General features: G+C 68.9%; 45 protein-coding genes (1 of these 45 running past the window's edge). 24 read left to right on the forward strand and 21 right to left on the reverse strand.

Annotated features, from left to right (window positions below; translation table 11 throughout):
• The coding region (locus CEK29_RS23420) for an IS481 family transposase (RefSeq protein ID WP_176456828.1) at window positions 1–930 on the reverse strand (930 nt) is incomplete at its 3' end.
• Between the two features lie 166 nt (window positions 931–1,096).
• On the reverse strand, window positions 1,097–3,295 hold the full coding sequence (gene fhuE, locus CEK29_RS03585; protein ID WP_094857348.1) for a ferric-rhodotorulic acid/ferric-coprogen receptor FhuE: 2,199 nt from the start codon (window positions 3,293–3,295) through the stop codon (window positions 1,097–1,099).
• A gap of 317 nt (window positions 3,296–3,612) precedes the next feature.
• On the opposite strand from fhuE, the gene CEK29_RS03590 reads away from it, so the two are divergent.
• A complete protein-coding gene (locus CEK29_RS03590; RefSeq protein ID WP_094803829.1) occupies window positions 3,613–5,481 on the forward strand; it encodes a methyl-accepting chemotaxis protein in 1,869 nt (622 codons plus the stop codon).
• Window positions 5,482–5,541: 60 nt separating this feature from the next.
• Here CEK29_RS03590 and CEK29_RS03595 read toward each other — a convergent pair whose 3' ends face one another.
• Genes CEK29_RS03595 through CEK29_RS03615 form a run of 5 tightly spaced genes read right to left on the reverse strand, consistent with a single transcriptional unit; the run spans window position 5,542 to window position 11,518 of the window.
• Window positions 5,542–6,060, reverse strand: a complete 519-nt coding sequence (locus CEK29_RS03595; RefSeq protein ID WP_094803827.1) for a DedA family protein — start codon at window positions 6,058–6,060, stop codon at window positions 5,542–5,544.
• An 8-nt stretch (window positions 6,061–6,068) separates the two neighbouring features.
• The gene (locus tag CEK29_RS03600) at window positions 6,069–7,010 is read right to left on the reverse strand and encodes a DUF2894 domain-containing protein (RefSeq protein WP_255176064.1); all 942 of its coding nucleotides are present in this window, start codon (window positions 7,008–7,010) and stop codon (window positions 6,069–6,071) included.
• Window positions 7,003–7,674 (reverse strand): OmpA family protein, encoded by a 672-nt coding sequence (locus CEK29_RS03605; RefSeq protein ID WP_094803825.1) that lies wholly within the window; start codon window positions 7,672–7,674, stop codon window positions 7,003–7,005. Before CEK29_RS03605 ends, CEK29_RS03600 begins: the two co-directional genes overlap by 8 nt.
• A complete protein-coding gene (locus tag CEK29_RS03610; RefSeq protein ID WP_094857349.1) occupies window positions 7,671–10,757 on the reverse strand; it encodes a DUF802 domain-containing protein in 3,087 nt (1,028 codons plus the stop codon). The genes CEK29_RS03605 and CEK29_RS03610 overlap by 4 nt, the downstream gene beginning before the upstream one ends.
• The gene (locus CEK29_RS03615) at window positions 10,754–11,518 is read right to left on the reverse strand and encodes a DUF3348 domain-containing protein (protein WP_094803821.1); all 765 of its coding nucleotides are present in this window, start codon (window positions 11,516–11,518) and stop codon (window positions 10,754–10,756) included. The genes CEK29_RS03610 and CEK29_RS03615 overlap by 4 nt, the downstream gene beginning before the upstream one ends.
• Window positions 11,519–11,847: 329 nt before the next feature.
• Here CEK29_RS03615 and CEK29_RS03620 point away from each other — a divergent pair, with 329 nt between their 5' ends.
• The 3 genes from CEK29_RS03620 to CEK29_RS03630 all read left to right on the forward strand — a co-directional run bounded on the left by CEK29_RS03620 (window position 11,848) and on the right by CEK29_RS03630 (window position 14,448).
• The gene (locus tag CEK29_RS03620; protein ID WP_141218308.1) at window positions 11,848–13,305 is read left to right on the forward strand and encodes an amino acid permease; all 1,458 of its coding nucleotides are present in this window, start codon (window positions 11,848–11,850) and stop codon (window positions 13,303–13,305) included.
• Between the two features lie 281 nt (window positions 13,306–13,586).
• Entirely contained in the window at window positions 13,587–13,922 is a 336-nt protein-coding gene (locus CEK29_RS03625) for a type II toxin-antitoxin system TacA family antitoxin (RefSeq protein WP_255176065.1), read from the forward strand.
• A gap of 25 nt (window positions 13,923–13,947) precedes the next feature.
• Window positions 13,948–14,448 (forward strand): GNAT family N-acetyltransferase, encoded by a 501-nt coding sequence (locus tag CEK29_RS03630; protein ID WP_176456829.1) that lies wholly within the window; start codon window positions 13,948–13,950, stop codon window positions 14,446–14,448.
• Between the two features lie 62 nt (window positions 14,449–14,510).
• Here the strand turns inward: CEK29_RS03630 and CEK29_RS03635 are convergent, their stop codons facing one another.
• Entirely contained in the window at window positions 14,511–15,122 is a 612-nt protein-coding gene (locus CEK29_RS03635) for a TetR/AcrR family transcriptional regulator (RefSeq protein WP_217903858.1), read from the reverse strand.
• Window positions 15,123–15,248: 126 nt separating this feature from the next.
• On the opposite strand from CEK29_RS03635, the gene CEK29_RS03640 reads away from it, so the two are divergent.
• The 15 genes from CEK29_RS03640 (at window position 15,249) to CEK29_RS03710 (ending at window position 27,739) form a co-directional block, all read left to right on the forward strand.
• Window positions 15,249–15,842 (forward strand): NAD(P)H-dependent oxidoreductase, encoded by a 594-nt coding sequence (locus CEK29_RS03640; RefSeq protein WP_094803813.1) that lies wholly within the window; start codon window positions 15,249–15,251, stop codon window positions 15,840–15,842.
• A 123-nt stretch (window positions 15,843–15,965) separates the two neighbouring features.
• Entirely contained in the window at window positions 15,966–16,529 is a 564-nt protein-coding gene (locus CEK29_RS03645; RefSeq protein WP_094803811.1) for a DUF3455 domain-containing protein, read from the forward strand.
• 113 nt (window positions 16,530–16,642) lie between these two features.
• Complete coding sequence (locus CEK29_RS03650; RefSeq protein WP_094803809.1) at window positions 16,643–17,209, forward strand: sigma-70 family RNA polymerase sigma factor; 567 nt, start codon at window positions 16,643–16,645, stop codon at window positions 17,207–17,209.
• Window positions 17,206–17,928, forward strand: coding sequence for an anti-sigma factor (locus CEK29_RS03655; protein ID WP_094857353.1), 723 nt, complete (start codon window positions 17,206–17,208; stop codon window positions 17,926–17,928). The genes CEK29_RS03650 and CEK29_RS03655 overlap by 4 nt, the downstream gene beginning before the upstream one ends.
• Window positions 17,929–18,020: 92 nt before the next feature.
• The gene (locus tag CEK29_RS03660; protein WP_094803805.1) at window positions 18,021–18,566 is read left to right on the forward strand and encodes an RNA polymerase sigma factor; all 546 of its coding nucleotides are present in this window, start codon (window positions 18,021–18,023) and stop codon (window positions 18,564–18,566) included.
• On the forward strand, window positions 18,563–19,240 hold the full coding sequence (locus CEK29_RS03665; RefSeq protein ID WP_094803803.1) for an anti-sigma factor: 678 nt from the start codon (window positions 18,563–18,565) through the stop codon (window positions 19,238–19,240). Before CEK29_RS03660 ends, CEK29_RS03665 begins: the two co-directional genes overlap by 4 nt.
• A 132-nt stretch (window positions 19,241–19,372) precedes the next feature.
• Window positions 19,373–20,338, forward strand: a complete 966-nt coding sequence (locus CEK29_RS03670; protein WP_094857354.1) for an alpha/beta hydrolase — start codon at window positions 19,373–19,375, stop codon at window positions 20,336–20,338.
• Between the two features lie 60 nt (window positions 20,339–20,398).
• The gene (locus CEK29_RS03675; RefSeq protein WP_094857355.1) at window positions 20,399–21,391 is read left to right on the forward strand and encodes an acyl-CoA desaturase; all 993 of its coding nucleotides are present in this window, start codon (window positions 20,399–20,401) and stop codon (window positions 21,389–21,391) included.
• A 2-nt stretch (window positions 21,392–21,393) separates the two neighbouring features.
• A complete protein-coding gene (locus tag CEK29_RS03680) occupies window positions 21,394–22,695 on the forward strand; it encodes an NAD(P)/FAD-dependent oxidoreductase (protein WP_094857356.1) in 1,302 nt (433 codons plus the stop codon).
• Complete coding sequence (locus CEK29_RS03685) at window positions 22,692–23,477, forward strand: DUF1365 domain-containing protein (protein WP_094857357.1); 786 nt, start codon at window positions 22,692–22,694, stop codon at window positions 23,475–23,477. The genes CEK29_RS03680 and CEK29_RS03685 overlap by 4 nt, the downstream gene beginning before the upstream one ends.
• The gene (locus tag CEK29_RS03690; RefSeq protein ID WP_094803793.1) at window positions 23,474–24,775 is read left to right on the forward strand and encodes an SAM-dependent methyltransferase; all 1,302 of its coding nucleotides are present in this window, start codon (window positions 23,474–23,476) and stop codon (window positions 24,773–24,775) included. Before CEK29_RS03685 ends, CEK29_RS03690 begins: the two co-directional genes overlap by 4 nt.
• Window positions 24,775–25,314, forward strand: a complete 540-nt coding sequence (locus CEK29_RS03695; protein ID WP_094857358.1) for a DUF2878 domain-containing protein — start codon at window positions 24,775–24,777, stop codon at window positions 25,312–25,314. Before CEK29_RS03690 ends, CEK29_RS03695 begins: the two co-directional genes overlap by 1 nt.
• A complete protein-coding gene (locus tag CEK29_RS03700) occupies window positions 25,311–26,114 on the forward strand; it encodes a DUF1295 domain-containing protein (RefSeq protein ID WP_094857359.1) in 804 nt (267 codons plus the stop codon). The genes CEK29_RS03695 and CEK29_RS03700 overlap by 4 nt, the downstream gene beginning before the upstream one ends.
• The gene (locus CEK29_RS03705) at window positions 26,111–27,196 is read left to right on the forward strand and encodes an SAM-dependent methyltransferase (protein WP_094857360.1); all 1,086 of its coding nucleotides are present in this window, start codon (window positions 26,111–26,113) and stop codon (window positions 27,194–27,196) included. Before CEK29_RS03700 ends, CEK29_RS03705 begins: the two co-directional genes overlap by 4 nt.
• 12 nt (window positions 27,197–27,208) lie before the next feature.
• Window positions 27,209–27,739 carry a lipocalin family protein gene (locus CEK29_RS03710; RefSeq protein WP_094803785.1) on the forward strand — a complete coding sequence of 177 codons (531 nt, stop codon included), beginning with the start codon at window positions 27,209–27,211 and terminating at the stop codon, window positions 27,737–27,739.
• 111 nt (window positions 27,740–27,850) lie between these two features.
• On the opposite strand, the gene CEK29_RS03715 is transcribed toward CEK29_RS03710, so the two are convergent.
• The 3 genes from CEK29_RS03715 to CEK29_RS03725 form a co-directional block, all read right to left on the reverse strand.
• On the reverse strand, window positions 27,851–30,331 hold the full coding sequence (locus tag CEK29_RS03715; protein ID WP_094857361.1) for a catalase: 2,481 nt from the start codon (window positions 30,329–30,331) through the stop codon (window positions 27,851–27,853).
• 17 nt (window positions 30,332–30,348) lie between these two features.
• The gene (locus CEK29_RS03720; protein ID WP_094803781.1) at window positions 30,349–30,966 is read right to left on the reverse strand and encodes a hypothetical protein; all 618 of its coding nucleotides are present in this window, start codon (window positions 30,964–30,966) and stop codon (window positions 30,349–30,351) included.
• Between the two features lie 78 nt (window positions 30,967–31,044).
• On the reverse strand, window positions 31,045–31,971 hold the full coding sequence (locus tag CEK29_RS03725) for a LysR family transcriptional regulator (RefSeq protein WP_094857362.1): 927 nt from the start codon (window positions 31,969–31,971) through the stop codon (window positions 31,045–31,047).
• Window positions 31,972–32,125: 154 nt separating this feature from the next.
• Here CEK29_RS03725 and CEK29_RS03730 point away from each other — a divergent pair, with 154 nt between their 5' ends.
• Together CEK29_RS03730 and CEK29_RS03735 are read left to right on the forward strand one after the other, a co-directional pair.
• A complete protein-coding gene (locus tag CEK29_RS03730) occupies window positions 32,126–33,550 on the forward strand; it encodes a M20 family metallopeptidase (RefSeq protein WP_094857363.1) in 1,425 nt (474 codons plus the stop codon).
• A gap of 19 nt (window positions 33,551–33,569) precedes the next feature.
• Window positions 33,570–34,571: a Bug family tripartite tricarboxylate transporter substrate binding protein gene (locus tag CEK29_RS03735; protein WP_094857364.1), complete on the forward strand. Its 1,002-nt coding sequence runs from the start codon at window positions 33,570–33,572 to the stop codon at window positions 34,569–34,571.
• A gap of 57 nt (window positions 34,572–34,628) precedes the next feature.
• On the opposite strand, the gene CEK29_RS03740 is transcribed toward CEK29_RS03735, so the two are convergent.
• Window positions 34,629–36,263, reverse strand: coding sequence for a methyl-accepting chemotaxis protein (locus CEK29_RS03740; protein WP_094803775.1), 1,635 nt, complete (start codon window positions 36,261–36,263; stop codon window positions 34,629–34,631).
• Between the two features lie 291 nt (window positions 36,264–36,554).
• Here CEK29_RS03740 and CEK29_RS03750 point away from each other — a divergent pair, with 291 nt between their 5' ends.
• Window positions 36,555–38,135 (forward strand): hypothetical protein, encoded by a 1,581-nt coding sequence (locus tag CEK29_RS03750; RefSeq protein ID WP_141218299.1) that lies wholly within the window; start codon window positions 36,555–36,557, stop codon window positions 38,133–38,135.
• A 9-nt stretch (window positions 38,136–38,144) separates the two neighbouring features.
• On the opposite strand, the gene CEK29_RS03755 is transcribed toward CEK29_RS03750, so the two are convergent.
• The 9 genes from CEK29_RS03755 to CEK29_RS03795 form a co-directional block, all read right to left on the reverse strand.
• Window positions 38,145–38,987, reverse strand: coding sequence for a hypothetical protein (locus tag CEK29_RS03755; RefSeq protein WP_094803769.1), 843 nt, complete (start codon window positions 38,985–38,987; stop codon window positions 38,145–38,147).
• Window positions 38,988–39,272: 285 nt separating this feature from the next.
• A complete protein-coding gene (locus CEK29_RS03760) occupies window positions 39,273–40,310 on the reverse strand; it encodes a sensor domain-containing diguanylate cyclase (protein WP_094857366.1) in 1,038 nt (345 codons plus the stop codon).
• A gap of 105 nt (window positions 40,311–40,415) precedes the next feature.
• Window positions 40,416–43,301 (reverse strand): WG repeat-containing protein, encoded by a 2,886-nt coding sequence (locus tag CEK29_RS03765; RefSeq protein WP_094857367.1) that lies wholly within the window; start codon window positions 43,299–43,301, stop codon window positions 40,416–40,418.
• Window positions 43,301–46,606 carry a WG repeat-containing protein gene (locus tag CEK29_RS03770; protein ID WP_176456830.1) on the reverse strand — a complete coding sequence of 1,102 codons (3,306 nt, stop codon included), beginning with the start codon at window positions 46,604–46,606 and terminating at the stop codon, window positions 43,301–43,303. The genes CEK29_RS03765 and CEK29_RS03770 overlap by 1 nt, the downstream gene beginning before the upstream one ends.
• A 250-nt stretch (window positions 46,607–46,856) precedes the next feature.
• Complete coding sequence (locus tag CEK29_RS03775; protein ID WP_094857369.1) at window positions 46,857–49,271, reverse strand: response regulator; 2,415 nt, start codon at window positions 49,269–49,271, stop codon at window positions 46,857–46,859.
• Window positions 49,272–49,275: 4 nt separating this feature from the next.
• On the reverse strand, window positions 49,276–49,755 hold the full coding sequence (locus tag CEK29_RS03780; RefSeq protein WP_094803759.1) for a response regulator: 480 nt from the start codon (window positions 49,753–49,755) through the stop codon (window positions 49,276–49,278).
• On the reverse strand, window positions 49,752–52,007 hold the full coding sequence (locus tag CEK29_RS03785; protein ID WP_094857370.1) for an ATP-binding protein: 2,256 nt from the start codon (window positions 52,005–52,007) through the stop codon (window positions 49,752–49,754). Before CEK29_RS03785 ends, CEK29_RS03780 begins: the two co-directional genes overlap by 4 nt.
• A 182-nt stretch (window positions 52,008–52,189) precedes the next feature.
• Complete coding sequence (locus CEK29_RS03790) at window positions 52,190–53,806, reverse strand: ATP-binding protein (protein ID WP_094857371.1); 1,617 nt, start codon at window positions 53,804–53,806, stop codon at window positions 52,190–52,192.
• Between the two features lie 174 nt (window positions 53,807–53,980).
• Window positions 53,981–55,210: an MFS transporter gene (locus CEK29_RS03795; RefSeq protein ID WP_094857372.1), complete on the reverse strand. Its 1,230-nt coding sequence runs from the start codon at window positions 55,208–55,210 to the stop codon at window positions 53,981–53,983.
• Window positions 55,211–55,311: 101 nt separating this feature from the next.
• Between CEK29_RS03795 and CEK29_RS03800 the strand changes: the two genes are divergently transcribed.
• Window positions 55,312–56,277, forward strand: coding sequence for a LysR family transcriptional regulator (locus tag CEK29_RS03800; protein WP_094857373.1), 966 nt, complete (start codon window positions 55,312–55,314; stop codon window positions 56,275–56,277).
• A 326-nt stretch (window positions 56,278–56,603) separates the two neighbouring features.
• Window positions 56,604–57,671 carry the 5' portion of a TonB-dependent siderophore receptor gene (locus CEK29_RS03805; RefSeq protein ID WP_094857569.1) on the forward strand. Its footprint extends 1,044 nt past the window's final position, so 1,068 of the gene's 2,112 nt are visible here — the first part of the coding sequence; the start codon lies at window positions 56,604–56,606; the stop codon falls past the right edge of the window.

A 57,671-nucleotide genomic window follows, 5' to 3' on the forward strand; every position in this document is an offset into this window, starting at 1 on the left:
GGTGTCCGGGGCATAAACGACGGGCGGCAGAACGCGCGGCATCGTGCGCGGGCTGGGTCGGTATCGTTGCGCAGGCGTTTGCATATCCAGTGCCTGGTGCGGGCGTTCGTGGTTGTAGATCCAGCGCCAGGGATCGAACTGACGCTGGGCATCGTCAAGGTCACGGAAGCGCCGGGTGCCTAGCACTTCCGCCTTGAAGGTGCGATGGAACCGTTCGTCCTTGCCATTGCTCTGCGGATGCGCCGGTCTGTTGTGTGAGAGATCAATGCCGAGCCTGATGAACCAGACGGCCAGCCGCGTCAGCGTGTCCATGCCTGAGGCCGCCCAGGGCGTGCCGTTGTCGGTGTTGATGCGCCTGGGCAGACCGTAGCGGGAGAACGCTTGCACCAGCGCAGCCTGAACGGGCTCGAAGCGCTCGGCAGCCATGGCCTGCAAAACGATGTTGTAGCGGGAGTGATCGTCGATGACCGTGAGCGGATGGCATCGCTGCCGATCAGTGGCAAAGTGACCCTTGAAGTCCATCTGCCATAGGTCGTTGGGCGCCTCATGCTCGAACCGCTGCCAGGGTCGTCCTGCACCAGAAGACGTATCTGCCAAGCGGCCATGACGGCGAAGTACCTCCGTGACAGTGCTGGGTGCCAGCATCACCCCTTGATCGCGCAGCAATACGTGAGCGATCTTGCGGCCGCCCCAGGCGGGATGACGCTGCCGGACCTCGAGCACCAGCGCCTCAAGCGCCTCAGATGTGCGCCCAGGCGTACGCCTAGGGCGCCTCGATAAGGGCTCCAGTCCGGCTGACCCCCGCTCTTCGTAGCGGCCCAGCCACTTATATCCGGTCTTGAGACTGATGCCGAAACGTCGGCATAACTCGCTCACGTTGGCGCCGAGCTGTGTGGCTAACGCCACAAACTCCGTCTTCTGATCGCTCACGGTAACAGCACTCCAAGGCATGGAACTCTCCCGGGCATCTAGTCCGGAAAAGTGTCACCCATGTCCTCGTACACCTGTTACCTATCTGTCCGGTCCATACACGCGCCCGCCTTGAGGCGGCTCGGCGGCGGGCGGGCCCCCCACGCCGCGCCTCCGGCTTGCTGCCTCAGTACTGATACCGCATGGTGAGCATGGCGCTGCGGCCGGCGCCCCAGGCGCCCTGGTTGTAGAAGCCGATCTGGCTGTAGAACTTGCGGTCGAACACGTTGTTGACGTTGAGCTGCGCCGAAAGGTTGCGGTTGAAGGTGTAGCGGGCCATCAGGTTGGTGATGGCATAGCTGCCCTGGCTGACGCGCTCTTCGCCGTTGGGGCCGAAGGCATCGGTGTAGACGTGGCTCTGCCAGTTCACGCCGCCGCCCACGGTCAGGCGGTTGAGCTCGCCCGGCAGGCGATAGCTAGTGAACAGGCGCACCAGGCTGCGCGGCTGGTTGGTCTGGATGGCGTTGCCTTCGCCGTCGCGGCCGGTCCAGTGCGACCAGCCCGCGGCGACGTTCCAGCCCGGCGTCACCTCGCCCGACACTTCGAGGTCGAAGCCGCGCGTGCGCGTGCCCTGCGCGGCCCGGTAGGCCTCGTTGGGCGTGCCCGGCACGAAGAAGCCGGTATCCACCTGCGCCACGTTGTCCTGCTCCACCTGGAACACGGCGGCGCTGGCGTTGAGCTTGCCGTCCAGCCATTCGCCCTTGATGCCGGCCTCGTATGACTTGCCTTCGAGCGGGTCGAGCCAGCTGCCGTTGCGGTCCTGATAGGACTGCGGATTGAAGATCCCGGTGTAGCTGACATACGCCGTGTAGTTCTGCGCGAAGTCGTACAGCAGGCCGGCGTAGGGCGTGAATTCGTTCTTGTCGAACGCGTACTTATTGCCGCCGCCCCAGCCCACCGAATCCGTTTTCCAGGTGCTGTAGCGTCCGCCCACGATCAGCGTCAGCGGATCGGCGATGCTCAGGCGCAAGGCCCCGTAGATGCCGGCCTGCTTGGTCGTGTAGCGCGAGCCGGTCACGCGTTCGTCGCTCCAATCGGGCTCGGGGTAGGAGCCGTTCCAGTCGAAGAAGTTGCCCACCGGGCTCGTGCCCAGCGGCGCGCGGTAATCGAAGTTGGCGTATTGGCGGCTGGCGCTGCCGCCGATCACCACCTCGTGGCGGCGGCCGAACAGGTTGAACGGGCCGGAGGCCTTCACATCGAAGCTGTTCTGCTTGCGGTCGCCCAGATACCAGGCGGGCGAGGAACCCATGCCTTCGCCGGTGACGCGATCGGGCCACCCGGTCAGGTAGAGCAGCTTGCCGTCCATCTCGTTCTTGCTGTGGCTGGCCACGGCCTTGATGCGCCAGTCGTTGTCGAAGCGCTGCTCCAGTTGCAGGAAGGCGCCCTGCGTCGTGCTTCCCCACGAGGTCCAGTCGGCGCCGGTGTTGAGCGAGCGGCGCCAGTCGGTGCGGGTGCCGTCGGCATACCAGAGCGGGAAGCCGCCCCAGCTGCTGCCTTTGGGATCGTTCTTCTGATAGTTGAAGCCCACGCTCACGGTGGTGCTGTCCGTCACGTCGGCGTCGACCACGCCGTAGAACACCGTCTTCTCGTTCTCGTAGTGGTCGAGGTACGAGTGGTTCTTCTGATAGGCCGAGACGATGCGGCCGCGCACCGTGCCGCTCTGGTTCAAGGGGGTCTGCAGATCGGCGGTGGCGCGGTAGGTGTCCTGGGTGCCCGCGCCCACGCTCAGGTCGGCCTTGAACTCGCGCGCGTCGGCATGCTTGCGCACCAAATTGATCGAGGCGGACGGATCGCCGGCGCCGGTGAGCAGGCCCGTGGCGCCACGCACGACCTCGACGCGGTCGTAGATGATGGGATCGACGGCGGATTCGCCGCCGGCATAACCGATGTCGAAGCCGGTGGGGATGCCGTCGTACTGATAGTTGGTGATCGGAAAGCCGCGTGCGTTGAACGAATAGCGTTCGGCGTCGAAGTTCTGCACCGAGATGCCGGGCGTGCTGCTCATGACGTCGACCAGCGAAAGCATGTTCTCGTCTTCGATGCGCTGGCGCGTCACCACGGTCACCGATTGCGGATTCTCACGCAACGACAACGACAGGCCGGTGCCGGCAGAGGTGGCGCGCGGCGTGTAGCTGCCCGTGCCCTCGGTGGTGGAGGCGGGCAGCAGATCGCTCTTCACCTCGACCGACGACAGCGTCGGCACGGCGTTGTTCTGCTGAGCCTGGGCCGCGCCGGCCGCCAGGGCCATCAACACGAGACTGCTCAATTTGCGCAGGGTGGGGTGCGGGGCGGCGTGTGCAACGCGACCGGTCTTGCCGTCGGACATGGAATTCCTCTCCCTAGGTAATTTCGTCCGAAATTGTAATGACAACGATTCTCATAAGCGTTTAATTGGACCGGAATTAATCGGGGACGTTGCAATTCGGGCACAGCACCACCGGGTGGGCGTAACGACGCGCCGGTCGTGAGGCGGCGCCGATTCAGTGCGCTTTCAGCGCAGGAATTGTTCGGCAATTCATTGCGATAAATATCGTTTGCCGGCTGCTTAAGTTGGTTCGCGGCGCTGTCGTAAGCCGGGTGCGCGGGTGCAGTTTCACGGCCTTGCGTGCGTTCCGTACGAACGCCAACCAAGCTGGACAGAGCATGAAAAAAACTTCGCTGCGTAACCGGATTCTCTTGATCAGTGGTCTTACCGTCGTGGGAGCGCTGCTGCTCTCCGGCGTGGTGACCTATCAGATCGTGCGTGACAACATGATGGCCAGCATCACCAATACGCTGGACGCGGTGGCCAACGGCAACGCGCGCGCGATTGCGCAGTGGTCGGGCGACAAGGCCACGGCCGTGGTCGCCACGGCGCAGGCCGTCGAGAAGGGCGACCCGACGGGGCTCGTCAAATTGATGGGCGCCACCAACGACTTCCCGATTACGAGCGTGGGCTGGTCGGACAAGACCTTCTTCTCCACGGCGCCGACGCCGCCCGATTACGATCCCACCGCGCGCCCCTGGTACAAGGCGGCCGTCGCGGCCGGCAAGCTCAGCATCACCAAGCCGTATGGCGACTCGTCCAGCGGCAAGCCCTACGTGGCATTCACCACGCCCATCCTGCGCAACGGCCAGGCGGTCGGCGCCGTGAGCGGTGCCGTGGCGCTGGACGGGGTGAAGTCCGTGATCCAGTCGATCCGTCCCACGCCGTCCAGTCTCGCGTTCGTCGTCGCGCTCGACGGCCAGGTGATCTCGCATCCCAACGACGCCTTCGCGCTCAAGCCCTCGACCGATCTGGCACCCGGCCTCACCGCCAACAGCCTCGCGCCGCTCGCGCAGGATGAAGCGGAGCCGGCCGAATTCGTGCTGTCGGGCGCACCCAAGCTGCTGAAGTCCGAGCGCATCGCCGGCACCGACTGGTATCTGGTGGTGGCGCTCGACAAGGCCGAAGCCACGGTCGCGCTGGGCCAGGTTTTCAACGCCATGGTGATCTCGATGGTGGTGCTGACCGTGCTGGCGCTGCTTGTGGCCGCGCTCTTCACGGCTCAGGCCTTCAAGCGTCTGTCGGCCGTGCGCGACGCGATGGACACGATCGGTTCGGGCGACGGTGACATGACGCATCGTCTGGCCGTGGTCGGCCGCGACGAGGTCGCGCAGATCTCCGCGTCGTTCAACGCCTTCGTCGAGAAGATCAGCGGCGTGATGCTGGACGTGCGCACCGGCGTGCAATCGATGGCCACGGCCACGCACGAGATCGAGATGGGCAACCGTGACCTGTCGCGCCGCACCGAGACCTCGGCGGCCTCGCTGGAAGAAACCTCGTCGGCACTGACGCAGATGACCTCGAGCGTGCGCCAGACCGAAGAGACGGCGCAGCATGCCACCCAACTCGCCACCGAGGCGAGCGTGGCGGCCGAGCGCGGCGGTCAGGTCGTGACCGATGCGGTCACCACCATGGACACCATCGCCCAGTCGTCCGAGCGCATCACCGAGATCATCAGCGTGATCGACGGCATCGCGTTCCAGACCAACATTCTGGCGCTCAACGCCGCCGTGGAAGCGGCGCGCGCGGGCGAGCAGGGCCGGGGTTTCGCCGTGGTGGCGGGCGAAGTGCGCACGCTGGCGCAGCGCAGCGCGGCCTCCGCGCAGGAGATCCGCACGCTGATCCAGGCCTCGGTGGATAACGTGCGCAGCGGCACGCAGCGGGTGCAGGCGGCCGGCGCCACCATGCACGAGATCGTGGACAGCATCACGCGCGTGCAGCGTCTGGTGAGTGAGATTCACGGCGCCATGACCGAGCAGAGCGCGGGCATCGGCCAGATCGATCACAGCGTGTCCGACATGGACCAGGCGACCCAGCAGAACGCGGCACTGGTGGAGCAATCGGCCGCCGCCGCGGCCATGCTGAACGAGCAGGCGGCGACGCTGGCACGCACAGTGGCGCTGTTCAAGCTGCGCGGCGACGCGCAGACGGTGCAGGCCGAGCCCGTCGTGGGCTGGGCGCAGGCGCCGCGTCTGAGCGCCGCCTGAAGCGGAGTTGAGCGGGACGCCGCGCGCCCGTGCGGGGGGCGCGGCGTCCCCGGCCGGGGGCTACCAGAGCGCCCGCAGATGTTCCCAGAGGGGCCGGTACCAATGCGCGGCAAGCATGGGGCCGGCGCCCCACACCAGCGTCCAGGCCAGCGCGCCCACGATGTTGGCGCACAGAAAGCGGTGGAAGGGCATGGCCACCGAGCCCGCCAGCAGGCCGTTGAGCTGACGCAGCAGCACCACGAAACGCGCCCCGATCACGATGGGCACGCCGTGCGTGCGAAAACGCGTTTCCCATGAGGCGAGACGTTCGGGCGTGAGCCGTACGCGATGACCGTGGCGCTGCAGCAGCTGCCGGCCGCCGCAGCGGCCGATGGCATAGCCCGTGCAGTCGCCCAGCACCGCGCCCACGAACACCGCCGCCAGCACGCCTTCGATGGGAAGCTGGCCCTGCGAGGCCAGCACAGACGCCGCGATGACGGCGGACTCGCCCGGTACCGGCACGCCGAACGACTCGAGATACACACACACGAACAGCGCGACCGCGCCATACGCAACGAGGTAGTGGTGCAGCAGCTCCATGGTGTGCCTCAGCCGGCGCGCGGCTTGCGCCCGCCCCGCGCCGTGGCGCGCGCCGCGCCCTTTCTGGCCGCCGGTTCACGCGCCGCGGTCAGCGCGCTGTCGAGCTGCTCCATCCAGGAAAGCGCGTCGGCGTACAGCAGGAAGCGGCGCAGATACTCGGGGGAGAGTTCGCGCATGAGCGCGAGCGAGCGGTGCACCAGATGGCTGGAGTTGAGCGGGCCGGCGTTGTCCGGCACCAGCGCCTCGGAGTGGCGGACCTGCTGATCGGCGCTGAGATGCGACCAGAGATCGCGCAGCTTATCCAGCAGCGGCAGCTCGGGATAGCGATGGCCCGGATGGTCGGCGTGCGCGGCGGGCCGGGCGCCGTCCGCCGCGGCGAAGGCGGCCAGCAGTTGCGCCAGCGGGCCGGGGTCGGGCGCGGAGGGGGCCGGGGTGGCAGGGGCCGGCGGTGTGGAGTTTGCCGCTACGGCGGCCGCCATGGCGGCGCTCGTCTGCACGTTCGCCGCGGGTGCCGTGCCGTCGGCAGCCGCGTCGTCGTCCTGCGCGGTCTCGCCGTCCACGGGCTGCGGATCGTTCGATGGCATCTCAGGCGTCTGCGTGGCACCGGCCCGCAGTTCGGCCGCCCGGGCCTCGAGCTGCGCGCGGGCCTCGCCCTCGAGGGCTTGCGCCCGCCGTTCGAGCGTCTCCGCGAGCTGCCGCCGCAGGGCCGGGCCCAGCGGGCGGCGCGGCGCGGGCGGGGCGGCGTCGGGCGCCGTGCCTTCGGGCGCCGTGCCTTCGGGCGGCGCGCCTTCGGGCATCGCACCGTCGGGCGGCGTACCGTCGGTCATCGCGCCTCCGGGCATCGTGCCTTCGGGCACCGCGTCCTCGGCCTTGGTGCCGTCGGCGGCCTGCCGCGGCGTCTGCACCGTGTCAGGCGTCGCGTCGCTCGAGGTGTCGTGCGCGTCAGTCACGGGACCGGCCGGATGCGCCGTTGCCGGCGTCCGCGGGTTTGGCGCCGCGGCGCGGCACCGGCGCGATTTCCACGCGGCGGTTCTGTGCGCGGCCGGCCTCGTCGGCGTTCGACGCCACGGGCTGCTCGGCGCCGAACGCGGCGGCGAAGATGGATGCGGCCGGGATGCCTTCTTCGATCAGCGCGCGCGTGACCGTGAGCGCGCGTTGCGCCGAGAGATCCCAGTTGTCGGCAAAGCGGCGGTTGTTCTCGCGCACCTGCTGGTCGTCCGTGAAGCCGCTCACCATCAGCGCCTCTTCGCGCTGGCCGAGGTAGTCGGCCAGCGGCTGGGCCAGGCTCTTGAGGATCTCGCGGCCCTCGGGCTGGAGCTGATCCGAGTTGAGCGCGAACAGCACGCTGCCGCTGATGCCGATGCGCCCGTCGATGAGCGTGACGCGGCCGGCGGCCAGCGGCACGGCGAGCGCCTGCTCCAGCGTCTGGCGCTGCTGCACGGCCTCTTCGCGCTGCTTCACTTCGTCTTCGAGCTTGGCCGAGAGTTCGAGCTGCATGCCGATCACGCCCACGAGGATCAGAACGAAGGCGCCGAGCAGCACCGACATCAGATCGCCGAAAACGGTCCAGACCGGCGCGGTCGGCTCGACGCCGGCGTCGAGGTCGTCTCTCATTCGGCCGCCGCTTCCGCTTCAGTGGCGGCGATCTCGCGCCGTTCGTTTTCGCGGCGATCATTCAGGTGCTGCAGCTCTTCGAGAATCTGCTTCTGCGACAGCATGCTGAGGTCGACCACTTCGCGTGCCTGCGCCACGTAGTAGGCGAGCTGCTCGTCGCTGCGGGCGAGCGACTTGTCGAGCGCGCCTTCGATGCGCTGCAGGTGCGCGATGAGGGTTTCGTTGGCCTCGCCGTACGACTGCACGGCCGAGCCCAGGGCTTCGCCCAGGCTGGCCACTTCGACCGAGCTGGACGTGATCTGCGCGGCCACGCCCGTGAGTTTGCCGGTTTCGCCTTCGACCTGTTCGGTGAAGCGGCTGCCCACGCGGTCGAAGAGTTCGGCCGAGCTGGAAATCAGGGCATCCACCGCCACGCGCTGTTCCGCGGAGGCGTGGTTCACGGCCTCGAGCAGCGTGCCCAGGGTCTCGAGCAGACGGGCGCGCTCTTCGAGCATCTCGTTGTCGCGCACCATGCTGTCGGACAGCTTCTGGCGCAGCTCGGCGACCACCTCGGCGGCCGCTTGCGGCGCCTGCGCCGCCACCTGCACCAGCTGGCCGATCTCGGCGATGGTGGCGCTGGCGTGGGCTTCGGCCTGCGCGGTGATGTCTTCGGCGGTGCGGGACAGCGTGGTCACGATCTCGCCCTGGCGGCTGGCCTGCTGCTCGGCGGCTTCCTGCCATTGCTGGCGCAGCGTGTCGGCCATCGTCTGCATCGAATCGGCCCAGGCGGCCAGACGCGCTTCGTCGCGTTCGGCCAGCGCGGTCTGCAGCGACACGTGCGACTCGCCGAGCGTCGAGAGCAGGGCGTCGGAATGGTTTTCGAAGGTGCTGGCCGCGGCGGCCAGGCTGGTCGAGATGCGGGCCAGTTCTTCGTGCGCCTGGCTGGCATGGGCACGGGCCTGCGTGCCGATCTCGTCGGCGGCGCGCGACAGCGAGCTCACGATCTCGTCCTGACGGCTGGCCTGTTGCTCGCCGGCCTGTTGCCACTCCTGGCGCAGCGTGTCGGCCAGGCCCTGCATCGAGGCGGCCCAGGCCGCCAGACGCGCCTCGTCGCGCGCGGCGAGCGTGTCCTGCAGCGAGGTATGCGATTCGCCCAGCGTGGACAGCAGCGTGTCGGAATGGCTTTCGAAGGTGGCGGCCGCGGTAGCCAGGTGATGCGAGATGCGGGCGAGTTCTTCGTGCGTCTGGCTCGCCTGTTCGCGGGCCTGGACGCCGAGCTGTTCGGCGGTGCGCGCAAGCGCGTCGCAGATGGCTTGCTGGCGGCTCGCGGTGGACTCGCCGGTTTCCTGCCATTGCTGACGCAGCGCGTCGGCCAGGCCTTGCAGCGTGCCGGTCCAGGATTGCAGGCGCTGCTCGTCGCCGGCGCTCAGACGCGTCTGCAGTTCGGTATGCGAAGCGTTGACGCTGGCAATGAGTGAGCCCGCGTGCTGCTCGAAGGCCGTGGTGGTGGCGGCCAGGCGCTCGGCCAGGCTGGTGACCTCGGCCAGCGTGGTGTTGGCGTGCTCCTGCATGCGGGCCGCCGCGGCGCTGGCGGTCTGCACCAGCGTGTCGCAGATCTCGGCCTGCTGCGTGGCGGTCTGGGCGCCGGTCTCCTGCCACTGCTGACGCAGCGCGCCCGACATCGCGTGCAGCGACTCGGCCCAGGCGGACAGGCGCTCTTCGTCGCGCGAGGCCAGCGTGTTCTGCAGCTCGGCGTTGGACTGGTTGACCGCGCCCAGCAGGGCGCCGGCGTGTTCCTGGAACGTGGCGGCGGCGCGTGCGAGCGCCTGCTGGTTGTCGCCGGCCAGTTGCGCGCCGACGCGCTCCTGGCGCTCGAGCGCTTCGGTCCAGGTGCGCGCGACGGACTCGGTGGCCTGCTGCAGCGTGTCGGTGACGCCCTGCGTGGTGACCTCGAGGCGCGTGGACACGCCGTCGAGCAGCGTGGCCGCGCGCGTGTCGAAGGTCTGCGCATAGCCTTCGAGGGCGGCGCGCAGATCGTCGTTGAGCACCTGGTTGGCGCGTTGCTGCGCCTCCAGGGCCTGCTTCCAGACATCGGCCATGTCGGTGGCGCTGCGGTCGAAGCGCGCGGTCATGCCATCGAGATGGGCCTGCGTGGCCTGCGTGACGGTGTCATGCCAGGCGGTCGTGTCGCGCGACAGGCTCGCCAGCGTGGATTCCATCGCCGGACGGATCGCTTCGCCGGCCGCGCGGGCGCTGGCGGCGGCGCTCTCGCGCGCGCTGTCCTTCATGGTCTGGTCGACGTGCGAAGCCAGGCGCGTGTAGACGCTCTCGGCCTTTTCGTGGAAGGCGTTCTGGCTGGCGAGCAGTTGCTGGCCCAGCGTCTGTTGATGGCGTTCGAGCGTGTCCATCATGGACTGCAGGCGATCGACCAGGGCAGGCAGCACTTCGGCCTGGCGCTGCATGAGCTGCTGCGTGTTGTCGCGCTGGTGCGCCGCCGAGTACGGGCGCAGCGTGGTGATGATGCGTGCATCGAGGCGCTGCGACGCGGCGATGCGCTCGCGGCGGCACAGCGCGCCCAGCAGGCCCAGCATGGCCGAGGTGGCCACGCCGGCGATCGAGGTGCCGAAGGCGAAGCCCAGGCCCTTGACCGGGGCGGCCAGCGAGGCGCGGATCGCCTGCAGGTCGGTGGCGCTCTCGAGCGCGATGCCGGTGCCGCGCAGCGTCGCGACCATGCCGAGGAAGGTGCCCAGCATGCCCAGCAGCACCAGCAGGCCCACGATGTAGGGCGTGAGCGACGGCGCGGGCAGCGCGACGCGCTCGCCCTCGATGCGCTGGCGCACGGCCACGCGCAGTGCGGCGGGCAGGCTTTCGATCCAGGCGGGCAGGTCGGCGGGCGCTTGCTCCAGGCCGTCGACGGCGCGATTCAGGTGCCTCGTGCCCTGGTGGTAGCGCAGCAGTTCGGCGGCGCCCGCGATATAGAACGCGCCGATCACGAGGGTGATGACGAGCGCGAGCGGATTGGTGGCGACATAGCCCGCCCCGATCCAGACCACGGCCGCGAGGCCCGCCAGAAAAACCACCACGCTGATGAGAGATCGAATCATGTTTTCTTGTTCAGTGTTTGCTCGCCCGCGCTTGCGCGCAGGGTGGCGATCAGTCCTTCGACCGGCTGCAGGCGCACGTCGAGCTCGGCCAGCAGCACGCTGCGCATGTCGGCCAGGAAGACGGGCAGCCACGCGTCGATGGCCGGCACGGGCGCCTGCGCCGCCTCGGCCTCGGCGCGCTCGGCGCGCGCCGCGTTGCGCAGGCGTTCGAAATGTCCTTGCAGCAGAAAGGGCACCGTGCCCATCAGACTGCGTTCCCGCGTGATCAGCGCGCGGTCCATGATGGCATCGAGCACCGCGAGGCCGGTGCCTTCCGGCGTCTTGCCGGCCAGCAGACCGCGCAGCCGGCTGCGCAGATTGCCGATGTTGGTTTCCATCGTGTGCTGCAGCGAGATGTAGCGTTGACGGTACGTGCCGAACTCCGGCTCGGTCGGCTCGGCCGGCGTCTTGTTGCGCGCATGGCGCAGCGGGGTGGCCGACGGGACCGCGCTGTCGCGCACGATGGCGTCCTGCAGCGCGGCGCGCACGCGTGCGCATTCGCGCGACTGTTCGTCGTCGAAGGTGCGTGTGTGGGCCGGCACCACCGGGGCGTTGCCATCCAGGGCCGCGGCCAGTGCGATCGCGTCGGTCCAGCCCAGCCATTGGCTCAGGCGGTCGGACAGCGGCAGCCGCGAAGCGGGTATGTCGGCGCTGCTCAGACGGGCCAGCAGACGAACGAGCGTCGGGCCGCTGATACCGGCGCGCCGGGTCGGTTGCTCCATGCCTGCAGGATCAAAAAGGCAGCAGTTTACACGCGGGGAGCGGGGCGGCCCCGGGGGCGCGGGCGCCGGCACCCCTCGAATTGCGCAAAAACTGATCAATCCGGCGTAGCGATCGAAAAATTTCGGAAAATCAGGGGCTTATCCTCCAGGCGGCCGTCCGAGGCGGCGGCGCGGGCGACTGCGTTGTCGGGGGCTCCTGCGTTATGCTCGCGCCTCATCGCATTCCGGGCCCCGGGCCATCCGCCCGCCGGTCCACTGAAACAAGGATCCAGATCTTGGAGACCCCCTCCCGCGACGCGCCCCGCGCCGCCACGCCCCCCGCGCAGACGGTGTCCACGCCGAATGGCCTGCGCCGCACGCTGTCCGCCCGCCATCTGTCCATGATCGCCGTGGGCGGCTCGATCGGCACCGGTCTGTTCGTGGCGTCCGGCGCCACGATCGCCCAGGCCGGCCCCGGGGGCGCGCTCCTGGCCTACGGCCTGATCGGCCTGATGGTGTATTTCCTGATGACGAGCCTGGGCGAGCTCGCCGCGGCCATGCCGGTGTCGGGCTCGTTCTCGACCTACGGCGCACGCTATGTGGAAGAGGGCTTCGGCTTCGCGCTGGGCTGGAACTATTGGTACAACTGGGCCGTGACGGTCGCGGTGGACCTCGTGGCCGCGCAGCTCGTGATGGCGTATTGGTTTCCCGACGTGCCGGGCGTGTACTGGAGCGCGTTGTTCCTGGCGCTCACCTTCGGCCTGAACGCGCTGTCGGCGCGCGGCTTCGGCGAGGCCGAGTTCTGGTTCGCGCTGATCAAAGTGGTCGCCGTGCTGGCCTTCATCGCCATGGGCGTGCTGATGCTGCTGGGCATCATCCGGGGCGGCGAGACGGGCGGGCTGCACAACTGGACCATCGGCGACGCGCCTTTCGCGGGCGGCTTTGCCGCGCTGATCGGCGTGGCGATGGTGGTGGGCTTTTCGTTCCAGGGCACGGAGCTGATCGGCATCGCCGCCGGCGAGTCCAAGGATCCGGCGCGCAACCTGCCGCGCGCCGTGCGCCAGGTGTTCTGGCGCATTCTGCTGTTTTACGTGTTCGCCATCCTGGTGATCGGCCTGCTGATTCCTTATACCGATCCGCAACTGCTGCGCAACGACGTGACCGACATCAGCGTGAGCCCGTTCGCGCTGATCTTCGAGCGCGCCGGCCTGTTGGCGGCCGCCTCGATCATGAACGCCGTGGTGCTGACCTCCGTGCTGTCGGCGGGCAACTCCGGCATGTATGCCGCCACCCGCATGCTCTATGCGCTGGCGCGCGACGGCAAGGCGCCTGCCGTGTTCGGCCGGGTCTCGCGCGCGGGCGTGCCGCTGTGGGCGCTGCTGGCCACCACCGCCGTGGCGGCGCTGTGCTTCTTCACGTTCGTTTTCAGCCCCAACGCGGTGTACATCTGGCTGCTCAATACCTCGGGCATGACCGGGTTCATCGCCTGGCTGGGCATCGCGATCAGCCATTACCGCTTCCGCCGTGGCTATCTCGCCCAGGGCGGCAATCTGGCGGACCTGCCGTATGTGTCGCCGTTCTTTCCGTTCGGCCCGATCTTCGCGTTTGTCCTGTGTCTGGTGATCACGCTGGGACAGAACTACGAGGCCTTCCTGCACGATCGCATCGATTGGGGCGGCGTGGTCGCCACCTACATCGGCATCCCGCTCTTCCTGCTGATCTGGGCCGGCTACCGCCTCACCCGCGGCTCGCGCTTCGTCCGGCTCAAGGACATGCGCCTGCCGGATCTGCGGGCGCGGGCGGAATAAGACGGCGCTGGCTTGTGGTGTACGGCGTATCGCCGTACATTGGGCTTTCGCGCCCTCGCGGGCCCCGGAGCCCCCTTATGCTTAAGTCTTCCACGCGATCCACGCTCGCGCCGGCCACCGACTCCAGCCCCTCGGTAAACCGAAGTGCCGATATCGAGCACATGCGCGTACGACGCCGGCGCCTTCAGGCCACACTGCGCAAGCCGCGGTATATGGAAGGGCCGGGAGTGCGTACGCCGAGTCCGCAAGCCCCACCGCGGCGCAGGCCAGCCGCATCCGCGTTGATCGCCGATGTCGTCTCCAGCTTGATCGATCAAGGCCGAGAGGCGGCATCGGCTGCTCGATCCGCTCGCCTGGAAGCCCGTCTCACGGAGCAGCAGAGGCAGACGCTGAAATTGGCGGCCGATCTCGAGGGCCGATCTTTGTCTGACTACGTCGTACATGCGGCGTATCAGTCAGCCTTGATCAGCATCCAGAACGCCGCCTTGTTGCGCCTGTCGGCGCGCGATACCGACGTTCTGTTGGCAGCACTCGGCTCACCCCCGCCGCCCAATGCCGCGCTCAAGCGAGCGCACGCCCGCCACCGCAAGCTCATCCGGCGAGCGTCGGGCGACTGAGGGCGGCGATGCGACACAGGCTTTCATGTCATTCCAGGTGGTGTCTTTCGATCGCCGTTTTCGGCGCGACGGCTTCCGTTGTGGCGTCGACGCGCTCGATCAGTACCTCCGATCCGGGCTAGGACAAGACGCCGCCCGGCATATCGCTCATGGCTTCCTGCTCATCGATACCGGCGAGCGAATCGCAGGCTTCTACACGTTGGCGGCGGCCAGCGTAATGCTGCAGGATCTTCCTGTGGCTTGGCTCAGAAGGGTGCCGAAGTATCGTTCGATTCCCGCGGCGATCATCGGCCGATTTGCACTCGATAGTGCCTTTCAAGGCCTCGGATTGGGCGAAGTCATGCTCGTCGACGCGCTCGAGCGCGTGGTGAGATCGGATCTAGCCGCTTGGCTCGTTCTGGTGGAAGCGAAAGATGTCCGCGTTGTGCGGTTCTACCAGAAGTACGGCTTTTTAGCTCTGCACGATCAGGAGCCACTGCGGTTGTTTCTGCCCACGGCGAGTGTGCGCGCGCTCACGGCGCGTTAAGTACCCGGCGCTGGGACGTAGTACACGCTGCATGGGCACGGGCCGAGTCGGGCATGCGCCCGTCACCCCGCCGCGAAAGCGCGGCCGCGTTCCACCACCATCGTGATGGTGGTGGCGAGGGCGGCGCGGGCGTGGGCGGGGGTGAGCTGGCCGCTGGCGGCGGCTTCGGAGAGCGATTCGGCCGCGCCGTAGATCACCCACAGGCCCGCGGCGTCGAGCGTCTGCGCCGGCGCGAAGGGCTCGAGCGCGACTCGGCACTTCTCCAGAAAGCCTTCCACATAGGTGCACTTGAGCGCCTCGAGTTCGGGCGAGCCGGCCAGCGCGGCGGCGACGCCGGGAATCTCCTTGCCCTGTTGCATGACGCAGCCGACATAGGCGCTCGCGATCACGTCGGCGCGCGCGGCCAGCGTGGCCGGGCTGCCGGCGAGGGCCTGGTCCATCTGCGCGGTCTGGCGCGCGTCGTATTCCTGATAGAGCGCGGCCAGCAGGCCCGGCCGGGTCTTGAAGTGGTCGTAGACCACCGGCTTGGCGACTTCCGCGGCCTCGGCCAGCCGGCCGAGCGACAACGCGTCGGTGCCTTCTTCGCGCACCAGGCGCCACGCCGTTTCGATCAATTGCGCGCGGCGTTGTTCGCGGCTCAGACGGCGGCGGGGGGAGGGGGCAGGCGTGGGCATCGGGGCGCTTGACATCGTTATGTACTAAAAGTAGGCTACGTTTTGTATATACGAAAAGTAGGTATGGTCAGTGTAGCGCTCGCGGGCGCCGCTGCCCACCCCCTAGCCCCCTTTTGGAGTGACCCCATGCGTACCTTGATTGTGATTGCCCATGCCGACCCCGACTCTCTCACGCACGCCGTCGCCCGCGCGATCGGCGAGCGCCTGCGCGGCGAAGGCGTGGAAACCGAGTTCGCCGATCTGGCCGCCGAGGGTTTCGACCCGCGCTTCGGCCCCGCCGACCTGGCGGTGCATCGGCGCCAGGTGGCGCCTCCGCCGGATGTGCTGGCCGAGCAGGCACGGGTCGACCGCGCGGATCAGCTGGTGCTGGTGTTCCCGATCTATTGGTGGTCCATGCCGGCGCTGTTGAAGGGCTGGATCGATCGCGTGTTCAGCCAGGGCTGGGCCTTCGAGGACAAGGACGGCAAGCTGATCAAGAAGCTCGGCCGTCTGCGGGTGCAGCTGGTGGCGCTGGGCGGGGCCGACACCGGCCTGCTGGAGCGCCATGGCTACGACACCGCGATACAGACGCAGCTCGCGCACGGCATCTTCGATTACTGCGGCGCGAAGAACGCCCGTACCGCGCTGCTGATGGAATCGGACACGGGCCGCGCCGAAGAGGCGCTCGCCCGCGCGGACGCGCTGGCACAGGAACTGGCCGCGCCGCCGCAAGCCGCGTAAGGCGCGCGAAGGCGAAAAAAATATTTGCGGCGGACTGCATCCATTCTCCTGGCCGGTGAGTAGTACCTGATGACGGCGCGTTGCGCGGCCGTCATCCATCCGACTCTCAGCAGGAGACCTGCCATGAAGAACCGCATGATCCGCCACGCATCCCTCCTCGGCAGCCTTTGCGCCGTCACCGTTCTTGCCGGTTGCGGCGCGATGTCGCACAGCTCGTCGAAGTACTCGCAATCCAACCTGCCCGCCGAGATTCAGGTTCCGGCCGGCAATCGCGTGGCCTGGGAAACCGTGGGCACGGGCAAGATCACGTATGAATGCAAGCCCAAGGCCAACATGCCGGGCCAGGTCGAATGGACCTTCGCGGGCCCCGACGCGGTGCTGAAGGATCGCAGCGGCAAGACCGTGGGCAAGTACTACGGCCCGCCCGCGACCTGGGAAGCGAACGACGGCTCGCGCCTGACCGCCACGCAGCTCGCCGTGGCGCCGTCCGGCGCCGGCAATCTGCCGTATCAGCTGGTCAAGGCCAATCCCGCGATGGGCGCGGGCGCGCTGAACGGCGTGACCTACATCCAGCGCGTCGCGCTCAAGGGTGGCGTCGCGCCTACCGCGCCGTGCACGGCCCAATCGACGGGCCAGCGCATGACCGTGCCGTACCAGGCCGACTACATTTTCTGGAAGGCCAACTGAGCCGGCGAACGGACGAAGGCTGCGAGACCGGCGGATCCTCGGTAATATCCCGGGAATCCTCCGGCGCCGGGCACCAGGGCGTCGGGCAATTTTGCCCCGATCCCGCTCGCCCCATGCCGACGTCCATCGCCGAGTTCGACTACGAAGCTACCCTGCAGGCGTGCGCCCAGCAGCGCCGCGACGCGCTTGCGGCGCTCTACGAACAGGAGGGGGCGCGCCTGTATGGCGTGGCCCGCCGCATCGTGGGCGATGGCGCGCGCGCCGAAGATGTCGTGCACGATGCCTTTGTGCGCATCTGGCAGGGCGCGGCGAGTTTCGATCCCGCGCGCGGTTCGGCGCGGGGCTGGATCTACAGCGTGACCCGCCATCTCGCGCTCGACCTGGTGCGTGCCCACGGGCGCGAGGCCGTGCTCGACGAGGCGGGCGCCGCGCGCTTCGATGCCGAGCAGGCCTTGGCCGATTGGCAGTCGCAGCGGGTCGACGGCGGCTGGCGTGACGAGGCGGGCCGCATCGGCCCCTGTCTGGAAGCGCTGCCTGCCGAACGCCGCCGCTGCGTGGTGCATGCTTATGTCGAGGGCCTGTCGCATCCCGAGATCGCGCGCCGTGTCGGTGCGCCGCTCGGCACGGTCAAGGCCTGGATCACGCGCAGCCTGAAAGCGCTGCGGGAGTGCCTGTCATGATGCCCTCCGACACCGACGACGATCATCTCTATACCCTGGCGGGCGAGTACGTGCTGGGCACGCTCGACGCGCCCGAGCGACGCTACGTCGAAGAGCGCTTGCCTCACGACGCGGCCTTGCGCGCCGCCGTGGCCTACTGGGACGCGCGCCTCGCGCCCCTGACCGCGCTGATCGCGCCTGAGACGCCGCCGCCTTCCTTGTGGCGGCGCATCAGCGCCACCCTCGACGGCGCCACGCGTCCGGCGGCACGATCCGGACGCACCAGCGCCGGCAGCGGCTGGTGGCACAGCCTCGCCTTCTGGCGCGGACTGACCGCGGCGGGCCTGTCGGCCGCGATGATTCTGGCCGGCGTGCTCGTGACGCGACCGCCCGCCGGCGCGCCGCAATACGTGGTGGTGCTGGTCGGGCCGCAATCGCAGGCGCCGGGCTGGGTGGTGCAGGCAAGCGCCAGCGACGCGGTGCATCTGGTGCCGCTGGCCGCGATGCAGGTGCCGGCCGACCGCGCGCTGCAGTTCTGGACCAAGGCCGACGACTGGTCGGGTCCGGTGTCGCTCGGGCTGGTCAAGCCGGGCGAGACGGTGCGCGTGCCGCTGGCCGACCTGCCGCCGCTGGTGCCCAACCAGCTCTTCGAGCTCACGCTCGAACCGCCCACGGGCTCGCCCACCGGGCGTCCCACGGGGCCGATTCAGTTCATCGGCCGCGCGGTTCGGGTGATGTAGGGGCGCGCCGTGCTTCTGGCGCGGCGCGGGCTGGGCTAGTATGAGGGGCCAGACCCCGCATGATGCGTCAGCTGCCCCTACGGAAGCCATCCATGCCTGATCCCAAACACCTGGAATCTCTGCTCCAGGACTGCGCGCGCGGCCAGGAGGCCGCGCTCGCCGAGCTGTATCGCACCTGCGCCCCGCATCTGTTTGCCCTCGCCACTCGTATGTTGAGACGTAGCGACTGGGCAGAGGAGGTGCTCCAGGAAAGCTTCGTCAGTGTCTGGCGCAACGCGGGGCAGTATTCCGCCCAGCAAAGCCAGCCCATGACCTGGATGACGCGTATCGTGCGCAACCGTTGCATCGACCTGCTGCGCCGCCCGGATATCGAGCGGCCGGACCCCGACGGGGCGGTCGAAGCGGCGTGGGCCGACGATGCGCCCGGCCCCTTCGAACGCCTGCAGACGGGCGAGGATGGCCGCAGGCTGGCGGACTGCATGAAGCAACTGGAGTCGCAGCAGCGCATGGCGATCGCGCTGTCGTTCTTCGATGACCTCAGTCATGGCGATATCGCGCGCCGGCTGGAAACCCCGCTCGGCACGATCAAGAGCTGGGTGCGCCGCGGCATGGAGCGCCTCAAGAGGTGTTTGTCATGAATTACGGAAATCCTCAATTACGCGAGCGCCTGGCGGCCGAGTACGTCTCGGGCGCGATGCGCGGCGGCGCGCGGCGCCGCTTCGAAGGGCTGATGGCCGCCGACGCCAATCTGCGCCGTCAGGTGCGCGATTGGGAAGGCGACATCTATCCGCTGGTCTGGTCGCTGCCGCCAAGCACACCGCCGCAGCGCGTCTGGCGCGCCATTCAGGCGCGGCTGCGCATTGCCGCGCCTTCGCGCTGGGGCTGGAGCGGCCTGTATTTCTGGCGGCTGCTGAGCGGCGGGCTGGCGGCGTTGCTGATCGCCGGCGTGGTCATCTTCCCGGGGCAGGTGGATCGCGCCGCCCAGGAGCAGATGATGGCGGTGCTGCAGACGCCCAAGTCCGAAGCCATGCTGGTGGTGCGCGCCGACGGTACGGGCGCGGTGCATGTGCACACGCTGCAGAACCTGTTGCCCTATAGCGATGGCAAGGCGCTCGAGCTGTGGGTGATCTCGCCGGGCCAGGCGCCGGTGTCGCTGGGCCTGGTGCAGCCGCAAGGCCTGACGGCCTTCTCGCGGCCGCGCGGTCTGGCGGGCGTCGGCCAGCTGGCCGTCAGTCTGGAGCCGCCCGGCGGCTCGCCCACGGGTTCGCCGACCGGCCCGGTCATCATGAGCGGGGACGTGCTGGAGATCTGAGTCCGCGCGGGGGCGGCGGGTGACGCACGCGCACCCGCTGCATCCATTGCGGGGCGTGGTCCGTAGATCAGGGTATGTGCCCTGAACGAGGATGCGCCATGGCGCCCGGATGGACGATCGGCGGGGTCTCGCATGCGTGAGACCCTGATGGCGGCGCTGTGCGCCGCGGTATTGCCGCCGCTACTGGCGGCATGTTCTCCCTTCACCGTGCTCAACGCCACCGGCGATGGCGGCCGGCTGCGCGCCGAAGGCGTGCCGTACGGCCCGGAGCCGGGGCAGCTGCTGGATGTGTATGGACCGGAGGCGGCCGCCGGAGCGCCGGCCGCCGGATCGCCGGCCGCCGGATCGCCATCCGCATCTCCCACCGGCGGGGCGCCGGTCGTGGTGTTCTTCTACGGCGGCAGCTGGCGCAGCGGCAGCCGCGCCGACTATGCCTTCGTGGGCGCGGCGCTGGCCGCGCGCGGCATCGTCACGATGGTGGCCGATTACCGCCGCTATCCGCAGGTCGTCTACCCCGCCTTTCTGCAGGACAGCGCCCGGGCCGTGGCCTGGACGCTCGCGCATGCCGCCCGTTATGGCGGCGACGCCCGCCGGGTGTTCGTGGCCGGCCACAGCGCCGGGGCCTACAACGCGGCGATGGTCGCGCTGGACCCGCGCTGGCTGGGCGCCTGCGACGTCACGCCCGCCGCGCTGGCCGGCTGGATCGGCATGGCCGGTCCGTACGACTTCCTGCCGCTCACCTCGCGCTCGCTCCAGGCGGTGTTTCCGTACCCCGATACGCCGGCCGATACGCAGCCGATCCGGCATGTGAGCGCGAGCGCGCCGCCCGCGCTGCTGCTGGCGGGGCGCGCCGACACCACCGTGGATCCCGTGCGCAACACCGACGGCCTGGCGCGTGCCCTGCGCGAGGCGGGCGCCGAGGTGCAGACGACCGGCTATGAACGCCTCGGGCACGGGCTGCTGGTGGGGGCCCTGGCACCCGGCCTGCGCTGGCGCGCGCCGGTGCTGGAGGATCTCGCGCGGTTCGTGGCCGCGACGCCGGCGTCGCGGACCGCCCCGGCCTCGGGACCCTGCGCGGCTACGGGTTTACCCCAGTGAATCCAGATGGCGCGCTGCCACGTAGATGAAGACAGAGAGCCACGCATCAGGAACATCACCATGTCTTCGCGTCACACCTCCTCGATTTCCCAGACGCCGCCGCCCGGTCGCCGCCGCGCCTGGACCGCGATCGTGCGCTGGGTCGACACGCAGCCGTCGGACACGGAAGCGGTCGGTTCGACCCGCGACGAGCGGCGCAGCGCCGGCCGCCAGATCGATTGGACCCGCGCGGTGCCGTTCGTGCTGCTGCACCTGGGCTGCCTCGGCGTGTTCTGGACCGGCGTCTCGCCGGTCGCGGCGGGCGTGGCGCTGCTGCTGTACGCGGTCCGCATGTTCGCGCTCACCGGTTTCTATCACCGCTATTTCTCGCATCGCGCCTTCCGCACCTCTCGGCCCATGCAGTTCGTGTTCGCCGTGTTGGGGGCATCGTGCGCGCAGCGCGGGCCGCTCTGGTGGGCCGCGCACCACCGCCATCACCATCGTCATGCCGATACCGGGCAGGATCTGCATGCGCCGTCGCAGGTCGGCTTTCTGCACAGTCACATGGGCTGGTTCCTCACGCATCGCGCCTTCGCCACCGATCTCGCGCGCGTGCCGGATCTGCGCGACTACCCGGAACTGCGCTGGCTCGACCGCTACGACGTGGCCGTGCCGGCCGCGCTCGGCGCGCTGCTCTACGGCCTGGGCGCGCTGCTCGAGAGCGTAGCGCCGCAATGGGGCACCAGCGGCGCGCAGATGCTGGTGTGGGGATTCTTCATCTCGACCGTGGTGCTGTTTCACGCCACCGTCACGATCAACTCGCTCGCCCATCGTTATGGCCGGCGCCGCTACGAGACCAACGACGACAGCCGCAACAACGTCTGGCTGGCGCTGCTCACGTTCGGCGAGGGCTGGCACAACAACCATCATTTCTATCCCGGCTCGGCGCGCCAGGGCTTCCGTGCGCGCGAGATCGACATCACCTGGTACGGCCTGCGCCTGCTGGCGGCCTGCGGCCTGATCTGGGATCTCAAATCCGTACCTGCGTGGGTGCTGGCCCGCGCCAAGGAGTGAGCATGCGCATCGCCGTCATCGGAGCCGGGATCGCCGGGCTCACCAGTGCGTATCTGCTGTCGCGCCGCCACGAGGTGACGCTGTTCGAGGCCAACGACTATCTGGGCGGGCACACGCACACGCATCAGATCGAGCGCGGCGCGCATTATTACGCGGTCGACACGGGCTTCATCGTGCACAACCCGGCGCACTATCCGCTCTTCACGCGGCTGCTCGACGAGCTCGGCGTGGCCTCGCAGCCGACGACGATGAGCTTTTCGGTGCAGAACGCCGCCTCGGGGCTCGAATACAACGCGACCAATCTCGATGGTCTGTTCTGCCAGCGCCGCAACCTGTTGTCGCTGCGCTTCGCGGGCATGGTGCGCGACCTGCTGCGCTTCTACCGCGAGGCGCCCGCGCTGCTGCACGACACCGGCCCGGGCCCGACCCTGGGCGAGTATCTCGACGAGCACGGCTATGGCGCGGCCTTTCGCGACGACCATCTGGTGCCGATGGCGTCGGCGCTGTGGTCGGCGCCGCCCGCGGGCATCCTGGCCTTTCCCGCGCGCTATCTCGTGCAGTTCATGGCCAACCACCAGATGCTGCAGGCCTCGGGGCGGCCCGAGTGGCGCGTGGTGCAGGGCGGCTCGTCGACCTACATCCGCGCGATGCGGCGGCGCTGGAACGTGACCGAGCGGATCGGCTGCCCGGTGCAGCAGGTGCTGCGCCTGCCCGATGGCGTGCTGGTGCAGGCCGACCATCGCTCCGAGGTCTACGATCACGTTGTGTTCGGCTGCCACAGCGATCAGGCGCTTGCGCTGCTGGGCGACGCGTCGGCCGCCGAACGCGAGATCCTGGGCGCGATCACGTATCAGCCCAACGACGTGGTCCTGCACACCGATGCCTCGCTGCTGCCGTCGCGCCGCAAGGCCTGGGCGGCCTGGAACGCCTACGTGCCCGCCGACCGCGACCAGCCCTGCACGGTGAGCTATTGCATGAATCTGCTGCAGGGCCTGGACGCGCCCGAGCCCTTCATCGTGACGCTGAACCGCAGCGATGCGATCGATCCGGGCCGGGTGCTGCGGCGCATGCGTTACCACCATCCCGTGTACACGCTGGAGTCGGTCGCCGCGCAGGCCCGCCGGCACGAGATATCGGGCCGGCGCCACACCTGGTTCGCCGGCGCGTATTGGGGCTGGGGCTTTCATGAGGACGGCGTGCGCAGCGCCGTGGACGTGGCGCGTGCGCTGGGCGCGGAGCCCGTCTGGACGCCCGGCGCGCGCCTGCGCTCGGCCTTCATGCAACCCGACGAGGCCGCCGCATGAACGCCCCGCTGCACAGCGCCGTGTACGAGGGGCGCGTGACGCATACCCGGCATCTGCCGGTGCCGCACGCCTTCGGCTACCGCATGGCCCAGCTCTACCTCGACCTGGACGAGATCGACCGGGTGTTCGATCGCCGCTGGCTGTGGTCGGTGAATCGTTCCAACCTGGCGCAATGGCGCCGCGCGGATTATCTCGGGGACCCCGCGCAGCCGCTGGCCGATGCCGTGCGCGAGCGCATCCGTGCCGTGCGTGGCGTCGCGCCGTCCGGCCCGATCCGCATGCTGGCGCACCTGCGCTATGGCGGCCATGTGTTCAACCCCGTCAGCTTCTATTACTGCTTCGGCCCGGACGGCCACGAGCTCGACTGCATCGTGGCCGAGGTGACCAATACGCCGTGGCGCGAACGCCATGCCTACGTGCTGCCGCGCGACGACGCCGAGCGGCACGGCCGGGTGTGGTCGTGGCGCTTCGACAAGCGCTTCCATGTGTCGCCGTTCATGGGCATGGAGCGCGGCTATGACTGGCGTTTCACCGAGCCGGGCGACGACCTGCGCGTGCACATGAAGGTGCTGCGCGGCGCGCGCGCCGAGTTCGACGCGGACCTGGCATTGCAGCGGCGTGCGCTCGACGGCGCCGCGCTGGCCCGCGTGCTGTGGCGCTATCCGCTCATGACGCTGCAGGTCATGGGCGCCATTCACTGGCAGGCGTTGCGCCTGTGGCTCAAACACACCCCTGTTCACGATCATCCTCGCCATAGTGGCGGGGGCAAGGAGCTGTCATGAAACCCACCTCACGCCCCGAGCACCGTGCACTCGATGCGGCGGCGCGCCAGGTCGGCACCGGCGGCGCGCTCGATCGCATGCTGCGCAAGCGCGTCATCGAAACCCTCTCGGCCCTGCGCGGCGGCGCGCTCGTGATCGACGACCCGGTCGACCGCGTGCTGCTGGGCGAGGCCGTCGTGGGGCAGGCGCCCGTCTGGTTGCGCGTGCACGATCTGGCGTTCTACCGCGTGCTGGCCATGCAGGGCAGCGTGGGGGCGGGCGAGGCCTACGGCGACGGCCTGTGGCAGACCGATGATCTGGTCGGCCTGGTGCGGTTGCTGGTGCGCAATCGCGCGCTGCTCGACGGCATGGAGACCGGCATGGCCCGCGTGGCCGGGCTCTTGCTCAAGGCCTGGCACGCACGCCGCGCCAACACCAAGCAGGGCAGCCGCCGCAACATTGCCGCGCACTACGATCTGGGCAATCCGTTCTTCGCCTTGTTTCTCTCGTCCGATCTGATGTATTCGTCGGCGCTGTGGGACGGTCCGCAGGACACGCTGGAGGCGGCGTCGCGGCGCAAGCTCGACACCATCTGCCGCAAGCTCGATCTGAAGCCGGGCGAGCACGTCGTGGAAATCGGCACGGGGTGGGGCGGCTTCGCGCTGCACGCCGCGCGCGAGTACGGCTGCAAGGTCACCACCGCGACCATCTCGCGCGAGCAGTACACGCTGGCACGCGAACGCGTGGCCGAGGCGGGCCTGGGCGATCGCGTCGATGTGCAGCTGTGCGACTACCGCGATCTGCAGGGCCAGTACGACAAGCTCGTATCGATCGAGATGATCGAAGCCATCGGCGCCGACTACCAGGAAACCTATTTCGCCAAGATCGAGTCGCTGCTCAAGCCGCGCGGCAGCGCGCTGATCCAGGCCATCACGATCGAAGACCACCGCTATGCGCAGGCCGTGCGCTCGGTCGACTTCATCAAGCGCCATATTTTTCCGGGCAGCTTCATTCCCTCCGTGCAGGGCATGCTCGCGGCCAAGACGCGCGCCACCGAGTTGGCGCTGGTGCACCTCGAAGACTTCGGCCTGTCGTATGCCCGGACGCTGGCCGCCTGGCGCGCGCGCTTTCTGGTGAACGTGGCCGAGGTGCAGGCGCAGGGCTTCGACGCGCGCTTCATCCGGCTGTGGGAGTTCTACCTGGCCTATTGCGAAGGTGGCTTTGCGGAACGCGCCATCGGCGTGTCGCACCTGCTGCTGACGCGGCCCGGTGCGCGGCCGAGCCAGGCACGCTGGACGGCGTGCGAGGGAGCGGTGTGATGGCGTTGTGGCTCAACCTGATCGGCTACCAGGCCGTGTGGTTCGCGGCCGTCATGGGCGCGGGACAGGGGTTGACCTGGCCGGCCGTGATCGCGGCGGGCGTGTTCGTGGCCTTGCAACTGGCCTGGTCCCGACACTGGCGAGCCGACCTGTGGCTGGTCCTCGCCGCACTGGTGTGCGGCCTGCTGCTCGACGGGGCGCTGACGGCCAGCGGTTTGCTGCGTCATACCGCCTCCTCGCCGGCGTTGCCTCCTGGCGGCGCGCCGGTCTGGATCCTGGCGGTGTGGATCGCCTTTGCCTTGACGCTGAACCATTCGATGGGCTGGTTGCGCCGACGCCCGGTGCTGGCCTGGCTGGCGGGCGCGGTCGGCGGCCCGCTGGCGTACTGGGGTGCGGCGCGTGGTTGGCGTGCCGTGATTTTCGAGACGCCGGTGATCTACACCGTCGCCTGGCTGAGCGCCGGCTGGAGCATTGCCCTCGTGCTGTTGACCACGGTGGCGCGGCACATGAGCGACGAGCAACGGGAGACAGCCGCATGACCTGGTTCGAACAACTCCTGGTGCTTGCCGTGCTGATGGCAGGCGCGATGTCGGTGGCCTGGGCCTGGCAGCGGCGCCATCGCAACGCGGGCATCGTCGATGCCGTCTGGGCTGCCGGCGTCGGCGGCGGGGCGCTGCTGGCCGCGCTCACGGGCGTGGGCACCGCCGGCACCCGCGTGCTGCTCGCGCTGCTGGCCGGCATCTGGTCGGCGCGGCTGGCCTGGCACATCTGGCGCCGCGTGCGCGCCGAAGAAGAAGACGGACGCTACCGCGCCCTGCGCGCGCACTGGAACGGCCACCAGGGCAAGTTCTACGGCTTCTTCCTGTTCCAGGCGGGTCTGGTCGTGCTGTTTGCCCTGCCGTTCGTGGCGGTGGCCGCAAACACGGCCCCGCTCTCGCCCGCGCGCGCCGTGCTGGCGCTCGTCGTGTGGCTGGCCGCGGTGGCGGGCGAGACCCTGGCCGACCGGCAACTGGCCGCGTGGCGCGCGAACCCCGCGAACCGGGGCAAGACCTGCCGCGCCGGGCTGTGGCGCTATTCGCGGCATCCCAACTATTTCTTCGAATGGTGTCACTGGTTCGCCTACGTGGTGCTCGCCTGGGGCTCGCCGCTGTTCTGGCTGAGCCTGAGCGGGCCGGTGATCATGTACGTGTTCCTGCGCTGGGTGAGCGGCATTCCGTTCACCGAGAAGCAGGCCCTGCGCACGCGTGGCGACGACTATCGCGCGTATCAGCGCGAGACCGCCATGTTCTTTCCCTGGTTTCCCAAGTCTCATTCGACCCACAGGCAGGATCGCTCATGAATACGCGCTTGATGCAGGATATCGAACTCGCCCTCGACCGGCCGGCGCCCGGCGTCCTGGGCCTGGCCGAACGTGGCTGGTTGCCGGACGCGGTGGTGCGCGCGGGCATTCGCCGCTTGTGCGCGCAACGGTTGAACGACGAAATGGCGGACGATCCGCGCCATCAGGCGGAACGGCAGCAGTCGCTCACCGAAGCGTTGCGCCGTGCGCCGCTCGCCATCCACACCGATACCGCCAACGCGCAGCATTACGAGCTGCCGGCGGCGTTCTTTCGTCTGTGCCTCGGCGCACGCCTCAAGTATTCCGGCTGCCTGTATCCGGAGGGAGTGGAGTCGCTCGATACGGCGGAGGAGGCCATGCTGAAGCTCTATGGCGTGCGCGCCGGTCTGGCCAACGGGCAGGACGTGCTCGAGCTGGGCTGCGGCTGGGGCTCGCTCACGCTGTGGATGGCCGAGCACTACCCGGCCTCGCGCATCACCGCGGTGTCCAACTCCGCGTCGCAGCGCCAGCATATCGAAGCGCAATGCCGCGAGCGCGGGCTGGACAACGTGCGCGTGATCACCTGCGACGTGAACACGCTGCAACTGCCCCAGGCCGCCTACGACCGCTGCGTGTCGGTCGAGATGTTCGAGCACATGCGCAACTACCAGACCCTGCTCGGCTCGATCGCCGGCTGGCTGCGGCCGGGCGGAAAACTGTTCGTGCATATCTTCGCGCACCGCACGCTGATGTACCCGTTCGAGACCGAAGGCGCCGACAACTGGCTGGGCCGTCACTTCTTCACGGGCGGCATCATGCCGGCGGCCGACACCCTGCTTTGGTTCCAGCGCGACCTGCGGCTCGAATCGCGCTGGCTGGTGGACGGCACCCACTATGAGCGCACGGCCAATCACTGGCTCGCCAATCAGGATGCGAACAAGGCCGAGGTGATGCGCGTGCTGAGCGAGGCCTATGGCCCCGACCTCGCGCCGCTGTGGTTCCAGCGCTGGCGCATGTTCTGGATGGCGTGCGCCGAACTCTTCGGCTACCGCCAGGGTCGCGAGTGGCTGGTGGCCCATTACCGCTTCGTGCGGCCCGACTGAAGGAGAATTCGTATGCGCAAGCAACGCTGGCATCGCTGGCTGACTTTCCTCCCGCTGTCCCTGCTGGCGGCGTGCTCGTCGCCGCCGCCCTTACCCCCGGTGCCGCAGGTGGATCTGCCGCGCTTCATGGGCGATTGGTATGTGATCGCGCACATCCCGAGCTGGCCCGAGCGCAACGCCTACAACGCGCTGGAGCGTTATACCCTGCGCCCCGATGGCAAGGTCCAGACCGACTTCGAGTACCGGGACGGCAGCTTCGAGGCGCCGGTCGACACCATGCATCCGGTCGGGACGGTGCGCCCCGATACCGGCAACGCGGTGTGGGGCATGCAGTTCATCTGGCCGATCAAGGCGGAATATGTGATCGCCTGGCTCGACGCGGACTACCAGCGCACGATCGTAGGCCGCAGCAAGCGCGACTATGTCTGGATCATGGCACGCACGCCCACGCTACCCGACGACGTGTACGCCGAGCTGGTGGAACGCGTGCGCGGCATGGGCTACGACACGGCCGAGCTGCGCAAGGTCCCGCAGCGCTGGTGAGTAGAGGGCGGTGCGCAGGGCCCCGCGCCGGAAGCGGCACGTCGCGCCATCACGCTCACGCAAAAAAATGGGGCGGTCCGTAGACCGCCCCACTGCCTGCGCGACGGGGTATTACACCGCCGGAGGATCGGTCTCGCGCTCCGGATGACGGTGCGCGGCGATCGCCTCGATGAAGGCCTGCGCGGCCGACTCGTCCCAGCCGCCGGCCACGATCAGGCCCTTGTCGGCCTGCTCGATGGGCAGGCCCGCGGCCTCGAACAGCGCGGCGCCGCTGCCGATGGCCAGCAGCGTCTTGCCATGACGGAAGGCATCGCGCACGTACTCGAGTGCGCGGCCGTCGCGTTGCAGTGCCGCCACCGCCTCGTCGCCACCGGGAACCGCCACCGCGTCGAACACCACGCTGGGCTGATTCTCGAGCGAGCCGTCGGCGTCCAGCATATTGCCTTCGCGGTCGGCGAGGGTGCCGATGCGCGGGCCGATCAGGCGCACGACGGCGCCGGCGTCGATCAGGGTCTGGGCCAGCGCGCGCGTCGCGGCGCCGTCCACGCCGGGCGCGGCAAGCAGCGCCACCTTGCGGGTGGCGATGCCGGCGTCACCCGGGCGGAAGGTCAGCGACAGCGCCGGGGATTGCGTGACCTCCGGCTCGGGCGGGTTGGGCATCGCGCGCGGCAGCGGCTCGGGCAGGTCCATGCCCAGGCCATCGGCGACCGCCTGCGCCAGCGTGTCGGACACGTTGCGCAGCGACGCCACCATGCGCTCGCGGATCGCGGGCACGGTCACCTTGCTCAGTTCGAACGCGAAGGCCGAGATGATGTGCTGCTGCTCCCACTCGGTCTGGCTCTCGAAGAACAGCGTGGCCTGTGCATAGTGCTCGGCGAACTTCTCGGGCTTGCCGCGCAGCTCATCGCTCTGCACCGGCTCGGGGAACGACACGAACCCGGCCGATCCGGCCTGGAACGGACAGCCGCCCGCCAGCGAGTTGGGCTCGTAGGCCACCTTGCCGCGATTGATGGTCTGCCGGTGCATGCCGTCGCGCTGGTTGTTGTGCACGGGCGCGAGCGGGGCGTTGATCGGGATCTCGTGGAAGTTCGGTCCGCCCAGGCGCGAGATCTGCGTGTCCACGTAGGAGTGGATGCGGCCCGCGAGCAGGGGATCGTTCGTGAAATCCAGACCCGGCACGATGTGCGCCGCGCAGAACGCGGCCTGCTCGGTCTCGGCGAAGAAGTTGTCCGGGTTGCGGTCCAGCACCATGCGGCCGATCGGGCGGATCGGCACGAGTTCCTCGGGCACGATCTTGGTCGGATCCAGCACGTCGAAGCTGAACTCGTCGGCCTGCTCGTCGGTGAAGATCTGCACGCCGAGTTCCCACTCGGGCGGATTGCCGGAGTCGATCGCTTCCCACAGATCGCGGCGATGGAAGTCGGGATCGGCGCCGGACACCTTCACGGCCTCGTCCCACACTTGCGAGTGCGTGCCGAGCACCGGCGTCCAATGGAACTTCACCAGATGCGACACGCCCTGCGCGTTCACGAAGCGGAAGGTATGCACGCCGAAGCCCTGCATCATGCGGTAGCTGCGCGGGATCGCGCGGTCCGACATGGCCCACATCATCATGTGCGTGGACTCGGGGCTCAGCGAAATGAAGTCCCAGAACGTATCGTGCGCCGAGGCGGCCTGCGGCATGCCGTGGTGCGGCTCGGGCTTGACGGCGTGCACGAGGTCGGGGAACTTCATCGCATCCTGGATGAAGAAGACGGGCATGTTGTTGCCCACCAGATCCCAGTTGCCTTCGTCGGTGTAGAACTTGACCGCGAAGCCGCGCACGTCGCGCGCGGTGTCCTTCGAACCGCGCTCGCCCGCCACCGTCGAGAAGCGCACGAACACCGGCGTGCGCTTGCCGGCCTCGGCGAACAGCGACGCGGCCGTGATTTCGGTGAGGGGCTCATAGCACTCGAAGTAGCCGTGCGCGGCCGAGCCGCGCGCATGCACGATGCGCTCGGGAATGCGCTCGTGATCGAAGTGCGTGATCTTCTCGCGCAGGATGAAGTCCTTGAGCAGCGCGGGGCCACGCAGCCCGGCCTTTAGCGAATTCTGGTTGTCCGCTACCGGCACGCCCTGGTTGGTCGTGAGGCGCTGGCCGGTGCTGTCGGCGCGCACGCGTGCCAGTCGGCCATCGGCGGCATTCACGCCGGGTTCGGCGGCGCCGTTGGTCTTGGGCGACTGCACCTGTTCCGACAGCGAGCTCGCGCCCACGCTGTCGTCGGCCGGCGGCACCTGCGCGCCGGTGTACGGGCAGCGCGCGGCTTCGCCGTACTCGGCCGCCTTGTCGTCGTTGTGCGGACGGCCGGCGACCGTGGCCTGGGTGGCCGAGGCACGCTGCAGCGCCGGGTGCGCGGCATCCGGCGCGGGGCCCGTGGCGGGGCCGCTGTCGGTGTTGAGGAAGGCCGTGTCCAGCGCGAGCTGGCTCTGGCCGTCGGCGCCGCCCGCCTTGGCACGCTTGGCGGCGGGTTTGGCCGCGCTCTTGGTGGCCGTCTTGGCGGGGCTCTTGGCCGCCGGCTTGGCGGTGGACGTCGTGGTTTTCTTGCCGGGCATCGATATCTCCGTGCGGATCAGTGGCGGCGCAACATGCTGTCGCGGGCCTGTTCGGCGCGGGATGCGCCAATGGCGGTTTCGACTTTCTTCACTTCTTCGGGCGGGGGCAGCACGGCCGGCAGGCCCAGCGACTCGATCCACAGCTCACGGGACCAGCCCATGGTGTGATAGAGGTGATGGTCCTCGTCGGTGGCCACGGCGTCGTACGCCTGCTTGAGCACGTCGGCCTGCTTGCCGCTGCCTTTCTCGGCGAGCAGCCCGATCAGGGCCCAATTGCTGTGATCCTTGGTCTCGGCCAGCACCACGCATTCGGTGGCGACCAATTCGGCCGCCTGGGGGTTGCCGGCGGCCTGTGCCATGCGCATCGCGCGCACGAGCGACTCACCCAGATGCCGCACGACCTTGCGGCCGTCGGTCTCGAGCTCGGGGTCCAGACCCAGCTGCTCGAAGACGGTCAGCAACACACGGCGGTGCGTGCGCGTCTCTTCCAGGTATTCCTTCCATTCCTTCTTCAGGTCTTCGTTCAGCGCACAGCTCACGGCGGTCTCGTAGACCTGCAGCCCACCGATCTCGGTTTCCAGGGCTTGATACAGCAGTTCCTTGGTTTGCTGGGCATCGGGTGCACGACGGCTCATGGCGGCCTCCTCGCATGGCAGACAGTTGGCGGAACCCGGCCTGCGGTCGGCTGGCGCGGGGAGCGCCTCCTGCAGCAACTACCGTTCCCGTGGCCGGCGCGCCAGGTCGGGAGGCGCCTGGCGCAGGCGTTGCTCGAGGAATTGAAGGAACACGCGCGCCAGGGCGGGCAGGGTGCTGCCGGCCAGCGTGAGCACCTGCACGCTGCGCTGCTGCATCTCGACATTGCTGAACGGCAGGGCGACGAGACCGGCGTGCTCGAGCTTGTCGGCCAGGGTCAGGTAGCCGGACAGGGCCACGATCGGGCTGTCGGGCAGCAGGGGCAGGAACGCGGCCGAGTAGTTGGAGACGTAGGAGGGCTCGAGGTGCAGGCCGGCGTTGGCGCAGGCGACGTCGAAAAGCTGGCGCACGGTGGTGTCGCGATCGCCCAGCGCGAGGGGCAGTTTGCGCAGATCGCGCACGCTCACGCTGCGGCGGCTGGCCAGCGCGTGGCGGCGGCACATGACCGCATAGACCGGGGCGCGGCTCACGAGCTCGGTGCGCAGCCGCTCATCGGTGGCCAGCGTGTAGCGCAGGGCCATCTGGGAGTGCCCATCGAGCACGCGCTGATTCACGGCCTCGGGACGGTCCACGTGCAGATGAAAGCGCGTCTGCGGGTGCAGCTGCTTGAAGTCGGCCATGCTCTGCGGAATGAAGCGGTGCGCGAAGCCCTCGGTACAGGCGATCCGCAGTGTCACGTCGCCCAGGGTGCTGCGCTCGCGCAGCTCGTCGGCCACGCGCTCGGCCTCGAGCGTGGCGGCGTTGGCGTAGGCGGCCAGCTGCCGGCCGGCCTCGCTCAGCGTCATGCCGCGCGCCTGGCGCTCGAACAGCGTGACGCCGAGCTGGTCTTCGAGCTTGCTGATCTGGCGGCTGATCGCGGAGGCGGCCACGTGCTGGGTCTGGGCGGCCGCGGCGACCGAGCCACGGCGCGCCACCTCGAGGAAGTAACGCAATGACAGCGAAATCATGGGGTGTCGGTGGACCGGGTGGGAACGAGGGGACGGGAGCCGGAAGCCGATGCGCTGCTATTGCGAAAAAGGCAACGCAAGCCTGCGATTTAGCTGATTGTGGCATGCCTGACGCCGTAATAATGTTGTGCCTTTCCCTAATAAGGCCTTCGTCGTGACCCGAGCCCTCGCCATTGCGCACACCCTGGAACAGTTCGACAGCGGCGCGTTTCAGGCCGTGCTGGCGCGGCGCGTGGCCCATGCCACCGAAAGCGAAGAGCCCTCTCAGGCGCCCGCGCAACACGCCTATCTCGACCAGGAGATGGTGCCGTTGCTCACGCGCCTCGGTTTCGAGACCCGTGTTTTCCCTAATCCCGCCGGCGCCGACCTGCCGATTCTGGTGGCGCGCCGCATCGAGGATCCGGCCTTGCCGACCGTGCTGATGTACGGCCACGGCGATGTGGTGCGAGGCAACGCCGCCCGCTGGAGCGAAGGACGCGACCCCTGGCGGCTGCGCGTCGAAGGTGACCGCTGGTATGGCCGCGGCACCGCCGACAACAAGGGCCAGCACTCCATCAATCTCTGTGCGCTCGAACAGGTGCTGGCGGCCCGCGGCGGCCGGCTGGGCCTGAACGTGACCTGGCTGATCGAGACCGGCGAAGAGGCCGGCTCGCCGGGCCTGGCCGCGTTCTGCGATGCACAGCGCGAGCTGCTGCGCGCCGATCTGTTCCTCGCCAGCGACGGGCCGCGGCTCGCGGCCGCCCGTCCCACGCTGTTCATGGGCTCGCGCGGCGCCGTCAACTTCGAATTGCGGCTGGCGCTGCGCGAGCGCGGCTATCACTCGGGCAACTGGGGTGGTCTGCTGTCCAACCCGGCCATCGTGCTGTCGCACGCGATCGCCAGCATGGTCGATGCGCGCGGGCGCATCCTGGTGCCGGGCCTGCGTCCGCCCGAGATTCCCGAGGCGGTCCGCGCCGCGCTGGCCGACCTGCAAGTCGGCGGCGACGTCGATGATCCCGAGATCGATCCCTATTGGGGCGAGCCGGGCCTGTCGCCCAGCGAACAAGTGTTCGGCTGGAACAGCCTGGACGTCCTGACCTTCGGCGCGGGCGATCCCGCTAAGCCGGTCAATGCCATCCCGCCGCAGGCGGTGGCCTGGTGCCAGTTGCGCTTCGTGGTCGGCACCGACTGGCGCAGCCTCGAAGGCACGGTGCGCGCGCATCTCGAGCACGCCGGCTTCGGCGGCATCGAGGTGACGCTGGGCGCGCAGGCCGGCGCCACCCGGCTCTCGCCCGACAATCCCTGGGTGCGCTGGGCGGCCGACTCGGTCGAGGCGACCACCGGCAAGGCGCCCGCGCTGTTGCCCAATCTCGGCGGCTCGCTGCCGAACGACATCTTCGCCGATCTGCTGGGGCTGCCCACGATCTGGGTGCCGCATTCTTACCCGGCGTGCGCGCAGCATGCCCCCAACGAACACCTGCTCGGTTCGGTCGCTCGCGAAGGCTTGGCGATCATGGCCGGGCTGCTCTGGGATCTGGCCGAGCAGGGGCCCGCGCTGTGCGCCGGTCAACGCGACGCGGAACCCGTCTCCGCCATCTGACCTCTTTCCGGGTTCTTTCATGAAACGCTGTCTTTCCGGTTTCACCCCCGTTCGCCGTGTCGCCGCCGCGGCGCTGGCCCTGTCCTGCAGCCTGATCGGCACCGCGGCCCACGCCGCCTGGCCCGAACAGCCCTTGCGCCTGGTCGTGCCGTTCACGCCGGGCGGCGCCACGGACGCGGTCGCGCGCCTGATGGCGAGCAAGCTCGGTCCCAAGCTCGGCCAGCCCGTCATCGTGGAAAACCGCCCCGGCGCGTCGACCGTGATCGGCGCCGATGCGGTGGCCCGGGCCCAGCCCAACGGCTACACGCTGATGATTTCGGGCAGCACCACGTATTCTGTGTTGCCGGCGCTGAAGTCCGCGCTGCCCTACGATCCGGTCAGGTCCTATGCGCACGTGGCCATCGTGGCGATCGCGCCGGTGGTGCTGCTGGCCAAAAACGATCTGCCCGTAAAGACCGCGGGCGAGGCCGCCAAGCTGGCGCGCGAGCGCAGCGGCAAGGGCGGCCTCATGTACGGCACCTTCGGTCCGGGCTCTGCGCCGCACCTCACCGGCGAGATGTTCGCGATGGCGGCGGACGCCCGCATGACCCCCGTGCCGTACAAGGGTAGCGCGCAACTGGTCACCGCCATGATCGGCGGCGAGGTCGATCTGGGCGTGGACACCGTCTCGTCGGCGGCCGCGCAGGCGCGTGCCGGCAAGGTGCGCGCGCTGGCCGTGACCGGCACGCAGCGCATGCCGCAACTGCCCGACGTGCCGACCTTCACCGAAGCGGGCCTGCCCAACGTGTCGTTCGTGGGCTGGTACGGCATGGTCGCGCCGGCGGGCACCCCCGCGGATATCGTCCAGCGTCTGAGCGCCGCGGTCGAAGAGGTGATGGCCGATCCCGAGGTGCGCAAGTCCGTGGGCGATCTGGCGCTCGAGCCGGTCTACCTGCCGGGCGAGAAGTTCCGCACGCAGATCGAGACCGAGGTGGCCGAGTTCCGCGCGATCGGCGAGCGCGCCGGGATCTCGATGGATTGAGCCTTGCCCAGGCAGGCCCAAAAGAAAAATGCCGCTTCCGGGGAAGCGGCATTTTTATTAGGCGGGGAGCGCCAGTGGCACGCCCGACGGCCTGCCACGCGCGTGCGATTCCTCCACGACCTGGCCCGGCTGACCCGGCAGACGGAACAGGCTGACCGAGGTGCGCAGACGGTCGGCCTGCGTTTCGAGCGAAGCGGCCGCCGCGGCGGATTGCTCGACCAGCGCGGCGTTCTGCTGCGTGACCTGATCGATCTGCGTGACGGCGGTATTGACCTGGTCGATCCCGCTCACCTGCTCGCCCGAGGCGGACGAGATTTCGCTCACCAGCGTGGCGAGGTTATCGATGGTGCGCAGGATGTCGGCCATGGTGCGGCCCGCGGCTTCCACCTGGGCCGAGCCGGCCTGCACCGTATCGCCGGAGGCGGCGATCAGCTGCTTGATCTCCTTCGCGGCCGCGGCGCTGCGCTGTGCCAGCGAGCGCACCTCGCCGGCCACCACGGCGAAGCCCTTGCCCTCTTCACCGGCCCGTGCGGCCTCGACCGCCGCGTTCAGCGCGAGGATGTTGGTCTGGAACGCGATGCCCTCGATCACGCCCACGATGTCGCCGATGCGGCTGGCGTCGGTGGCGATCTCGCGCATGGTCACCACGGCCTGGTCCACGGCCTCGCCGCCGGCCCGCGCCACCTGCGAGGCCTGGGCCGCGCTTGCCTGCGCCTGGCGGGCGTTCTCGGCATTGTTGGTCACGGTGGACAGCAGTTCCTCCATGCTGGCGGCGGTCTCTTCCAGCGAGGCCGCCTGTTCTTCCGTGCGGCTGGACAGGTCCAGATTGCCGGCCGCGATCTCGCTCGAGCCGGCATGGATCTGCACCACGCCGTCGCGCACGGACTGAACGGTGCGCACCAGCGAACTCTGCATCTCCTGCAGATACGGAATGATCTGGCCGACACAGTTCTTGCCGAAGTCGGCGCATTGCGTCGTCAGGTCGCCCGAAGCGATGCGGCGAAAGTGCGCGCGCACGTCTTCGAGCGGACGCTTCACGTACATCACCACGTAGCGATCGCCCAGGAAGATCAGCAGCAGGCTGATGCCCAGCACGATGGCGGTGCTCAGGTAGGCGCGCTCACGCTGCACGGCGGCATTGCTGGACAGATCCCGTGCCCGTTGCTCGGCGTAGTTTTCGTAGTCCTGCATGTGCTTGCCGAACGCGCGGCTGGCCTGCACCACCGGGCCTGCGGCGTGCGCGCGCGCGGCGGCCACACCCTGCGTGGCGAGCAGCTGGCGCTGCGTGGCCAGGCCTTGATTCACCAGCGTATCGAAGTCGGTGCGCAACGGCCCCGTGATCGCGGTCGGGGTCTCGCCCGCGTCGATCTCGAAAAAGCGATCGAAGTGCTTGCGGGCTTCGGCGAGCGCGCTGTCCACGCCCTGGCCTTCGTCCGCGGCCTGGCGGGCATTGCCCTCGGCCGCGTATTCCAGCTGGCGGTTCAGCCGCAGCCGGGCGCGCATGACCTGATCGTTCACGCGTGCCATGAGGGAGACTTCCTGGAGCAACTTGTCTTTCGCGGCGAGTGCCTGGCCCGAGCTGTTCAGACCGGAAACGCTGATGTAGGAGAGGAGGGAAACGAGACCGCAGATCAGGAGCAGCGTCCACAGAATCATGCGTCGTACGGTGATGTCTTTCAGAAACTGGTTCATGCGCGGGATGCTCGGGTTGGGAACGATTTCATAGGTAACAACGGCGTCCTATATGCTGGGATTTAGTGTCTGTTTCACTTATTTCGGGGTATGTCCCTAAACGGAAATCAAACGACATTTACCGTAATAAAGACCCTTTTTGCAGGTAAATCGACCCATCTGGCGGGCAAAATGCGCCTCAGGGGGACAGGGTTAAGTAACAGGAAATCCTGCCGTTAACCGGTCATCAGGAAGTGGGACGCTGCTTTGCCGCGGCCCCGCTTCGCTCCTTTACCGATTACCGGCGCGCCCATGACCCAGATCTCAGCGACTTCCGTTTCGACGCCAGCCTGGCCCACGGCCACGGCTGTCCAGCCCGCGCCCGCCGTGTCGGCCGCCCCTGCCGCGGCCGCGCCCGTCCAGACGGCGCAGGCGGTCAGCGGCACGGCCGTCAGCGTGGGCCTGGGCGGCACCGATTCCGGGCTCTATCGCGCCCCGAGCGCTTTACCCTCGATGCAATCGGCGGTGTGGGAGCAGAACGGCGGCGATGCGATTTCCACCCAGATGGCGGGCAACTTCGTGTCGCCCACGCTGGCGGGCCGCTTCAAGGACCTCGGCGCCACGGTGCTCGAACGCTTCCGCGAGGACGGTTCCAACTTCTCGCAGTCCATCCTGCAGTCCCGTCCCGGCAACGTCGGCGGCGCGTCGCTGCATGCCCGCCAGCACACGGACGCCGACAATCAGGCCAGGCTGGCCATCACGACGGCGGGCGGCGCCCGCGTCGAGGTGTCGATCGGCAGCGATGCCAACGGCCTGGCGGTGTCCATCAGCGTGAGCGAGGGCGAGGTGTCCGACGAGGAGCGCGCCGCGATCGCGAATCTGGCGGGCGCCTTCCAGGAGGCGCTCGACGGTCTGGCCTCGGAACCGCCCCGTCTCAATCTCGGCAAGCTGGGCAGCTTCGATACCAGCCTGTTGCGCAACGTCGACCTGCAGGCGACGGTCAGCCTGGGCAATCAGCACAGCCAGACCGTGTCGTTCAAGGCCGATGCGACCGCGCGCAGCATCACCTCCACCGGCCCCGCCGGCACGGTCAGCGTCGATGTGGACCTGAGCCAGCCGTCGACGTTCGGCACCGCGGCCCAGCGGGGCGCCGCGGTCGAAGCCTATCTGCGCCAGTTCGATGCGGCGCAGACGCGCGGCCAGGGCGATGCGCAGACCATGTCGCTCTTCAAGGACGCGTTCGCGTCGCTGCACGCGGACTACGGCGACGCGGCCCGCGCGCGCACCGGCGTGGTCGGCGCGAACGCGCTGAATCAGGCGGATCGCAGCGTGCTGAGCGGCCTGGCCGACTTCAACGCCTCGGTGCGGCAGAACACGCTCACGCTCAACCTGCGCCGCAAGGAAGAGATCGAGAGCTTCATCTACACGGTTTCGCAACGCACCTCGGTCTCCGGCACGGACGCGCTCAACCGCGGCATCGTGCAGCAGCTCGACAGCCGTCTCTCGGCCAGCTATCACAAGCCGCTGTCGCCCGAGCTGACGCTGGCGCTCTCCGACGATCGCGAGTCGCAGAACTATTACTACTACCAGATCGAAGACAAGAGCAGCAGCCGTACCGAGCTGGGGTACCAGCAGGGCCAGCTGACGCTGGCGCGCCTCACGGCCAGCCGCACCCAGTCCACGCACATGCAGAAGTATGTGATGGGCGAGCTGGTGGCCGAATCCACGCTGCCCACCGGCAGCACGCGCACCGAAGACCTCAGCCGTCTGGTGCGCGAGGCCACCACCGAGGAGCGCGGCGCCGGCCTGAACCCGCGCGATCAGGTCGAAGCCATCCGCGAACGCAAATACGCCAATCTGGCGGCCTCGGTGGCGCGTCTGCGCGACCTGTAAACCCGCCCGTCAGCCGTCGCAGCGGCTCACGAGCGGCTGCGCGGCGGCGCGGGACTGATCGGCCGCCGTTGCGCCGTCCTTGTGATCGTGGGCGGCGAACTCGATCCGCACGCGCATGCTGCGACCCGAGGCGTCGCGCAGATCGCTCAGGCCCTCGTACAGACGCAACCGGCGCTGCTCCAGATCGTAGAGCAGCTGGATCGACGGGGCCGCGAAGCCATACCAGGCATCGAGCTTCAGACGCAGCCGCAACATGCGGCTGCCTTCGTACTGGCGTTGGCCGGTGTCCACCTCGAGTTCGTAGTCGCGCAGGCGTGACGGCACCAGGAACGCGATCACGGGATCCTCGCTCGCGGTGAGCTGGCTCCAGTGCTCGCGTACATAGGCATCGAAACCCGCGTCGATGATCTGGTTGGGCCGGGGCGAGAGCGCCGCCGTGCGCAAGGGCTCGGCGGTATTGCGCTGGCTGTACATCTCGCGCGTGGCGCCCTGCGTGCGCACCCCCTGGCGCATGCCGTTGCGCCGGTCCTCGAGCTCGAAGTCGGGCGCGGGATCATCGATCGCGCCACGCACCCATTTGCGCGCGAACGGCGCGCCATTGGGGCATTGATACAGCACCAGCCGCGTCATGCGCGCCGCCTCGACCACCACCCAGTGCTCTTCGCGATACAGCAGCCGGCCGTCTTCCTGATCGTAGGCCGCGCCCACGAAATGTTCGGAGACGGGCGGGCCGCCCGGCGCGCGGGTGGCGTGCGAGGGCTGCGTGGCGAGCGCCGCGCAGGCGAGGGCGAACAGGGAGGCCAGCCAGCGTGGCCCGTTGCGCAGGGCCGTGCAGGAACGCGGATCGGACATGATGCGGTCACTCCGAGGCGAAGCAGATGAGACGGCGGGCGCGCGTGGCCGGCCGGGCTAAGGTCTCCCCTCGTGGCGCATGCGTCATTCGGCGCGTGACCGCGCAGGGGCATGCCGGGTTATACGGATCCGGCTGGGCTTCGGATGCATGCGATATCGAAGATAGCGCGCGGCTTTCGATTCGGTTGGTGCAAGATGTAAAAGGACGCGGCGCTTCGCTGCCGCGCCCATGCGCGTACGTTAGGCGCAGGCCGCAGGGACGCGGGTTATACGGCGCCGCGCCGATCAGCCGTTCAGATGCTTGCGCGTGCGCTTGATCTCGTACATGCGCGTGTCGGCCATGCGCACGGCGGTCTCGGCATCCATGTTGAGCGGCTCGACCGACACCATGCCCACGCTGGCGCCCGGATACTCGATCACCTGCTCGCCCAGGCGGTAGGTGCCGGCCGTGGCGGCGGCCGTGCGCAATTGCAGCGTGAGCGCGGCCTGCAGCGGATCGCCGGCGGCCGCCTCGGCCAGGGTCGGGTCGTGCTGCGGGCCCGGGCCCACCAGCAGAAACTCATCGCCGCCCACGCGGCCCACCACGTCCGAGGCACGCAGGCTTTCGGTGAGGCGGCGGCCCACGGCCTGCAGAAATTCATCGCCGGCCTGGTGGCCGTAGGTGTCGTTGATCATCTTGAAACCGTCGAGATCGATCACGCCCACCAGCACCGAACCCCCGCTGCGCGCGGCGCGGTCGAGCAGACGCTCGAGCTCTTCGTACACGGCGCGCCGATTGGGCAGCCCGGTGAGCATGTCGGTCATGGCGTACGACGTGAGGCGGGCATTGGCCTCTTGCAGGCTGTTCATCAGCTGCTCACGTTCGATGAAGCTCGCCACCAGATTGGAGAACAGCTTGAGCAGCGCGTTGGCGTCGGGCGCGAGCTTGCGCTTGTCGGCGCTCGCCGCGCACAGCGTGCCGAGCAGCACGCCGTCGTCGGTGCGAATGGGCGTGCTGACGTAGGTCTTGATGCCGAGCGCGCGCGCCGCCGCCGAATCGCCCCAGCAGTTGGCGACGTCGTCGGTGTAGAGGCGGTCTTCGTCGAGCGCGCGCTTGCAGAGCGTTTCCGACCAGGTGACCGTGAGCCCCTCGGGAATGACCATTTCGCCGGTGTTGCGCGCGAAACGCACGAGCTGCTCGTTGCGCTCGAGATCGATCGAGGTGAGGTAGGTGGATTCCATTCCTGTCACGGCGCTCAGCATCTCGAGCAAGGGGCGCGTGAGTTCTTCGATGGATTTGGCCGCCGGCACTGCGGTGGCGAGCTTCGACAGGATCGGGTCCACGGTTCAGCCTCGAATCAGAGCGCGCCCGGGATGGCGCGCGCGCCTGTCATCCTAGCCCGTGAGGGATGACGGCGGCAAGCGCGTGCCGCCGTCATGAGCCCGCGCTCAGGGCTCGCAGTAGTCGGGCAAGGTCTTGGGCCACAGGCGCGCGCCGGTTTCGCCGTACAGCACGCGCATGCCGCACTCCATGCCCACGCGCGCGAGCACCTTGCCCTGCGTGTCGATCAGCATCGAGTCCGAATCGGTCGAGACCACGGCGCGCTGGCCCACGAACGGCGAGGCCGCGAGATAGGCCGGCGCGATGGCGAACGCCCCACGCGCGTCGAGATAGCCCAGCCGGTCGCCCGCGTTGGCGAGCGCCAGCCCGTCGTGACGCGCGCCCAGATAGCGGTAGGCGGCCGGCGGCACCGGCGTGCCGGCCGTGAGCGGCACGACGCGGGCCTTGCCCTGATCGCCCTGCACCACCGCCACGCCTTCGGAGGGCGCCTCGCCATAACCCGGAACCGTGTGCAGGATGTTGCCATTCAGATCGGCATAGCGCGTGACCGTCGTGTCTTCGATGGCCTGCGACACAAGCCATTGGCCGTCGGGCGAGAGGCTCCAGTCGCCTTCGGGAAGCGCGGTGACGGTCTTGCCGCTCGCGTCGATCAACACCGGGTCGTTCGAGTAGGCGGCGGGCATGACGGCGCGCGCGGGTTGGCCGCGGAAGGGCGTGCCCGCCATGCCGTGCGTGCGGATCTGCCATTGGCCCTGGGCATCGATATAGCCGGACAGCGGCTCGCGGCTGATCTGCGTCCAGCGGCCCACCTTCAGGTGGTAGGCATTGTCCATCGGCGCGGCTTCGCTGCCGTCCATGGCCACCCGCCAGCGCTTGTCGCCCGCCACCGCGGTCAGGCCGTCCTCGTCCGGGCCATAGACGTCCAGCCCGGGCTGCCAATCGATGAGCACCTTGCCGTCCGCATTGACGAGCCTGCGGTCGGGCGAGGGCGCATCGTCGGACCCCGCGAGCGTATCCACGGCCTGTTGCACCCGCCACACGGCAGCGGTCAGGCGGCGCACCTCACCATGCTCGGGCGCGATGCGCCAGCGGCCTTGGCTGTCGATCACGCCGCTGCGTCCGGCGCCCAGCGTGGCGACGGCCAGACCGTTCTCGAACGGCTCGATCGCCGTGAACTGCGGCGGCAGCACCACGGTGCCGCGTTCGATGTCGTAAAGACCCCAGGGCTCGCCTTCGGCCGCGCCGAGCACGTAGCGTGCGAGGCCGTTGCCGATGGGCTCGAACGTGAAGTGCGCCGGCAGGGCGCGCGGCTTGCCGGCGCGGTCGATCAGTTGCACCTTGTCGTCCTGATAGACGAAGGCATAGCCGTACTGGAACGCGCTGATGTGTTTCTGCGGCGGCAGCCCGAGCGGCTCGCCGCGGGCGTCCAGCAGCACCATGCCGTCGGCCGTCTGGGCGGCAAAGCGCAGCGACTCGGCGGCGACGGGCGGCTCGCCCTCGGGACGTTCGTCATCGCCGGGATCGAGCGCGATCAGATCGGTCCAGGTGTCCTTGCCGATCAGCGTGCCGTCGGCGAGCAGCAGCGTCGGCAGGTCGCCGCATTGGCAGTGCGTGTCGCGGCTGATGCCCATGGGGGCATTGGCATCGTTCCAACCCAGACGACGGATCGGGATGCTCTCGAGCGCCGTGCGCTGTTCGTCGGTGAAGCGCGACTTGCCGTCGGCATCCAGGATGTCGAGCAGGCGGCCGTTGTCGCCCAGCAGCCAGAGGCGGCCCTGATGCACCCGGATCTCGCGCAGCTGGGTGAGCGCCGCGGGGGCGTCGTCACCAAAGACCCAGGTGCCATTCGGCGTGAGCACGCCATAGCGGTCCTGTGCCGTGTCGTGCACCAGCACATAGCCGTCGGTTTCGTCGCTGGGCTGCAGCGTGTCGGCCGAGCCGAGCGCGAGCGGCTGCGGCTGGCCCGGCACGAATGCCGTCAGGGTCCGGTCCTGCAGGTAGAACAGCGCGCGGCCGTGCATCCGGGCGTCGCCGGCCTGGCGGGAATCGAGCGTCAGCCGCTCGGCGCCGGTGTCGTCGAGCACCACATAGCCCTTGCGCGCCACCTTGGCCAGCCAGAATTCGTCTCCCAGCCGGTCGATCCGCTCGTAGCCGCGGCCTTCGCCGTGGACCTTGCCGGTCGGGTCGATCAGCACGACCTCTTCGTCGCCCACGCCGAGCGCCACCTTCGAGCCCTGGATGAGCGAGATGTCGTGGTAGGCGGGCTCGAGGACCCAGTTCAGGTCGGTGTCGAGCAGGCCGTAAAGGCCCAGTTCGTTGCTGCCGATATATCGATCGTCGGACAGGGCCTTGTGCAGCTGCAGGCTCGCGTCCGCATGGCGGCTCATGCCGTCGTCCCGATGCAGGGTTTCGTGAAAAATCATCCATGCCAGCGCGGGCGTGCCCTCGCCGATCTTCAGCTCCTTGATGTCGGCGCCGAACGGCTCGCCCACGGGCTTGCCCTGGCGATCGACGAGGTGCCGGTCATTGCCCGAGGTGACGAGCGCAAGACCGATGGAGACGTAGTCTTCGACCGCATCGTAGCGGGCCGGCACGACCACGCGGCCCCGCGCGTCGATGAAGCCCCATTTGCCGCGTTGCTTGACGGCGGCGCGGCCATTGTGGAAGTCGCGCACCTCGTCGAATCGCGGTGTCACCGCGAGCTGGCCGTTCTGGTCGACGAAGCCCCAGGCGTGGCGGCGCAGACTGTGATCGGCCGGCACGCGCTCGATCTCGGCATGGGCCGAGGGGAGCAGGATGGCGGCACGTTGTTCGGAGAGCGCGCGCATGCAGCCGTTGACCTTGCCGTGCGGCATCTTGCTGTCGATGTCGAACTCGGCTTCGGCGGCGCATGACACATGCTCGGGATACTGGGCGTGCGCGGGCGCGGCCAGGCCCAGCAACGCCAGGGCGAACAGGGTGGGGCGCAGGGAAACAGGGAGCGTGTTGAGCATCACGGATTCTTCGCGGCGTTGGAGGAAACGGGCTCGGCACGCGCCAGCCCCTCGGCGTCCTTGCAGGTGAGCGGCGTGGCCGGCCAGGTGATGCGGCCATCGGCGTCCTGCAGGACCGGCGCGCCGCACAGGGCGCGCAATTGGAACTGCGGTTTGCCCGCGGTGTCGATGTACTGGATCGCACCCGCGAGGCGTACGCGTGCGCGGCCCTCGCTGAAGGCATGCGCCTCGAGGTAGCGCGGCGGGATCGCAAAGTGACCGTCCGGCGCGATGTAGCCGATCCAGGCGCCGGTGCGCGCTTCGCGGGTCGCGACGGCGCGGCCCTGCTTCATGGGGCCGATCAGACTGAAATGCGGACCCACCACGCGTCGGCCCGACGCATCGATGAGACCCCAGTTGCCGTTATCCCCGCGGTACGGCACCACGCCCTCGCTCGCTGAACTCTCGTGCAGCGTATACGTGCCGCGCACGCGCGTAATTTCTCGGCCCTGCAGGTCCGTGATGCGCGTCTCGCCCCGCTGCTCGTCGCGGAACGAGATCCGCTGCATCGAGGCGAGCGGCGTGCCGTCGCCCAGCTGCGCCAGTACCTTGCGCCCCTGTTGGTCCATGACCGAGTACCGGCCCGCGTGATACACGCGCGCCAGGCCCTCGGGCTGCACGAAGAAGGGATTGAAATCGCCGAGCTCCGGCGGGACGCGCCAGTTGCCGCGCGCATCCAGCACGCCGGTGCCGCCGTCGAAGCGCAGGTGCAGCCAATCGCCGAGCACGTCCTGGTGGGTGGGGTCGCTGCGCGCGATCGTGATGCTGGTGCCGATCGGGGCGATCAGGACCGCGCTGGCGTCGTCGCGCCGGCCCAGGTAGCGGCCCGGGCCGAGCTTGCGCGGCTCTCGCTCGAAGCTGTCGGTGCCGCGACCGGTGCGCAGATCGACCAGCCGATAGCGGTCATCCTCCCCTCGCACCCGCATGACGCCGTCCTTCTCGTAGTTGAAGGCGTAGGCGTTTTCCTGCGTGGCGGGGATCACCCATTTGCCTTGCAGGTCGATCACGCCCCATCGATCGCCTTGACGTGCGATGGCCCAGTCGTCGGAGAACTCCTGGATCTCCTGGTAGCGCTCGTTGTTGACCGGGGCGTTGCGGGCGATGCTCCACAGGCCCCACGGACCGTTGCGACGCTCCTCGAGCCGATAGCGCAGCACCGTGCCGCGCATCCGGTTGCCCTGGGCCGCGACCGCTGCCGGCAGGGGCACGGGCTTGCCGTGCAGGTCGATCAGTTCTGGCTCGCCCTCGTAGCGTTGCGACCAGGCCCAGGTGTACGGCCCCGCGTAGGCTTCCAGCCGCGCGTAGCGCGGCGGCACCAGCCATTCGCCTTCGGCGTCCACCGTGCCGATCCTGCCTTCGCGATCGAGTACGCGCGCGGGCGCCTGGTCTTCGTTGCCCTGGATGTCCTGCCATTCGGGCCGCGACACGATTTTGCCGCTCAGCGTAAGCAGGGCGGGCGCGGCGTCGCTATCGCGTCCGCTCAGATGCGCCAGTGGCAGGCGCTGGCCGTGGTTGTCGCCTTCCGGGTCGCCGGGGCTGCCATCGGCCCACACGCGATAGCCCGCGAGCGCCTGCACCACCTCGGGGCCCAGCAGGGCTTCGCCGCGCGCGGTGTAGATCTGGCGCAGGCTCGGTTCGTCGCCGAAGTCCAGCGTGGCGGTCGGATCTTCCGCGACGCCGCCGGCCTCGAGGGCCACGTCGGCGGCGTCGGCCGCTGCGGCATCGACAGCGGCTTCGGCCGCCGCGGCACCGGCCGCCGCAGCATCGACCGCCGCAGCATCGGCTGCCGCAGCATCGGCTGCCGCGGCCCTGGCCATGTCGTTCGGGCCGGCGCGGTCCACGGCCGGGGGCGCGGGCGTCGCGATATCGGCGGTCACCGTGTCGGCGGCGTCGGCTTCCTCGGGCGCGGCATCGGCATTCGTATCGGGCGCCGGCGGCGCCGGCACCGACGGCGGCGCGGGCACCATCGGCGGTGCAGGCACCATCGGCGGCGGCGGCACCATCGGCGGCGGCGGCACCATCGGCGGCGCGACGTCGGCATCTCTGGCCGCGCGTGCGGGATCGTGATGCACCCAGGCCATGCCGCGGCGGTATTCCACGCTGAGCCCCGGCGCATCGAGCTCGATGGGCGCGCCCCGAGGCGGAATCAGCAGGGCGCGGGCCTCGCCGCGAATCAGGTGCCAGCCATCGGTCGGGCGCGACGATTCGGGATAACGGCCCGGGTCGCGCAGCACCACCTCGAGGGAGGCATCGCGCACTTCGAAGCCGCGGCGGCCGGGCAGGGTGAAAAGCCACAGGCCGGGACCGGCGGCGCGCACGCCCTCGAAGCGCGTCGCCTCGATCTCTTTACCGGCCGCGTCCACGAGCTGCCACGTCTGATCGCGCAACACGGCGTACGCGCGCCCGATACGCACCGGCGCGTCCTGCGCACGCAGCACCTCCGGTGCGACGGCCCACTTGCCCTGTGCGTCGAGCATGCCCCAATTGCCGCCGTAGCGCGAGTCGCGCCGTTGTGCGGGTATTTGTCCGTCCTGCGGTTCGCCCAGGGCCATGATGCCTTCGGGCAGCGGGCGCGAGCGGCCCGTGCGCATGTCGAGCAGCAGGGCGGTGTCGGGGCCCTCCATCTCGGCCAGACGCTGGCCGGGCTGGAATCCGCGCGTGCGCGTGCCCAGCGGGAAGGTCTTGAGCACTTTGCCCTGACGGTCGATCAGGACGTCGTGTTCGTCCTGCACCGCGAGGGCGGTGCCTTCGGTATTGAAGCCGGTCGCATAAGTGAATCGGGGCTCGACGGCCCAGGCGCCCTGGCGATCGATGTAGCCCCACACGCCCTCGAGCGCTGCAGGCGCGAGCCCATTCTGGAAGGGTTCGACATCGTCATAGCGCGGCGCGATTACGACCCGGCCCGAGGCATTCACGAAGCCCCAGCGCCCGCGCTCGGCGTCGATGCTCTCGAGCTGGATCGCGGCCAGGCCTTCCTGGAAATCGCGCGCGCATTCACTGCCCTGATGCCCGGCCACGCAGCCATCGGCCCAGGTCCAGGTGCGCGGTTCTTCTTCGGCGTTCGCGGACCGGGCCGCGTCAGCCTCGGGGCTGGCATCCACGGCGACCGGCGGGCCCGGCGGGTCGGCGGCGGGCGGGCTCGGCTGTGCGGCGGCGGCCTGCCAGAAGGCGCTCGCCACCACGAGCGTGGCCCAGGCGAGCGGATAGGCCGGAGCGCCAGCGGAAATCCGGCGGGTGCGCCGATGCGTTCGTTCTGCCGTTCTCATGCAGTCCCCCCGGACGCTGGCGCGTCCGGCCTCCAACATTTGATTGTGCGCGGCGCGCGCTGGACGGGCGCACACGCATGACGGACGCTCGCCGATGCGGGGCACGACACGCATCAGCGTGGCCGGCGGCCGCAGGACGGGCAATGACGTGCGCGGGAAGTGTACCGATTCAGCGCGCGTCGGCGACGCGCAGGCGTGACCAAACTTGTCTGAACCGTGACGAGGTTTTGCGGCGAGAGACCGGGCGGCCTCAGGCCAGTGCGCGCAGGCGGCTCAGCGCCTCGAACAGCTGTTCGCTGCGATAGGGCTTGGGCAGGTAATCGAAGCGGCGGTCGCCGTCGAAGCGCTGCTGCAGCGAGGGCAGCGGCGCGCCGCTCACCATCAGCAGCGGCAGGGCCGGGTGACGGTCGCGCAGTTCGCAGGCGAGATCGGCGCCGCTCATGTCGGGCAGGCCCAGATCGATGAGCGCGGCGCTGAAGCCGAGCGCCGCGCCGTCGGTCATGACGCGCAGGGCTTCACCCCCGCTCGCCGCCAGCGTGGCGTCGTAGCCTTCGCCGTCCAGCATTTCGGCGGTGAGCTCGCGCAGCAGTTCGTCGTCTTCGACCACCAGCACGCGCGGTCGGTCCGAGCCGGCCGTGGCGCCGTCGGGCGCCGTGGGCGCGGCATGGCGTTCATCGTCGGTGTCGTTGAGCCCACGCGCGGGCGCCTCGCCCGGCGCCTCGTCGAGCCGGGCGCGCACCTGGCGCGCGAGATCCGGCAGGGCGTAGGGCTTGGCCAGCAGCGATACGTCGGGCGCGAGGCGGCCCTGGCGCAGCAGCGACTCGGCGGCGTAGGCCGAGGTGTAGAGCACCGGCAGCCACGGGCGGCGTGTGCGGGTGGCTTCGGCCAGCTGGCGCCCGTTCATGCCGGGCAGTCCCACGTCGGTGAACAGCAGGTCGATGCGCACCGGTGTGTCGATCAGGGCCAGCGCGGCGTCGGCGTGCGCGGCGGCCAGCGTGTGATAGCCCAGCTCGCGCAGCACATGCAGCGCATGCTCGCGTACGCCGTCGTTGTCTTCGACCACCAGCACCGTCTCGCCTTCGCGTGCACGCGGCAGCGGCGCCTCGTCCTGGCAGCCCGGCGTCGTCTGGGCGGGCAGGGCGGCGGAGGCACGCGGCAGGAAGATATCGATGGCCGTGCCCTGCTGCGGGGTCGAGTCGATGCGGACGTGGCCGCCGGACTGCGCCACGAAGCCATACACCTGGCTCAGGCCCAGGCCCGTGCCATGGCCGGCCGCCTTGGTCGTGAAGAAGGGCTCGAACACCTTGGCCATCGTGGCCTCATCCATGCCCACGCCCGTGTCGGACACGCGCAGCAGCAGGTATTCGCCCGGCGTCACGCCTTCCTGGCGCGCGCAGTATTCGGCGTCGAGCGAGGTATTGACGGTGCGCAGGCGCAGCGTGCCGCCGTTGGGCATCGCGTCGCGCGCATTCACCGCCAGATTGATGATCGCGTTTTCGAGCTGATTGGGATCGGCCTCCACCGGCCAGGCGTCGTCGGCCAGCGAGAAATCGAGCGAGACGTGCTCGCCCAGCGTACGCGCCAGCAGATCCGACAGACCGCGCGCCAGCGCGTTGAGATCGAGGCGGCGCGGCGCGAGCGGCTGGCGTCGCGAGAAGGCGAGCAGGCTGCCGGTGAGCTCGGCGGCACGGCGTGCGCCGCGCGCGGCGTTGGCCAGCGCATCGATCTGGGCCTGCGCCAACGGCACCTGCGAACGCTGCACGCGTTCGAGGTTGCCGAGGATGATGGTCAGCAGATTGTTGAAGTCGTGGGCGACTCCGCCGGTGAGCTGCCCCAGCGATTCCATCTTTTGCACCTGCCGCAGCCGCGACTCGAGTTCGCGGCGGTCGTCCATGTCGCGGCCGGCCGCATAGAAATTGCCGTCTTCGGTCGGGACGAAGGTCCAGGCATACCAGCGCGGGCGGCCGTCGATGGTCAGGCGCAGATCGACATCGCGCACGACCTCGCCGCGCGCGCAGCGGGTCATGGCTTCGCGCGCCGCGCTGCGATCGGCGTCGCCGATCAGATCGAGCAGCACGTGGCCGCGCAGGTCGGGAATGGCCAGCGTGTGCTGGCTGGCCGGGTTGGCGCTGGCAATGACGCCCGAGGGGTCGCAGATCAGGAACAGATCCTGGCTCAGGCGCCAGACCACGTCGCGTTCGCGCGTGCGCGCCTGCACGGTGGCCTCGAGCGTGGCATTGATGGCCTGCAGACTCGCCTCGGCCGCGCGGCGCGCCTGGCGCTCGCGCGATTCGGCCAGGGCGCGCTCCACGGCGGCGGGCAGCCGCGTCAGGCGCTGCTTCACGACGTAGTCGGTGGCGCCGCGCTTGAGCGATTCGATAGCCACTTCTTCGCCGAGCGTGCCCGACACGAAGATGAATGGCACATTCGGCGCGATCGCGTGCGCCATGTCGAGCGCGCTCAGGCCATCGAAGGCCGGCAGCACGTAGTCGGCCAGGATCAGATCGTAGTCGCGTTCTTCCAGCAAACGCGTGAACTCGGCACGGGTCCAGACGCGATCCACCGTGGCGTCCAGGCCGCCACGGCGCAGGTATTCCTGGACCAGTTCGGCGTCGAGGTCGCTGTCTTCGAGCAACAGGATGGATAGGGGCGTCGGCGCTCTCATGCGTTCAGGCAGGCGTAACCTTCATGGGTTGCTGGGGATGGGGGGCACGACCGGGATGGGGCTCGTTGAGCACCGCCCAGAACATGCCGAGTTCGCGGATCGCGCGAAAGAAATCCTGAAAATCCACCGGTTTGACCACGAAGGCGTTCACGCCCAGGTCGTAGCTTTTGACGAGGTCGGATTCCTCGCGCGAAGCCGTGAGCATCACCACCGGGATGTGACGCGTGTCGGGATTCTGCTTGATGCGCTCGAGCACCTCGAGTCCATCGATCTTGGGCAATTTCAGGTCGAGCAACACCACGGCCGGGTCGCCGTCGTTGCGGCCCTTGTGCGCACCCTCGGCCATCAGCCAATCAAGGGCTTCGACGCCGTCGCGCGCCGTGACCACCTCGTTGGCAAGGAGACTGCGCTCCAGCGCCACCAGGGTGAGCTCGAGGTCCTTCGGATTGTCCTCGACCAGCAAAATCTTCTTCAATGCGCTCATAAGCGTATTTCCTGCTTGTCTGGTAATGAGAAATAAAACGTCGCGCCCTTGCCGACCTCGCCTTCGGCCCAGGCACGACCAGCGTGGCGCTCTGCGATACGTCGTACGTTCGCGAGGCCAATGCCGGTTCCTTCGAATTCTTCCATGCGATGCAGACGCTGGAACACGCCGAACAGTTTGCCGACGTATTCCATGTCGAAACCGACGCCATTATCCTGCACGCAATATATGAGTTCGCCGTCGCGGCGCTCACTGTACACGCGGATGATGGCGGGATCGCGCGGACGCGTGTATTTGATCGCGTTCGCGAGCAGATTTTGCATCACCTGGCGCATCATGCCGCCATCGGCCATGGCGGGCGGGAGGTCTTCGACCTGCCATTCGATGTTGCGGCCGGCGGCGCTGGGCGACAGCATCTCGCGGGTGTCGCGCACCAGGCGGTTCATGTCGACCATCACGGGCGCGAGCGTGGAACGTCCGACCTGCGAGAAGCCCAGCAGATCGTCCACCAGCTGGCCAGCCGTGAATGCCGATTCGATGATGGTATCGATGTAGCGCGCGGCCCGGGTATCGGCGCGCACGGCGTCGGTGTCCTTGAGCAGCTCGGCAAAGCCCACGATATGGCGGAACGGCGCCCGCAGATCGTGCGACACCGAATACGAGAACGCCTCGAGTTCGCGATTGCTGCGTCGCAGCTCGTCGGTCAGGGCCGCCAGCTCTTCGGCCTTGCGCATCACGATGCTCAGGATGGCCGTGCGCAGCGAGGTGGCCGTGTCGATCTCGGGCTGGCTCCAGGGCTGGGCCTGGTCGCGCAGGATTTCTTTCCAGGTTTCGAACGAGTTGCGCGGATGCAGCTTGCCGCCCGGCTCGGCGGGCGCCGGCTTGCGCGGATCGCCGCCCCAATTGACGGTCTGGACCTGTTCGGGGCGGAACCACAGCACATAGCTGTTGTGCATCTGCGAAATCGGGATCGCCAGCAGGCCGCTGGCGCAGTCCGACCACTCGGCAGCCTGAGGCAGGTCGTCTTTCAGGGTCTGGGTGTAGTAGCGCTCCGCCGTGGGATGCTCGCGCGCCAGCCAGTCGGCGATCAAGCGGATCTGCGCCTCTTGCGGTGTCTTGCCGACGGTGCGCACCTCGCCGGCGAACAGCACGGCGGCGCCCTTGGCGCGTGCCAGGGCCAGCAGCTCGTCGGGATGCGCCACCAGGCCATCGACGAAGTGTTTCTCGGCCGCCATGTCGGCCAGCAGACCGGCCTGGATACCTTGCAGGGAGACACGCTCGACCGCATCGGCGGCGCGCGACCGGCGCGAGAGCTGCATGCCCAGCACCTGGGCGATCAGGTCGCAGGCGGTGCGGATGTGCAGCGGCGCGCGGCGCGCCTCGGCGTGATGGCACGACATCAGCCCCCACAGGCGGCCGTCTTCCATGATGGAGAAGGACATCGACGAGGGAGTGCCCATGTTGCGCATGTATCGCACATGGACGGGCGAGACGCTGCGCAGCGTGGAATAGGTCAGGTCCAGCGGCTCGCCGGTGGCGGGATCCAGCGTGGGCTCGATCGGCACCGGCGTGTAGGTGGCATCGGGAATCAGGCGGACCCGGTTCAACCGATACAGCTCGCGAGCCTGGGCGGGAATGTCGCTGGCCGGAAAACGCAGGCCGAGGTAGGCCGGCAGATTGTCGTTGCGCGACTCGCCCACCACCGTGCTGTGGCCCTGCTCATCGAAGCTGTAGATCATCACCCGGTCGAAGCCGGTGATGCGGCGCACTTCGGCGGCCGTGTATTCGTGCAGCTCTTCGAACGACTCGGTGGCGGGCACCCGCTCCATATAGTCGCGAATATGCGGATAAAGCGTGTCGAGCGAGCCCGACGGCGCGCCGGCCTGGAATTCGAGCTCCAGCACCAGGGTGCCCGGCGAGGCGTTGAACAACATCGCGTGGAACGACGTCCCGGCGCACTCGAAGGGGCCGAGATACACCGCGGAGTCGGTGTTGCGCTGGGTCGACAGCAGGGCCCCGGCGGTCGGGCCGAGCACCTTGCGGATGTCCTGACCCAGGATGCCGGCATTCTCCTGCCCGAGCGCCGCGCCGGCGTTCTGACTGAGGTGCGTGACGATGAAGGAATGCGCGTCGAAGGCCAGGAGCAGGCCGTGCGGCTGAATGCTGCCCGGGACCCGGATCGGCTCGTTCTCGCAAGCCGACAGGTCGAGGCCGGGTGCGTGCGAAGACGAAGCGGGACGGGGCGACACCATGGGCATTTTCCTGATTGCGAACGCCTAGTATTGCACGAGCATTCAACGGGGGACGGTCACGCGATGTGTCGGGGCGGCCGCTTTGTTACGGTTTTGAGAGGCATTCGCTGGCGTAGAAACATCGTGTGACGCGCTACGCGGCGCTGCGCAGTATACGTGAGCGCCAGAGCATCACTCTACCGTCACCCGGGCAGCCCGCAGGCCAGGCGGCAGATACGTGCGACCAGGTCGTCGAAGTCGAAGGGTTTGCTGACCAGTTCCACGCCCTGCTCACGTTCGATATCGCTGAGGGCTTCCTCGCCATAACCGCTGATATACAGCACGGGCAGACCCGGTCGCAGACGGCTGGCCGCCGCGGCCACGTCGCGCCCGCTCATCCGGCCCGGCAGGCCCAGGTCGGTGACCAGAAGCTCGATGGGTGTGGTGCTGCTGAGCTGCACGAGGGCATCGGGGCCGTCGACGGCTTCGATGACGCGCAGGCCCAGGTCGCGCAACACTTCGGCGACCAGCGAGCGCACGGCGGCCTCGTCGTCCACCAGCAGAATCGTCTCGCCGTGCCCCGCGACAGGCCCGAGCCGCGCTTCGACCGGCGCGGGTGACGCGACCTCGTCGGGAAGCACGAAGCGGGGCAGGTACAGCACGACCTCCGTGCCCGCGCCCGGCTGCGAGTGCACCCGGATGTAGCCCAGCGACTCCCGCATGAAGCGATGGAGGATCGACATGCCGAGCCCGGTGCCGCGGCCCGGGGCCTTGGTCGTGAAAAACGGTTCGAAAATGCGCGCCACCGTGTCGGGCGCCATGCCGCAGCCGGAGTCGGTCACGCCGAATTCGAGATAGTCGCCCGGGAGCGCACCGATCACGGCGGCCGGCGTGCCGTCCAGATGCACGTTGCGCGTGCGCACGCGCAGATCGCCGCCGTCGGGCATGGCATCACGCGAATTGAGGCAGAGATTGAGCAGCGCGTTTTCGAGTTGGTGCGGATCCACCAGGGTGGTCCAGGGCGCCGGCGCGAGTTGCAGTTGCAGCGCGATCGAGGGGCCGATGCTGCGTGTGATGAGCTCGGCCATGCCCGCGATCAGATGGTTCGGATCGGTCGGGCGCGGCGCCAGGGTCTGTGGCCGCGAAAAGGCCAGCAGCCGGTGCGTGAGGGTCGACGCCCGCTTGATGCCGCTCTGCGCGATCTCGATGTAGCGCTCGACGTTGGCGGTGTTGTCGCGCGCGAGGCGCATCCCGATCAGATCGAGGCTGCCCGCCACGCTGGACAGCAGGTTGTTGAAATCGTGCGCCAGGCCGCCGGCAAGCTGGCCGACCGCGTCCATCTTTTGACTCTGCAGCAGGATGTCTTCGGCCTCGCGCAGGCTGCGCGCCTGTTCGCGTTCGGCGGCGACGCGCTTGGTGGTCTCGATCACGGTGTCCAGCATGCCCACGACCCGGCCGTGCTCGTCGCGCACCGGGCTGTAGCAGAAGGTGAACGCCGCGTCCTCCTCCATGCCATTGCGTTCGATGCGCAGCGGAAAGTCTTCGATGAAGGTCGGCTCACCGGCCAGGGCGCGGTCCGCAATCGGACCGATGATGTGCCAGGCCTCCTGCCAGACCTCGCTGAACGGGCGGCCCATGGCTTCGGGCTTTTGCCCGAGGATGGGGCGAAACGCCTCGTTGTAGATCGTGATGAGCTGGGAGCCCCATGTGAGGCAGCAGGGGAAGGCCGAGGCGGACACCATCTGGGCCGCGATGCGCAGCGAATTCGGCCAGCCGTCGATCGGGCCCAGCGGCGTGGCGGCCCAATCGTGATCCCGCATGCGCGGCGTCAGGGTGGGCTGTCCCCGCGAAGCGTCTCCCGGAGTCGACGCTCCGGAAGGCGTGCGCGCAATATCTGCGGAATGCGGCATGAGGTGCTGGCGGCCTGCGGTGACGGGGTAGCTGATTCTGTTCCCTTATACACCGCAGGTCTCGGGCTCCACCATCAGGCGGAATCAGGATGCCCGTTGCGGCGCGAAGCGCAACGCCAGGGCGCCGAGCGCGGCCAGCATGGCCAGCGCGGTCACGCCGGTCCAGCCCGCGTGGGTTAGCGCCAGGCTGCCCAGCGCCGCGCCCACCGCCATGCCGATGAACATGCTGACCATCAACACTGCGTTGAGGCGGCTGCGGGCGGCCGGATCCAGGCCATACACGATGCTCTGATGCGCGATCAGGGTCACCTGGACGCCCAGGTCGAAACCGAGCGCGGCCACGGCCAGCAGCACCAGGCCGGCGCTGGGCGACAGCGCGGGCAGCGCGAACATGGTGGCGAAGGACACGGCGGTCAGGGCGGCGCCGATCCGCGTGACCAGCACCGGGCCGCGACGGTCGGCTAGACGGCCGGCCAGCGGCGCGGCCAGGGCACCGGCGGCGCCGGCGAGCCCGAACGCGCCCGCTGCGCCGGCGCCCAGATGGAACGGCGCATCGTGCAGCATCACGGCCAGCGTCGACCAGAAGGCGCTGAAGCCGATCGACAGCATGCCTTGCGCGAGGGCCGCGCGGCGCAGCCGCGGGTACATGCGCCACAGCGAGGCCAGCGAACGCAGCAGCGCGCCGTAGGGCAGTTTCGAGGTGGGGGCGAAGCTCGGCAGGCCGCGCCACAGCGCCGCGCCCAGCAGCGCCACGCTCAGCGCGGCGGCGAAGAACATGCTGCGCCAGCCGAAATGCTCCGCCACGAAGCCGCTCACCACGCGCGAGAGCAGGATGCCAAGCAGCAGGCCGGTCATGACCACGCCCACGGTCTTGCCGCGTACCGCTTCGGGCGCCAGCGTGGCGGCTGCCGGCACGATGTCCTGGGCCAGCGTGGCCGACAGCCCCACCACGAAGCTCGCCGCCAGCAGCATGCCGATGCCGGGCGCTGCGCCGCTGGCCAGCAGGGCGGCGACCAGCAGGCCGCTCTTGATCAGGATGATGCGCTTGCGGTCGTAGCGGTCGCCCAGCGGTGCGAGCAGCAGGATGCCGGCGGCGTAGCCGAGCTGGGTCAGCGTGGGCATCCAGCCGAGCGCGCCGGCGCTGGCCTGAATGTCGCTGCCCAGGATGCCGAGCATCGGCTGGCTGTAATAGATAGAGGCGACGGCCAGGCCCGCGCCGATGGCCAGCAGCAGGAGCAGGGTGGCCGGCATGGGCCGGCTGTCGCCGGCCGGCAGTGGCACGGCCGTCGTATGCGTTTGTTGAATGGTGGACATGATGGGATACCCCGGTGTGCAAGAGTGACGAACCGGATTTTGCGCCGCACCAATGGCGTTGTGTAGACGCTATTGGGGTAGATGGGTTATACGTTTGGAGTATGGCAACACCTCCCAAGACCCGTTCCGATACCGCGCTCGACGCCCCGGGCGGCGCCGATCGCATGATGCTGATCGAGACCTTCGTGCGCATCGTCGAGGCCGGCAGCCTGTCGGCCGCCGCGCAGCAGCTGGGCAGTACGCAACCCACGATCAGCAGGCGGCTGCAGTCGCTCGAGCGCTCGCTGGGCGTGCGGCTGCTGCAGCGCTCCACGCACGGCATGAACCTCACCGAAGACGGTGTGCGCTGCTATGACCGCGCCAAGGATCTGATCGCCAGCTGGCAGTCGTTCGAGAGCACGGTGCGCGGCGCCAACGACGAGCCCGTGGGCACGCTGCGCGTGGTCGCGCCGCATGCTTTCGGCCAGCGTCAGTTCATCAAGCCGCTCGCCGAGTATCTGAAACGCTATCCCCGCATGAGCGTCGATTGGTCGCTGCATGACCGGTCGCCCGATTTCATCGCCGACGGCATCGATTGCGCGATTCAGGTCGGGCTGCCGCCCGATCCCGACGTGGTCGCGCTGCGGCTGGGCGAGGTGCCCCGCATCGTGGTGGCGGCGCCCGAACTGCTGGCCGGGCGGCCGGTGCCTTGCCAGCCGCATGAGCTGGGCGGTTTGCCGTGGGTGGCGCTACGCATGTTCTACCGCGACGAGGTGACGCTCACGCATGTGGCGTCCGGCGACACCGTGACCTTCCCGATCGCGCCTCGCCTCTCCACCGACGGCCTCTACGCGGCGCGCACCGCCGCTCTGCTGGGCGTGGGCGCGGGCATCGTGTCGGCCTGGGCGGTCGCCGACGAGCTGGCCGAAGGCAGGCTCGTACAGCTGGCGCCCGAATGGCGCGCCGCGCCGCTGGCGGTGCATCTCGTCTATCCGCCCGCGCGCTTCTATCCGGCGCGGCTGCGCCGTTTCATCGAGATCATGCGCGAGGGGGCGTCGGAGGCCCTTCGGGACCCCTTGGAAAAATGAAGTTGGCCCCCACGCTGCGCGCGCGTGATGTTGGCCCCCACGCTGCACGCGCTTCGCGCGCTTGCTGCCCCTCGAGGGGGCTCGCCCGCCTTGGGGCGGCCCGGCGGCGGGCGGCTGCCCCCACGCTGCACGCGCGGGGCGCCCGCGGCTGGCCACCGTTGCATGTACGCGACGCGCGGTGTTTCCGTTTGCTAATCTAATTGCGAATGATTTGTAGTAAGAATACGATCGCGCCGATTCCATTCGATTGATCCGGAGCGCGCGTGGCCTTTTCTCGTCTGTCCTTCCAACCGTCCGCCGGTTCGCCGTGCGGTGTGCGTCGTTCCCTGCCGGCGCGTACGGCGCTGGCCCTGGCCCTCGCCGCGGGGTTCGCGGGGCAGGCGGCCGCGCAGAATGACGTGCGCCAGCTGCCCTCGGTGACGGTGACCGCGACGCCGCAGGCCGAGGACACGCTCGTCAAGCTCAATACGCCGGTCAACAGCGGCGCGCTGGGCAGCCGCACGCAGCTCGAGACGCCGTTCTCCAGCACGGTGGTGAGCAATGTGCAGCTCGAAGACGCGAACCCGGCCAAGCTCGGCGACGTGTTCTTCAACGACGCCTCCGTCTCCGACAACAGCGCCAGCTACGGCGCCTTCGCCAGCTATCTGACGGTGCGCGGCCTGCCGCTCGATTGGCAGAACTCGTATCGCATCGACGGCAATCCCTTCCTCAGTTACGTCACGACGCTGCCGTACGAGCAGTTCGACCAGATCGAGCTGCGCAAGGGCGCCTCCGGCTTCATGTACGGCTTCGGTTCGCCGGGCGGCCTGATCAATTACGTGACCAAGAAGCCCACCGATACGCCGGTGCGCAGCATCGACCTGGGCTACACCAGCAAGGGCATCCTGCGCGAGCATGCCGACATCGGCGGCCGGCTGGGTGACAGCGGCGCGTTCGGGTATCGCCTGAACGCCACGCACGAAGAGGGCAATACCTACAACAACGGCTCGATCTATCGCACCTCGGTGTCCGTGGCGCTGGACGCGCGGCTGACCGACAAGCTGACCTGGGGCTTCCAGTCGATCTACCAGGATCGCAAGGCGACGGGCATCGAGCCCGCCATCACGACGCGGAGCCTGGCGAGCGGCGGCCTGCCGTCGCCGGTGCGCAACGACGACAGCAAGCTCGTGGGCGGCGGCAGCGTTGCCGACAACGATTTCCGCTACTACGCCACCGGGCTGAAGTACCAGTTCAACGACGACTGGTCGGCCCGCGCGGTGTACAGCTACAGCACCTCGGAGACGCGCCGCAACGAGTCGGTGCTGCGTCTGCTGGATCAGGCCGGCAACTACGAGAACGATCGCTCCGACTACGGCGAAGCCTACGCGTTCAACAACTGGACCGGCATGGTCCAG

The organism is Bordetella genomosp. 5, assembly GCF_002261475.1.
In the GTDB taxonomy this organism is placed as follows: Bacteria; Pseudomonadota; Gammaproteobacteria; order Burkholderiales; family Burkholderiaceae_B; genus Bordetella.

What these genes read in the sequence shown, in the direction of transcription:
- fhuE (WP_094857348.1), bottom strand. Translation starts at nt 3,295, where the DNA reads ATGTCCGACGGCAAGACCGGTCGCGTTGCACACGCCGCCCCGCACCCC.
- CEK29_RS03590 (WP_094803829.1), top strand. Translation starts at nt 3,613, where the DNA reads ATGAAAAAAACTTCGCTGCGTAACCGGATTCTCTTGATCAGTGGTCTT.
- CEK29_RS03595 (WP_094803827.1), bottom strand. Translation starts at nt 6,060, where the DNA reads ATGGAGCTGCTGCACCACTACCTCGTTGCGTATGGCGCGGTCGCGCTG.
- CEK29_RS03605 (WP_094803825.1), bottom strand. Translation starts at nt 7,674, where the DNA reads ATGAGAGACGACCTCGACGCCGGCGTCGAGCCGACCGCGCCGGTCTGG.
- CEK29_RS03610 (WP_094857349.1), bottom strand. Translation starts at nt 10,757, where the DNA reads ATGATTCGATCTCTCATCAGCGTGGTGGTTTTTCTGGCGGGCCTCGCG.
- CEK29_RS03615 (WP_094803821.1), bottom strand. Translation starts at nt 11,518, where the DNA reads ATGGAGCAACCGACCCGGCGCGCCGGTATCAGCGGCCCGACGCTCGTT.
- CEK29_RS03630 (WP_176456829.1), top strand. Translation starts at nt 13,948, where the DNA reads ATGTCATTCCAGGTGGTGTCTTTCGATCGCCGTTTTCGGCGCGACGGC.
- CEK29_RS03635 (WP_217903858.1), bottom strand. Translation starts at nt 15,122, where the DNA reads ATGCCCACGCCTGCCCCCTCCCCCCGCCGCCGTCTGAGCCGCGAACAA.
- CEK29_RS03640 (WP_094803813.1), top strand. Translation starts at nt 15,249, where the DNA reads ATGCGTACCTTGATTGTGATTGCCCATGCCGACCCCGACTCTCTCACG.
- CEK29_RS03645 (WP_094803811.1), top strand. Translation starts at nt 15,966, where the DNA reads ATGAAGAACCGCATGATCCGCCACGCATCCCTCCTCGGCAGCCTTTGC.
- CEK29_RS03650 (WP_094803809.1), top strand. Translation starts at nt 16,643, where the DNA reads ATGCCGACGTCCATCGCCGAGTTCGACTACGAAGCTACCCTGCAGGCG.
- CEK29_RS03655 (WP_094857353.1), top strand. Translation starts at nt 17,206, where the DNA reads ATGATGCCCTCCGACACCGACGACGATCATCTCTATACCCTGGCGGGC.
- CEK29_RS03660 (WP_094803805.1), top strand. Translation starts at nt 18,021, where the DNA reads ATGCCTGATCCCAAACACCTGGAATCTCTGCTCCAGGACTGCGCGCGC.
- CEK29_RS03665 (WP_094803803.1), top strand. Translation starts at nt 18,563, where the DNA reads ATGAATTACGGAAATCCTCAATTACGCGAGCGCCTGGCGGCCGAGTAC.
- CEK29_RS03670 (WP_094857354.1), top strand. Translation starts at nt 19,373, where the DNA reads ATGCGTGAGACCCTGATGGCGGCGCTGTGCGCCGCGGTATTGCCGCCG.
- CEK29_RS03675 (WP_094857355.1), top strand. Translation starts at nt 20,399, where the DNA reads ATGTCTTCGCGTCACACCTCCTCGATTTCCCAGACGCCGCCGCCCGGT.
- CEK29_RS03680 (WP_094857356.1), top strand. Translation starts at nt 21,394, where the DNA reads ATGCGCATCGCCGTCATCGGAGCCGGGATCGCCGGGCTCACCAGTGCG.
- CEK29_RS03685 (WP_094857357.1), top strand. Translation starts at nt 22,692, where the DNA reads ATGAACGCCCCGCTGCACAGCGCCGTGTACGAGGGGCGCGTGACGCAT.
- CEK29_RS03690 (WP_094803793.1), top strand. Translation starts at nt 23,474, where the DNA reads ATGAAACCCACCTCACGCCCCGAGCACCGTGCACTCGATGCGGCGGCG.
- CEK29_RS03695 (WP_094857358.1), top strand. Translation starts at nt 24,775, where the DNA reads ATGGCGTTGTGGCTCAACCTGATCGGCTACCAGGCCGTGTGGTTCGCG.
- CEK29_RS03700 (WP_094857359.1), top strand. Translation starts at nt 25,311, where the DNA reads ATGACCTGGTTCGAACAACTCCTGGTGCTTGCCGTGCTGATGGCAGGC.
- CEK29_RS03705 (WP_094857360.1), top strand. Translation starts at nt 26,111, where the DNA reads ATGAATACGCGCTTGATGCAGGATATCGAACTCGCCCTCGACCGGCCG.
- CEK29_RS03710 (WP_094803785.1), top strand. Translation starts at nt 27,209, where the DNA reads ATGCGCAAGCAACGCTGGCATCGCTGGCTGACTTTCCTCCCGCTGTCC.
- CEK29_RS03715 (WP_094857361.1), bottom strand. Translation starts at nt 30,331, where the DNA reads ATGCCCGGCAAGAAAACCACGACGTCCACCGCCAAGCCGGCGGCCAAG.
- CEK29_RS03720 (WP_094803781.1), bottom strand. Translation starts at nt 30,966, where the DNA reads ATGAGCCGTCGTGCACCCGATGCCCAGCAAACCAAGGAACTGCTGTAT.
- CEK29_RS03725 (WP_094857362.1), bottom strand. Translation starts at nt 31,971, where the DNA reads ATGATTTCGCTGTCATTGCGTTACTTCCTCGAGGTGGCGCGCCGTGGC.
- CEK29_RS03735 (WP_094857364.1), top strand. Translation starts at nt 33,570, where the DNA reads ATGAAACGCTGTCTTTCCGGTTTCACCCCCGTTCGCCGTGTCGCCGCC.
- CEK29_RS03740 (WP_094803775.1), bottom strand. Translation starts at nt 36,263, where the DNA reads ATGAACCAGTTTCTGAAAGACATCACCGTACGACGCATGATTCTGTGG.
- CEK29_RS03750 (WP_141218299.1), top strand. Translation starts at nt 36,555, where the DNA reads ATGACCCAGATCTCAGCGACTTCCGTTTCGACGCCAGCCTGGCCCACG.
- CEK29_RS03755 (WP_094803769.1), bottom strand. Translation starts at nt 38,987, where the DNA reads ATGTCCGATCCGCGTTCCTGCACGGCCCTGCGCAACGGGCCACGCTGG.
- CEK29_RS03765 (WP_094857367.1), bottom strand. Translation starts at nt 43,301, where the DNA reads ATGCTCAACACGCTCCCTGTTTCCCTGCGCCCCACCCTGTTCGCCCTG.
- CEK29_RS03770 (WP_176456830.1), bottom strand. Translation starts at nt 46,606, where the DNA reads ATGAGAACGGCAGAACGAACGCATCGGCGCACCCGCCGGATTTCCGCT.
- CEK29_RS03775 (WP_094857369.1), bottom strand. Translation starts at nt 49,271, where the DNA reads ATGAGAGCGCCGACGCCCCTATCCATCCTGTTGCTCGAAGACAGCGAC.
- CEK29_RS03780 (WP_094803759.1), bottom strand. Translation starts at nt 49,755, where the DNA reads ATGAGCGCATTGAAGAAGATTTTGCTGGTCGAGGACAATCCGAAGGAC.
- CEK29_RS03785 (WP_094857370.1), bottom strand. Translation starts at nt 52,007, where the DNA reads ATGGTGTCGCCCCGTCCCGCTTCGTCTTCGCACGCACCCGGCCTCGAC.
- CEK29_RS03790 (WP_094857371.1), bottom strand. Translation starts at nt 53,806, where the DNA reads ATGCGGGATCACGATTGGGCCGCCACGCCGCTGGGCCCGATCGACGGC.
- CEK29_RS03795 (WP_094857372.1), bottom strand. Translation starts at nt 55,210, where the DNA reads ATGTCCACCATTCAACAAACGCATACGACGGCCGTGCCACTGCCGGCC.
- CEK29_RS03800 (WP_094857373.1), top strand. Translation starts at nt 55,312, where the DNA reads ATGGCAACACCTCCCAAGACCCGTTCCGATACCGCGCTCGACGCCCCG.